We start from the raw sequence: 57,671 nt of genomic DNA, 5'->3' as shown, positions 1-57,671 counted from the left end.
GGCCGTCCGCGACGCCCGTCGGACGCGTGGCCCTGCTCCGGGCGTGAACGTCCGGCGACCACGTGATGGAACCCGGCGGCCATGTCGAGTCATACCGTGACAATGTGATGTTGGACAACGCTTGGGAAACGCGTGTTTTCGCGCGTCTCCCCACGTGCTCAGCACGTCATTGAAGCAGATATAAAGGAAAGGGTGCTCGTGGCAGAAGCGCTATTCGATGCGCAAGCGGTGACCGATGCGGTCGCCGAAGGCATCGCGAAGATCCAGAACGCCTCCACGCTGGAGGAATTGAAAGCCATCAAGACCATGTACGCCGGCGCCGATTCGGCGATGACCCAGGCCAACAAGGCCATCGGATCCCTGCCGAAGGACGAGAAGAAGGAAGCCGGCAAGCTCATGGGCAAGCTGCGTGCGGATTTCGGCCGCGCCTACGGTCCCAAGGAGAAGGAGCTCAAGGAGGCCGCCGAGGCCGCCGCGCTCGCCGCCGAGGCCGTCGACATGACGCTGCCGGTCGAACGCAAGCCGCTCGGTGCGCGTCATCCGCTCGCCAAGCTCATGGAGGACGTCGAGGACTTCTTCATCTCCATGGGATGGCAGATCTCCTCCGGCCCCGAAGTGGAGGCCGAATGGTACAACTTCGACGCCCTCAACTTCGGCCCCGACCACCCTGCCCGCCAGATGCAGGACACCTTCTACGTCAAGGGCAACCAGGCCAAGGACGCCGCCGGCTTCGTGGGCTCCAACATGGTCGTGCGCACGCAGACCTCCTCCGATCAGGTGCGTGCGCTCATCGGCCGCGGCGTGCCGCTGTACATCGCCTCGCCGGGCCGCGTGTTCCGCACCGACGAGCTCGACGCCACGCACACCCCGGTGTTCCACCAGTGCGAGGCGCTCGCCGTCGACAAGCACCTGACCATGGCCGATCTGAAGGGCGTGCTCGACAAGCTCGCCGTGGCCATGTTCGGCCCCGAGGCCAAGACGCGCCTGCGCCCCAGCTACTTCCCGTTCACCGAGCCGAGCGCCGAGCTCGACCTGTGGTTCCCCGACAAGAAGGGCGGTCCGGGCTGGCTCGAATGGGGCGGTTGCGGCATGGTCAACCCGAACGTGCTCAAGTCCGCCGGTCTCGACCCGAACGAATACACCGGCTTCGCGTTCGGCGTGGGCATGGAGCGCACGCTGCTGCTGCGTTCCGACATCAACGACATGCACGACCTCGTCGAGGGCGACGTGCGTTTCGCCGAACAGTTTGTGATGGGGGAGTGATTACGCCATGCCTATGATCGATATCGATTGGCTCAAGGAGCACGTCGAGGTCCCGGAGGGGCTCACCTACGAGCAGCTCGCGAAGGACCTCGTCAAGGTCGGTCTCGAGGAGGAGGAGATCCATTCCTCCCAGGTGACCGGACCGATCGTCGTCGGCTACGTGGTGGACGCCACGTCGGAACCGCAGAAGAACGGCAAGATCATCAACTGGTGCCATGTTGACGTCGGCGACGAATACAACGAGACCGACGAGAACGGCAATAAGGTGCCGCGCGGCATCATCTGCGGCGCGCCGAACATGGCCGCCGGCGAGAAGGTCGTCGTGACGCTGCCGGGCGCCGTGCTGCCGGGCGATTTCAAGATCGAGCCGCGCAAGACCTACGGCCACATCTCCAACGGCATGTGCGCCTCCGAGCGCGAGCTCGGCCTGGGCGACGCCCATGACGGCATCATCCTGCTGCGCCACTACGGCTTCACCGAAGAGGAGTACGAGGCCCTGAAGCCCGGCGACGACGCGATGCACCTGCTGCACCTCGACCAGCCGCTGCTGGAGATCAACATCACGCCGGACCGCGGCTACACGCTGTCCTACCGCGGTGTGGCGCGCGAATACCACCACTCCACCGGCGCCGCGTACACCGATCCGGTCAAGGCGCTCAACGAGCATGTCCCGGTCGCCGCGGGCGAGGCCTCCGGCTCCGCGCCGGACATCCAGGTCGAGATCGACGACGCGAACCCGATCCACGGCGTGCCCGGATGCGACCGCTACTACGCGCGTGCCATCCGCGGCTTCGACCCGTCGTCGCGCACGCCGAACTGGATGCGCCGCCGTCTCATCCGCGCCGGCATGCGCTCCATCTCCCTGGCTGTGGACGTCACCAACTATGTGATGCTCGACCTGGGGCAGCCGATGCACGCCTACGATCTGGACAAGCTCGAAGGCCCGATCGTGGTGCGCCGCGCCGCGGACGGCGAGAAGCTCGTCACCCTTGACGGCAAGGAGCATGAGCTAAGCCATGAGGATCTGCTCATCACCGACTCCCCGAACGGCCAGCGCGCCTCGCGCATCATCGGCCTCGCCGGCGTGATGGGCGGCCTGTACGGCGAAGTGACCGCCGAGACGAAGAACATCCTGCTGGAGGCCGCTCACTTCGATCAGGTGTCGATCGCGCGTTCCGCCCGCCGCCACAAGATCCCCTCCGAGGCGTCGCGCCGCTTCGAGCGTGGCGTCGACTACCAGCTGCAGCCCGCCGCCGCGCAGATGGCCGCCGACCTGCTCGTCAAGTACGGCGACGGCGAGGCCAGCGAACACCCGACCGACGTGAACAACACGCATCGCCGCAAGGCCATCCACTTCAAGGCGTCCGAGGTCAAGCGCGTCGCCGGTCTCAGCACCGAGGTGAACGCCATCAGCGACATCCTCACCGACATCGGCTGCACCGTGGCCGGCGGCGGCAACGGCGAGTTCTCCGTCACCCCGCCGACCTGGCGTCCGGACCTCAACGAGCCGTGCGACCTGGTCGAGGAGGTCGCGCGTCTCGTCGGCTACGACGAGATTCCCGTCACCGTGCCGCCGGCGCCGGTCGAAGGCCATGTCGGTCTGACCGCCGACCAGCTGCGCCGCCGCCGCGTCGCCGACGAGCTCGCCGAATACGGCATGGTCGAGGCGCTCAGCTACCCGTTCGTGGGCGACAACGACTACAAGGCGTTCGGCTACGACGCCGAGGCCACGAAGCGCGTCAGCGTCGAGATCGCCAACCCGCTGTACGGCGACCGCCCGTACCTGCGCCGTCACATCCTGCCCACGCTCGCCGCCACCGTGCAGCGCAACATCCGCCGTGGACTGGAGAACATCTCGCTCTACGAGCTCGGCCACGTGTACCTGTGGAACCCGGATGCGCCCGCCATTCCGGCGCTGCCCGGCGGCGTCAAGCCGAGCCCCGAGCAGCTCGCCGCGCTCGATGCGGGCCTGCCGGACCAGCCCGACCACGTGGCCGGCATCCTGACCGGTCTCGCCGAGAACAGCGGTTGGCTGGGCGGCAAGCGCCCTGTCGACTGGTCCGACGCGGTCGAGGCCGTACACCGCATCGCCGACCGTCTCGGCGCGAAGATCGAACTGGAGCAGCCTGCCGCCGCGGACGTGCCCGCCCAATGGCACCCGGGCCGCTTCGCACGCGTGAACGCTTCCGGCACGTTCGTCGGATTCGTCGGCGAGCTTCACCCGCACGTCAACGAGGCGCTCGGATTCCCCGAGCACTCCGCCGCGTTCGAACTGAACCTCACCGCGCTGTTCGCCACGCTCGACGGCAAGCCGGTGCAGGCGAAGCCGATTTCCACGTTCCCGCCGGTCAAGCAGGACCTCGCATTCACCGTGGACGACACGGTGACCGCCGCCCAGCTCGAAGCCGTGGTGCGTGACGCCGCCGGCGCGAACCTCGAATCCATCGAGCTGTTCGACGTGTTCACGGGCGACCAGGTCGGCGAAGGCAAGAAGTCCCTCGCCTTCGCCGTGGTCTTCCGTTCGCCGGACAAGACCCTCTCCGCCGAGGACAGCGAGACGATCCGCAAGGCGATCGTCGACAAGGCGGGCGAACTGGGAGCGCAGCTGCGCGCCTGACGCGACGCCCCGCGTGGTGTTCACCGCGAGACCGTGAGCCCTCGGCGAAACGACGATACGCTACCATAAGGGGCAATTACGAGGAGGAACCCGATGAGCGCACCCGAACAGCAGCCGACCGATCCCCACATGCAGGGGGGAGGTGCGGCTCCTGTGACGGCAGGCCCATCGGGTTCCCCCGTTTCCGAAGGGGCCGCGGGCGAAGGCGGCGGCAACGTCACGCCGCAGGCCCAGCCGCAGTACGGCCAGTACGCGCAACCCGACTACGGTGCGATGCTCAGCCAGTTCGGTCCGAACTACAATCCCTACCTGTACGGCGCCCCCGACCCCGAACCAAAACAGGACGAAGGGGCCGGGCAGGGAACGCAGGCCCCCGTGACCGGCCCACGCACCATTCCGGGCGCCGCCTACCCGGGCGGGTACCCCGGGCCGCAGGGGCAGCCGTACGGGTACGGCCGGCCGGGCGCTCCCACGAATCCCCAGAACGGGCCTCAGGCCCACATGGGCGCCGCCGGTGGGAACGGTCCCGCTCCGGACGGCCACACGCCCCGGTACTTCTACGGCATCGACGTGAACGACCCCAACCAGAATCCGCTGTATGGGCGGTGGGACTCCTACGCGGTCATCGCGTTCATCTTCGCGCTGGTCTTCACCGTGCCGGTGCTCCCGGCCGTGATGGGAGGCATCTCCGTATGGCGCACTGGCATGTTCCACATGAAGGGCAGGGGTCTCGCCATCGCCGCGATCGTCATCAACGTGCTCACCACCATCGTGCAGATCTGGATGTGGGTCAACGGCATGGACGTCACCGACCTCACCAACCAGATGCTCGGCATGTATGGAGGCGATTCCGGCTCCGGCGACACGATGACCACCTGATCGCCGCTCTTCGTCGCATCGCCGTTCCGACATGCGATTACATAATTATGCAATAGTCTGCATAGGTATGTATGCTCGTGGGTATTGCCCATGAGTGAAGGACGTGATATGGCGAAGTACACGGTGGCCGTGGCGGGTGCCACGGGCTATGCGGGAGGCGAGGCGCTGCGCATTCTCGCCGCCCACCCCGAATTCGAAGTGACCTGCGTGGCGGGCCATTCCTCAGTGGGGGACAGGCTCGGCGCCCACATGCCGCACATTCCGCAATTGGCCGACCTGACCGTGGAGGACACCACCCCCGAGGTGCTCAACGGCCATGACGTGATCATCCTGGCGCTGCCCCACGGCGCCTCCGGCAGACTCGCCGCCGAGCTCGACCCGGACGCGGTCGTCGTCGACCTCGGCGCCGACCACCGTCTCGAGGAGAAGTCCGCATGGGACGAGTTCTACGGCGGTGATTTCTACAAGCATTGGACCTACGGCATGCCCGAGCTCATCACCGGCCATGGCGCGGACGGCGCGTACACGCGCCAGCGCGCCGCGCTGCCCGGAACCAAGCGCATCGCAGGCCCCGGCTGCAACGTGACCGCCACCACGCTGGCATTGCAGCCCGGAGTGGCCGAAGGGCTCGTCGAGCACAAGGACATCATCGCCGACCTCGTCGTCGGCTATTCTGGCGCCGGCAAGAACCTCAAGCGCACCAATCTGCTCGCCGCCGAGGCGTTAGGTTCGGCCGTGCCCTACGGCGTGGGCGGCACGCACCGCCACATTCCCGAGATCCTGCAGAACCTCGCGCACGCGGCGGGGCTCGACGCCGCTGCCGCCGACGGTTTCACGCTCGGTTTCACGCCGGTCCTCGCCCCGATGGCGCGCGGCATCCTCGCCACCGTCAGCGCGCGCATGACCGACAAGGCGCTCGCGATGGGGGACGACGAGATCCGCTCGATCTGGGCCAAGGCGTACGAGGGGCAGGACTTCATCACCGTGCTGCCCGCCGGCACGTTGCCCGCCACCGCCAACGTCATCGGATCGAACGCCGCGCACGTGCAGGTCGTCACCGACCGCAAGGCCGGCCGGCTCATCGCGTTCGCCGCCATCGACAACCTCAACCGCGGCACCGCCGGGCAGGCGGTGCAGTCCCTGAACATCGCCCTCGGTCTTCCCGAAGACCAGGGCCTGACCAAGATCGGAGTCGCCCCGTGAGCGTCACATTCGCACAAGGATTCGCCGCAGCCGGCGTCGAGGCGGGCATCTCCGCCGTGGCCGGCAAGAAGGATCTCGCACTCGTCGTCAACAACGGCCCGCTCGACGCGGCCGCAGGCGTGTTCACATCGAACCGCTTCTGCGCCGCACCCGTGCAGTGGTCCCGCAAGATCGTCGCCGACGGCCATATCAAGGCAGTGATCCTCAACTCCGGCGGCGCCAACGCCTGCACCGGCGAACCCGGGTATGCGCAGACGAAGGCCACCGCCGAAACCGTGGCGGCGCTCGTCGGCGCGGACCCCACGGACATCGCCGTATGCTCCACGGGCCTGATCGGCGAACTGCTGCCGCTCGACCACGTGCTCGCCGGCGCGAAGACCGCCTACGCGGCGCTCGCCGCCACGCCCGAAGCGGGCGCGGACGCCTCGCACGCCATCATGACCACCGACACCAAGCCGAAGACCGTCACGCTTGAAAGCAAGGACGGCTGGCGCATCGGCGGCATGGTCAAGGGCTCCGGCATGATCGCCCCCCAGCTGGCCACCATGCTGTGCGTCATCACCACGGACGCCGTGGTCTCCGCCGGTCAGCTGCAGGCCGCGCTGGCCGTCGCCGCGGAACACTCGTTCAACCGCATCGACGTGGACGGCTGCATGTCCACCAACGACACGGTGCTGCTGCTCGCCTCCGGCGCCAGCGGCATCGAACCCGACAAGGATGAGTTCAACGAGCTCGTCCGCCAGGCCTGCGCCTCGCTCGCCCGCCAGATCATCGGTGACGGCGAAGGCGCCAGCCATGACATCCGCATCACCGTCACCGGCGCCACCAGCGAAGATGCGGCCCTCGCCTGCGGCCGCGCGGTAGCCGCCTCCAACCTGCTCAAATGCGCGATCAGCGGCAACGACCCGAACTGGGGGCGCATCGTCTCCTCGCTCGGCACCGTGCCGCCGGAAGTCGCACCGTACGATTCCGAGAAGGTGACCGTCGACGTCAACGGCGTGCGCATCTGCGAGAACGGCGGTGCCGGACGCGACCGCAGCGAGGTCGACATGACCCCGCGCGAAGTCCACATCGACATCGACCTCAACGTCGGGGACGCGGAGGCGACCGTGTGGACCGACGACCTCACCCACGAATACGTCCACATCAACGCGGACTACGAAAGCTGAAAGAGCTGAAGGAATTATGGCTACAGAACTGAAGGGGCCCGGATTCCATTTCGACGTGCACACCGACCTGCGCGCCGACCAGAAGGCGGAGGTGCTCATCGAGGCATTGCCGTGGCTCGAGGAATTCGCCGGCCAGCGCATCGTCGTCAAATACGGTGGCAACGCGATGATCGACGAACACCTCAAGCAGTGCTTCGCCGAAGACATGGTGTTCCTGCGCCAGGTGGGCCTGCACCCGATCGTCGTGCACGGCGGCGGCCCGCAGATCTCTCAGATGCTCAAGGCGCTCGGCATCAAATCCGAATTCAAGGGCGGACTGAGGGTCACCACGCCCGAGGCGATGGACGTGGTGCGCATGGTGCTCACCGGCAAGGTCTCGCGCGAACTCGTCGGACTCATCAACGCGCACGGACCGCTCGCCGTGGGCCTGTCCGGCGAGGACGGCGGCCTGTTCTCCGCCATGCAGCGCAGGCCCGTAATCGACGGCGAACCCACCGACATCGGCCTGGTCGGCGACGTCGTCTCCGTCGACGCCTCCGCCGTCGAGGATCTCGTGAGCGCCGGGCGCATTCCCGTCGTCTCCTCGGTCGCGCCGAACGAGGACGACGCCACCGAAGTGCTCAACGTGAACGCCGATTCCGCGGCAGCCGCGCTCGCCGCCGCCGTCGGCGCGCGCAAGCTCGTCATCCTCACCGACGTGGACGGCCTGTACGCCGACTGGCCGGACCGCAACTCCCTGATCGGGCGCATCGGCGTGGAGAACCTGCGCGACATGCTGCCCGACCTCGAATCCGGCATGCGCCCGAAGATGGAGGCGTGCGTGCGCGCCATCGACGGAGGCGTGCCCCAGGCGCACATCATCGACGGCCGCAAGCCGCATTCCATCCTGAACGAGATATTCACCTCCGCCGGCATCGGCACCATGGTCGTGCCTGAGGACGGCATCGAAATGAGGAGCTCCTATGTCTTCTGAGACCGCTGCAGCGAACGGCGCCGAAACGCTCGGGCCGAAGGATTCCGCATGGCTGGGGGAGTACTCCCAGGTGCACATGAACGTGTTCGGCACCCCGCTTCGCGTGCTCGACCACGGCCAGGGCACGCACGTGTGGGACGTCGACGGCAACAAATACCTCGACTTCCTCGGCGGCATCGCCGTCAACTCGCTCGGCTACGCGCACCCCAAATGGGTCGCCGCCGTCGCCGAACAGGCCGCAAAGGTCGCGCACACCAGCAACTATTTCGCCACCGAGCCGCAGATTAGGCTCGCGGCCAAACTGGTGGAACTGGCCGGCGCGCCCGAAGGGTCGCACGTGTACTTCGGCAACTCCGGCGCCGAAGGCAACGAAGCGGCCCTGAAGCTCGCGAAACTCTACGGGCGCACGCTGCCCGGCGCCGCGCCCGCGATGGGCGGCAAGCCGGCGCGCATCATCGCGCTGACCAACGGGTTCCACGGCCGCACGCTCGGCGCGCTGTCCGCCACGTGGAAGCCCGGCATCCGCAAGCCGTTCGGACCGCTCGTGCCCAACATCGAATTCGTGCGCGCCGGCGACTCGTTCGCCCTCTACGAGGCGTTCTCGGAGACCGGCGTCGGCCACTACGGCAAGGGGCCCGTCGCCGCCGTGATCATGGAGCTCATCCAGGGCGAGGCCGGCGTCAAGCCGTTGGGCGCCGACTATGTCAGGAAGGTGCGTGAGATGTGCGACATCAACCACGCGCTGCTCATCATCGACGAGGTGCAGACCGGCATCGGCCGCACCGGCGCATGGTTCGCCTTCCAGCGCGAGGACCTCTCCGGCGGCGTCACGCCCGACATCGTCACCTTCGCCAAGGGCGTGGCCGGAGGCTTCCCGATGGGCGGCATGATCGCCTTCGGAGCCAAGCTCTCCGCCCTGTTCACCCCCGGATCGCACGGCTCCACCTTCGCCGGGAACCCTCTGGGTGCGGCGGCGGCGCTCGCCACGCTCGACGTCATCGAGGGCGACGGCCTCCTCGCCAATGCCGAGGAGCGCGGCCGCCAGCTGCGCGACGGCCTCATGTCCTGCGGCAACCCGCTGTACGTCTCCACGCGAGGCCGTGGTCTGCTCGACGCGGCCGAACTCGCCCATCCGTGCGCGCACGCCGTCATGAACTGGTGTCTCGAACGCGGCCTCATCGTCAACGCGGTGCGCGCCGACGCCCTGCGCTTCGCGCCTCCGCTGATCGTCTCCGAACAGGACATCGACGAAGCGCTCGCCATCCTCAAGTCGGTCCCCTCCGACCTGCCCAACGACTGACCGGTCGCCGGCCACCCACACCCGCAACCCGAAAGGACCCCACATGACACCAGAACTGCGCCACATGCTGCGCGATGACGACCTGAACCACGAGGAACAGAAGCAGGTCCTCGAACTCGGCATGAAGTTCCGCCAGGACCGTTTCTACCGTCAGCCGTTCGCCGGCCCGCAGGCCGTCGCCGTGCTGTTCGACAAGCCGTCCACGCGCACCCGCTCCAGCTTCTCCATCGGCGTGGCCGAACTCGGCGGCTACCCGCTGGTGATCGACAAGTCCGGCTCCCAGCTCGGCCGCGGCGAGCCGGTGGGCGACACCACCGAAGTGCTCACGCGCATGGCGTACGGCCTCGTGTGGCGCACCTTCGGCCAGGACCGCGTCGAGGAGATGGCCGCGCACGCCACCTGCCCGGTCGTCAACGCCCTGACCGACGACTTCCACCCGTGCCAGATCCTCGCCGACTTCCTCACCATCGCGCAATTCCGCGGCGGCGTGGACGCGCTCAAGGGCAAGACCATCGCCTACGTGGGCGATGCGGCGAACAACATGTCCAACTCCTACCTGCTCGGCGGCGCCGTCGCCGGCATGCACGTGCGCGTCGCCGGCCCGCAGGGCTACCTGCCCCGCCCGGACATTGTGGCCGACGCCGAGCGCATCGCCAAGGAGAACGGCGGTTCCATCCTCGTGACCACCGATCCGAAGGAGGCCGTCAAGGACGCCGACTGCGTGTTCACCGACACGTGGGTCTCGATGGGCGAGGAGGCAGAATACGCGATTCGTTCCAAGCCGTTCTGGAACTATCAGGTCAACGACGCGCTCATGGCGCTCGCCAAGCCGGATGCGCTGTTCCAGCACTGCCTGCCCGCCTACCGTGGCAAGGAGGTCACCGCCTCGGTGATCGACGGTCCGCAGTCCGTGGTGTGGGACGAGGCGGAGAACCGCCTGCACGCGCAGAAGGCGTTGCTCACGTGGCTGGTCGGCAAGCAGCGCGGCGACGAAAGTCTGCTGGCATGAGCGACGCGCGCACGCGTGCGTCCCTGCAACGTCCGGCCACGAGGGCGGCGCGCCTGAGCGCCATCGAGGAGGTGCTGCTCACGCACGTCATCACCTCCCAATCGCAGCTCTCCGACATTCTCGCCGACGAGGGCATCGCGGTGACGCAGGCCACGCTGAGCCGTGATTTGGACGAGATGAACGCGTTCAAGAAGCGCCTGCCCGACGGCACGATGGCCTACGCGGTGGGGCATGACGCCGGCGACGACGAGCAGAAGGATTCCGCGAAGGTGGAGGCGCAGATGTCGCGCGTGCTCAGTGGCCTCGTCACCTCGGTGGCGTCCGCGAGGAACCTCATCGTCGTGCACACGCCTTCCGGCGCGGCGCAGTATGTCGCATCGGTGATTGACAAGCAGCCGATCGACGGCATGCTCGGCACCATCGCCGGCGACGACACCGTGATGGCGATCTGCCGGGACGACGAGACCGCCGTGGCCCGCGCCGACTGGCTGCTCGCGCTCGCCTCCAAATGACGGCATCCGTTCCCCGATCGTGACGGCATCGACGTGGCCGCCGGCGTCATGCATGCCGGCGGCCACACGCGTATGCGCGCATCATGCGCGCGGGAACGTGTACATATGCTGGACACGCCGTGCATAAATATACGGACTTCTGTATATACTTGCATCAGTTCGTTTTGAAGAAAGGCATTCCATGGCTGATAACAACCGACTCGTACTCGCCTATTCCGGCGGTCTTGACACCTCCGTCGCCATCTCCTACCTGAAGGAACGCACCGGCAAGGACGTCGTCGCCGTGTCCCTCGACGTCGGCCAGGGCGGCGAAAGCCTGGAGACCATCAAGGAACGCGCCCTCGCCTGCGGTGCCGTCGAAGCCTACGTGGTCGACGCCCGCGACGAGTTCGCCAACGAGTACTGCATGAAGGCCCTCAAGGCGAACGCCATGTACGAAGGCGTGTACCCGCTGGTCTCCGCCATCTCCCGTCCGCTCATCTCCAAGCATCTCGTGCGCGCCGCTCACCAGTTCGGCGCCGACACCATCTCCCACGGCTGCACCGGCAAGGGCAACGACCAGGTGCGTTTCGAGGTGTCCATCGCCTCCATCGACCCGACGCTCAAGGCCATCAGCCCGATCCGTGACCTGGCCCTCACCCGCGACGTGGAGATCGCGTTCGCCAAGGAGCACAAGCTGCCGATCACGCAGACCGAGAAGAGCCCGTACTCCATCGACCAGAACGTGTGGGGCCGCGCCATCGAGACCGGCTTCCTCGAGGACCCGTGGAACGGTCCGACCAAGGACTGCTACTCCTACACCGACGATCCGGCGTTCCCGCCGGTCGAGGACGAGGTCGTCATCGAGTTCAAGCAGGGCGTGCCGGTCAAGATCGACGGCCGCGACGTCACCCCGCTGCAGGCCATCGAGGAGATGAACCGTCGCGCCGGCGCCCAGGGCATCGGCCGCATCGACCTCATCGAGGACCGTCTCGTCGGCATCAAGTCCCGTGAGCTGTACGAGGCCCCGGGCGCAGTGGCCCTCATCACCGCGCACCAGGAGCTGGAGAACTGCTGCCTCGAGCGCGAACAGCACCGCATCAAGCGCGACATCGACAAGCGCTGGGGCGAGCTCGTCTACGACGCGCAGTGGTTCAGCCCGGCCACCCAGTCCCTGAACGCGTTCATCGAGGACACCCAGAAGTACGTGTCCGGCGAGATCCGCATGGTGCTGCACGGCGGCCGCGCCGTCGTCACCGGCCGTCGCTCCGACACCTCGCTGTACGACTACAACCTCGCCACCTACGATTCCGGCGACAGCTTCGACTCGAAGTCCTCCAACGGCTTCATCGACATCTACGGCCTGCCGAGCCGCGTCGCCGCCGCCCGCGACGTCAAGTTCGGCAACGGCATCGAAGTGCCGTCCAACACCGTCGAGTGAGCGTCCACTGATCACAGGCCGGCCGTGGCGCCGGCCTGCCGGTCGGTGCTGGCCGACCCCATTCATTAAGGCCTTCCCTGGATTCATCCTGGGAAGGCCTTTTCGCGTGATGGTGATGAATGCGCCCGGTGAGTATTGAGTGCTGTTGGCATATCCGAGCCGGTTTCGTGATGCGATGACGCACGCCTCACGCTGACGGAGTGCTCAAGGCGGGTTGCCGTCTCGCTTGCATCATTGCCCTCACCAACGTAAGCGCCAGTGCTTTATGTGGGTTATATGAGGGTGGAGAGCGCTCGCATCACGATATCGACATCCTTGTTCTCCAATTCGCGGATGACATGCAGATACGTGTCTTGGGTGGTGTTCATGCTCGCGTGTCCAAGTCGTTTGGATACGCTTGCGATGGAGACGCCGGCGAACAGCAACAGCGAGGCGTGAGTGTGCCGCAGACCGTGAATCGAAATCACGGGGACTTCGGCATGCGCGCAATGCCGTGCCAGAACACCGTTCGCCGTTGAGTTGTACACCTTGCCTTTCACAAAGATGGGTTCCGATTCAGGCAGGTTCTTCAGCAACGCTGATAACTGCATGATCAATTGCCAATCAAGCTGCACTTTGCGCACCGACGAGGCGTTCTTGGTCGGCACGAAGCCTCCTCCGTTCTTGTAGTCCCATGTCTTGTTGACCGACAGGGTCTGATGGACGAAGTCGAAGTCACTTGGAGTGAGTCCCAGCGCTTCGGAGAACCGCAGTCCGGTTTTGGCGACGAGCAGTATCAGCCAGTCCCAGCTTGGCTCCGGTCCGAGCTCCAGATCGGCGAGAACCGCATGCAATTCGAACTGATTCAGATACTTCGTTTTCTTGGTCCGCGGCGGCCGCCCTTTGATGATTGCCTTACGCGTGGGGTCCCGTTGTATGAGCCCCTCGTCCACGGCGTCGAGAATCGCCCCTTTCAGTTGATGATGGAAGTCCATCGTCGTTTGACGTTCGTGGTGCTCGGCATATCCATTGATCAGTTTCTGGTAGTTCACACGGTCCATGTCTCCAAGTCTGAGAGCTGGGATGAGCTTGTTAAGCCACATTTGGGTGAGAGCGTATTTCTTCATCGTCACGTCTCGGATCGCGCCTTCCTTGTAGACGCTGACCCATTGCGCGTAATAGTCGCAGAACGTCATTTCCGAATTGTCCTCGCTTACGGCCATGTAAGGTCTCCTTTGCAGATGGACAGGCGCTTACGTTGATGACGGAGCATTACCAGACAATCACATAGGGCAGGTGATCTGGACTGTTGGCGTGGCTGCAAAGGCTTACGCTGATGAAGGGTGATGAGGTCGTCGAGCCGGGAGAAGAACCGGCCGATGGCCTGCTGCTCTAGTGCTGACGGCATCAGCAAATTCATTGATTTTAATTTGCTGAAATCTACACTTTCAACGGTCGTACCAGTCTTTCCGTATTCAAGAAGCAGTCTCTTGTTATGTGACACGAAGTACTGCAACAGCCACAAACCTGAACATGAACCGTTAGGTTGTATGACCTTGATGTCTTGGTTAACAGTCGCCGTTTTTCGCAGCATTGCAACGGGAAGCGTATGCCGTAATATCCCACTTCGTGTAACCATGACAAGTGATCCCACAGGATACCTCGTCAGTTTCACAGCGCCTTTTTCAGAAATCATTGTTGTTGTACTGACAAGATAATGTTGCTTGACATCTTGTGATGTCACCCACAGATTCTTCCCACCCAAATAGTTCGCAGTGTCTGCCATAGAAGGAGTATGTCCTCCACCAAAGGTGGCAATCTCTTCCAACTTACGATGTTCCCAAGCGGATGCATCGTACCAGTTGTTTGGCGTATTATGGCTACACGGCTATGACGGAGATGGAAGTGGACAATGGCAATTCCCCGATACGATGAATTCTTCGGTCCGGTGCTCCGATTCCTTTCCGACGGTAAGGTTCACGAATCCGGTGAGATGCTGTCGGCGCTCGCCGACGAGTTCAATCTGACCGATGAAGAGCGTCGGCAGCTTCTGCCCAGCGGCCGTTCCCGGGTGCTCAACGGACGCATTGGCTGGGCCAGAACGTATCTGAAAAAGGCCGGACTTATGGAGAGTCCCAAACGTGGCGCCTACCGCATCACCGAAGAGGGGGAGAAGGCGCTTGCATCAGGTGACCCCATCGACAGTGGGTATCTGAGCCGATATGAATCGTTTCGTGATTTTACGGGTGGCAGCAATGACGACAGTGCGTCTGAAGCGACTTCCGGAGCAACGCCATCCGATCGGACAGTGAGTACATCACGTCGCGCGGAATCAGTGAAAGGGGCTTCATCGGAGGAGACCCCTGATGAAGCCCTTGATCGCGCGTTCGCTTCGATCTCCATGCGCCTTGCCGACGACCTGCTGGCGGAGGTCCTCAAACTTTCGCCGGTGGCGTTCGAACGCTTCGTGCTCGATCTGATGGCGAAGATGGGATATGGTGCCTTCGACTCGGCGAGTCAGATGACACCGATCACCGGGGACGAGGGCATCGACGGCATCATCATGGAGGACAAGCTCGGCTTCGATCTGATCTACGTGCAGGCCAAGCGCTACGCCGAGGACCAGACCGTGGGAAGGCCGGACATCCAGAAGTTCGTCGGTGCGATTGCGGGCCGCGGCGGCAGGGGATTGTTCGTCACCACCGCGCGGTTCATCAAACAGGCGATCGACTATGCGAAGCTCCAGCACATCATCCTCGTGGACGGGCACAAGCTCGCGCAACTGATGATCGAGCATGATTTCGGCGTCAGCACCCGCAGGATCTACGAGATCAAAACCGTGGACAGCGACATTTTCAACGAGTACACGGACGAAGAATAAGAAGAACAGAAGCAGGAGAACCACAACGACCATGAATAAGCAGCAGCTTGCCTCCAAGATCTGGGAGTCCGCGAACAGGATGCGTTCGAAGATCGAGGCCAACGAGTACAAGGACTACATTCTTGGCTTCATCTTCTACAAGTTCCTTTCCGAAACGCTGGTAGCCCGTCTATATGCGGATGACTGGACCAAGGAAGATCTGCCGGACCTCACGGAAGACGATGCCGAGACCGTGCAGGATGTGCGCAATCTCTGTGGCTATTTCATCGCATACGACAACCTGTTCTCCACGTGGATCGACAAGGGCGCCGACTTCGAGATAGCGGACGTGCGCACGGCGCTTTCGGCGTTCGAGCGCAACATCAACCCGGCGCATAAACGCGTGTTCTCCGGTATCTTCGACACGTTGCAGACGGGACTGTCCAAGCTCGGCACCGATGAGCGGAGCCGTTCCAAGGCAGCTCGCGACCTGATCTACCTGATCAAGGACATTCCGATGGACAGCCGTCAGGGGTATGACACCCTCGGCTACATCTACGAGTACCTGATCGACAAGTTCGCCTCCAACGCCGGCAAGAAAGCCGGCGAGTTCTACACGCCCAGCGAGGTCTCCCAGTTGATGAGTGAGATCGTGGCGTGGCATCTGCGTGGGCGCAAGGAGATCACGATCTACGATCCGACGTCCGGCTCCGGCTCGCTGCTCATCCATATAGGTCAGGCGGTGGCCTGCCGCAACGGCAATCCGAACGACATCAAGTACTATGCGCAGGAACTCAAGGAGAACACCTACAATCTCACGCGCATGAATCTGGTGATGCGCGGCATCCTGCCGGACAACATCGTGGCCCGCAACGGTGATACATTGAAGGACGACTGGCCGTGGTTCGATACGGACGAGACCAAGGATGAGACCTATGAACCGCTGTTCGTGGATTCCGTGGTCTCGAATCCGCCGTATTCGCAGAACTGGGAGCCGCCGGAGGCGGGTGCCGACCTGCGCTTCGAATACGGCATCGCGCCCAAGTCGAAGGCCGATTACGCCTTCATGCTGCATGACCTCTATCATCTGCGTGACGATGGCATCATGTGCATCGTCCTGCCTCATGGCGTGTTGTTCCGTGGCGGTGAGGAAGGCGTGATCCGCAAGAATCTCGTGGAACACCACCATATCCAGGCCATCATCGGTCTGCCGGCGAACATCTTCTTCGGCACGGGCATCCCCACCATCGTGATGGTGCTGTGCAAACATCGCGACGACGACCATGTGCTCATCGTCGATGCGTCCAAGCATTTCATCAAGGACGGCAAGAACAACAAGCTGCGAGCCTGCGACATCCGTCGCATCGTCGACGCGGTGGCCGGCGAGAAAAACGTGGATAAGTTCAGCCGTCTGGTCGGCATCAAGGAGATTCGGGAGAACGACTACAACCTCAACATTCCCCGATACGTGGACTCCTCCGAAGCGGCCGAGAACTGGGATCTGTATGCCACCATGTTCGGCGGCGTACCCTCGCACGAGATCGATGCGCTGCAACGGTTCTGGGACGTGTTTCCGAGTCTCAAGGAGCAGTTGTTCGAAACGCGGGATGGGCATATCGCCAAGGTCCGCGACGGTTCGGTGCGTGAGACGGTGTACGGCAATGCCGAAGTCAAGGCCTATGTCGATCGGTACAAGCGCGTGTTCGCCGATTACCCGATGCTGCTGCGCCGGGAATTGGTTGATGGCTGCGTGTCCGTGAACGTCGCCGCCAAGGAGGGTGAACTGGCGGGTGAGTTGTTCCGTCGGCTGGCCGATACGCTGCTGGTGGACCCGTACACCGCCTATCAGGTGCTTGATGATGGTTGGCAACAGGTGTCGATCGACCTTGAGACCATCCAGAACGACGGGTTTGATGCCGTCCGCGCGGTGGACCCCAACATGGTCGTCAAGAAGAAAGGCGGCAAGGACGTCGAGGTCCAGGAAGGCTGGACTGGACGTATCCTGCCGTTCGACCTCGTGCAGGAGCGGTTGCTGTCTGCCGATTTGGCCGAAATCGAATCGCAGGAGCATCGTCTGACCGAGATCGGGCAGGAGCTGAACGATCTTCTGGAGAATCTGGACGAGGAGGACAAGGACTCCGACGCGATCAACGAGGCGGGTGATGCGTTCGTCGCTGCCGAATTGAAGAAGGCGGTGAAGCGCATCGGCAAGGCTCCCCAGACCGCTCTGGACCGCGTGCTCGTGAGTGCAAGCGAACTGCTCGATGATGAACGCAAGGTCAGGAAATCCGTCAAGGATTTGCGTGCGGCCCTTGAAAACAAGACCGCGACGATCATCAAAGGGCTTGATGATGAGCAAGCCGCCGATCTGCTGGCTGCCAAGTGGATCGATCCGTTGCAGCGCAGGCTGGAGGCGTTGCCGGTCGCCGTACTTGATGAGCTGGTGTCCAAGGTGACGGCGTTGGATGACAAATATACGACCACCTATGCCGACGTATGCGGCCAGATCAGGACCGCGGAGTCCGAATTGGGAGCCATGCTCGACCAACTGACCGGCAACGAGTTCGACATGGCCGGCATCGTCGAGCTCAAGAGCCTGCTGGGAGGTGAATGATGATGGGAAATTCGAACATTCCTTCGATTCGTTTCGCTGGTTTTGCTGACCCTTGGGAACAGCGTAAGTTGGGGGAGCTGGTCCGACGTGTAACACGGAAGAATTCGGATAACGAGTCTGATCTTCCATTGACTATCTCCGCACAGTATGGATTGATTGATCAGAGGCTGTTCTTCAACAGTCAAGTGGCAAGCAAAGATATGAGTGGTTACTATCTGCTCCGGAAAGGCGAGTTTGCATATAACAAAAGCACTTCCGTGGATAGCCCATGGGGTGCGATCAAGCGTCTGACCCAGTATGAAAAGGGCTGTGTTTCAACGTTATACATATGCTTTGAGCTGCTCGGCGCTGATCCAGATTATCTTGTGACATATTACGAGACCAACCGCTGGTACAAGGCTGTCCAGATGATCGCGGCTGAAGGGGCCAGGAATCATGGGTTGCTCAATATTGCGCCTGATGATTTCTTCGAAACGACGTTATCAGTTCCACCGTCGGCTACCGAGCAGCAGGCCATCGGCCGGTTCTTCTCCCAGCTCGACGAACTCATCACCCTTCATCAGCGTAAGTATGACAAGCTTGTTGTCTTTAAGAAGGCGATGCTCGAACAAATGTTCCCTCAGGAGGGTGAATCAGTTCCGAAGATTCGTTTCGCTGGTTTTGCTGACCCTTGGGAACAGCGTAAGTTCTCTGATGAATTGGTTTTCCTAAAGAACAATACGTTGTCGCGTGCTGAGCTCAGTCCTGATAGTGGCTCTTTTTTTGATGTCCATTATGGTGATGTGCTTATCAAGTATGGTTCGGTTCTTAGCCTCGATTCGGTTGATCTTCCTCGCATTGCGAACGATGATGTTGCTACAAAGTTGGCATGTGACCTCCTTCAGGAAGGTGACATTGTCATTGCGGACACCGCGGAGGATTCCACAGCGGGAAGATGCGCTGAACTGAGGAATTTGGGGGATAAACAAGTTTTCTCAGGTCTCCACACGATGCCATGTCGCCCGCTGAGGGAATATGCCCCCGGCTTCTTGGGACATTACTTGAATGCTCCGGCTTTCCATAATCAGCTTGTGCCGCTCATGCAGGGTATAAAAGTCATTGCTGTGTCGAAGGCGGCAATGGCTGACACGATAGTGTGTGTACCCGCTGTCGAAGAACAGGCAAAGATCAGTGGCGTCTTCTCCCGGCTCGACGACCTCATCACCCTTCATCAGCGTAAGTTGGAATTGCTGCGGAACATCAAGAAATCGCTGCTTGACAAGATGTTCGTGTGACGGGAGATGATCATGGACACGTTCGACATCGCCCGGCTTGATTCGTACCGGGAGAACAACCGCATCGAGGCGAAGGCCGCGAAGGGCGGATTGCCGCGCAGCATGTGGGAAACCTACTCCGCGTTCGCCAACACCTACGGTGGAGTCATCCTGCTCGGGGTCAAAGAACGCGGTGACGGCACATTCGAGGCAATCGGACTTACCCGTTCCGAAGCCGAGCATCTGCGTCAGGATTTCTGGAACACGGTGAGCAACCGCTCCAAGGTGAGTGCCGTACTGCCCATCGAGTCCGAAGTCGAATTGCTGGAAACGGATGGCGGTGCAGTCGTCGCCATCCATGTTCCCCGCGCTCCACGCGAGGAGCGTCCCGTCCACATCAACAACGACCTCTACAACGGCACCTATCGCAGAAGAGGCGAAGGCGACTACCGCTGCATCAGAAGCGAAATCGTATCCATGGTGCGTGATCAGTCGTCCGAGACCATGGACGGTAAGGTACTTGACGAGTTCTCCGTCTCGGATCTCAACGCCGAAAGCATCAGGGGCTATCGCATGCGTTTCCAGACGGCGCACGCGCAAAGCTCGTGGAATCCCCTTGGAACCGAGCCGTTCCTGCGGGCCATCGGCGCCGCGGCCGTCAGTCGTGAGGACGGCAGGTTGCATCCCACGCTCGCCGGCATACTCATGTTCGGCAACGACTATGACATCCTCCGGGAATGCCCGAACTATTTCCTCGATTACCGTGAGGCGCTCGATCCGTCGATACGCTGGACCGATCGGGTGCACTCGGGAGATGGCTTATGGTCCGGCAACGTCTTCGACTTCTTCTTCCAGGTGAGCCGCAAGCTCACGTCGGTGCTCAAAGTGCCGTTCAAACTGGACGGTATTTTCCGAGTGGATGATACCCCCATGCACAAGGCGGTACGTGAAGCCTTGGCGAATTGCCTGTTCAACGCCGACTACTACGGCGTGCGCGGTGTGGTGGTGCGTTGCGAACCGTCTCGTCTGGTGTTCGAGAATCCGGGTACTATTCGCACCGGTCTCGAGCAGATGCGCTTGGGCGGCACGTCCGATCCACGTAATGCCGGCATCATGCGTATGTTCGGACTCATTGATGTCGGCGAGCGCGCTGGCACTGGAATCCCTGATGTCTTCGCCACATGGGCCAATGTCGGGCTTCCCGAGCCGCGGATAGAGGAATGTTTTGGCGAAGCGGAGCGGACTACGCTGATGCTTGAGCTTGGTCCGACTGCGGGTGATGAGCAGATAAGCGCATCTGATGATGGTATTGTCAGCAACGCTGACAATAACGCTGACAATACTGACAATATTGCTGACAATACCGAATCGCATGCTCTTAACAGCAGCGCGCGGGCAGTGCTTCGTTACCTTGCGCAGCATCCGAATGCCACGCAAGAAGAAATCGGCTCGGCTGTCGGTATAGGGCGAACCGCCGTTGCCAACCACACGTCGTTATTGCAAAAGCGTGGTCTGCTCAAACGTATCGGTTCACGCAAAACCGGCCACTGGGAAGTTCAAGGAGGAACAGGGCGATGATCTTCGACAAGGAATCGGATTTCGAGGAAAGTGTCATCTCGGTGCTCAAGCAGCACGGCTGGACGGACGGCGTGCTGCGTTACCCGACCGAGAAGGACCTGGTCGAGAACTGGAAGGGCATCCTCTACCGCAACAACTGCGGTGTGGATTGCCTCGGCCAGTATCATCTGACTGACGGCGAGATGGCGCAGATCCTCGAACAGATCGAGACACTGCGCACACCGCTCGCCCTCAACTCGTTCGTCAACGGACGGACCATCTCCATCATCCGCGACAACAAGGAAGACAAGGCGCATTTCGGCAAGGAGGTCAGCCTCTACATCTACGACCGTAAAGAGATCGCCGGAGGCAAAAGCGTCTACCAGATCGCCCAACAGCCGGTCTACCCGGCCAAGAATGCAATACTCAACTCGCGGCGCGGCGATCTTACCCTGCTCATCAACGGCATGCCGCTCATCCACATCGAACTGAAACGAAGCGGCACCCCGGTCAGCCAGGCGACCGGACAGATCGAGAAGTACGCGCACGAAGGCGTGTTCACCGGACTGTTCCGACTCGTGCAGATCTTCGTGGGCATGACCCCGGACGATGCCGTCTACTTCGCCAATCCCGGAGCCGACAGGTTCAACCCGAGCTACTACTTCCACTGGGCCGACTTCAACAACGAGCTCATCTGCGGCAACGACAAGCCCGGCGCCGACGAATGGAAGCGGTTCATCGGCGGCACATCAGGCGCGGCCGGTCTGCTGTCCATTCCCATGGCCCATCAGCTCATCGGCTTCTACACCGTCGCCGACTCCTCGGACGGCTGCCTCAAGGTGCTGCGCAGCTACCAGTACATCGCCGCGAACGCCATATCCGATCGCGTACGCACCTGCGACTGGGAGCATCGTCCCGAAACGCCGGGACGTCGCGGCGGCTACGTATGGCACACCACCGGCTCGGGCAAGACCATGACCAGCTTCAAATCGGCGCAGCTCATCGCCGATTCCAAGGACGCGGACAAGGTGGTGTTCCTCATGGACCGCATCGAACTGGGAACGCAATCGCTCAAGGAATACCGCAGCTTCGCCGATGACGAGGATGACGTGCAGGGCACCGAAAACACTGGTGTATTGCGCGACAAGCTCGACAGCACCGACCCCAGGAATACCCTCATCGTCACCTCCATCCAGAAGATGAGCAACATCAAACCCGGAGAGAGCGGCGTCACCCAAGCCGAGCTCGACCGCATGGCGGCCAAACGCATCGTCTTCATCGTGGACGAATGTCACCGATCCACCTTCGGCGACATGCTGCAGGACATCCGCCGATCCTTCCCCAACGCGCTGTTCTTCGGATTCACCGGCACGCCGATCCTCGATGAGAACCAGAAGAAGGACTCCACCACATCGATGATCTTCGGCAAATGCCTGCACCGGTACGGCATCGCCGACGGCATCCGCGACCACAACGTGCTCGGCTTCGACCCGACCATGGTCGCCACCTACAAGGACATGGACGTGCGCAAAGCCGTGGCTCTGAGCCAGGCGCACACGGCAACGGTCGAAGAGGCGCTCGCCGACCCTGACAAGGCCAAGGTTTACCGGCACTACATGAACAAGAACGAAGTGCCGATGGCATCCACGACAGATGGCAGCGGACGGAACGTCACCGGCATCGAGGATTTCCTTGGGAATGAGCAGTACGGTGTCGGCAGTGAACACGAGGACATGGTGGTCTCGGACATCCTCGAACAGTTCCCCGTGCTGAGTCACGCGAACAAGTTCCACGCGATGCTCGCCACCAGCTCCATCCCCGAGGCGATCAGCTACTACCGTCTGTTCAAGAAACAGGCGCCCGATCTACGGGTCACCGCACTGTTCGACCCGAACATCGACAACAACGCCGGATCCACCGTGAAAGAGGACGCCCTGTGCGAGATCATCGACGACTACAACACGGCATACGGCAAGGAATTCACCATCTCCACATGGGCGGCCATGAAGAAGGACATTTCCTCACGGCTATCCCATAAGTCGCCATACGGCAACATCGATACGAACCGGAGCCAGCGGCTTGATCTACTCATCGTGGTCGACCAGATGCTCACCGGATTTGACTCGAAATGGGTGAACACGCTGTACTTGGACAAGGTCATCGAATACGAGAGCATCATCCAGGCGTTCAGCCGCACCAACCGGTTGTTCGGACCGGACAAGCCGTTCGGCGTCATCCGCTACTACCGCAAGCCGCACACCATGCGCCGCAACATCGAGCGGGCCGTGAAACTCTATTCCGGAGACCGGCCGCTCGACCTGTTCGTACAGAAGTTGCCGCAGAACGTGGCGGCGATGGATGCGCGCTATAAGGAGATCCTCGACATATTCGGTTCCGCCGGTCAGGGCGATTTGCGTCATCTGCCGGAATCAGTGGAGGCCAAGCGCAAGTTCGCCAAGGAATTCGTGGCGTTGAACCGATTCCTGGAAGCCGCGAAAGTACAGGGATTCGAATGGGGGAGGGAATCATACGAGTTCACGGACGAGAACGGTGTGCGGACGGTCGTCAGAGCCGAACTCGATGAACGGACATACCTCATTCTGGCACAGCGGTACAAGGAATTGTTCGAGAACGGTTCCGGAACGGGCGGGTCCAACGGCGGCGGTATGGAGGCGCCGTACGAACTGGACGGCTACCTGACCGCCATCGACACCGGACTGATCGACACGGACTATATGAACGCCAACTTCACCAAATGGCTCAAGGCGCTGCGTGAGGACAGTCCCGAACTGGAGCAGGCATCCGAACTGCTGCATCGGTCGTTCGCGACGCTTTCGACTGACGAACAACGGTTCGCGGAACTGTTCCTGCATGACGTGGAACGCGGCGACGTGACGGTCGAGGACGGCATGACATTGCGCGATTACATCACCCGATACGCGCGGCGTGAAAAGGACGAACAGATAGACAAGCTCGTGGACTATTTCGGGGTTAAGCGCACGTTGGTGGAGGAACTCGTGCTGAAACACATCGATGAAGCCAATATTGGTGAATTCGGTCGGCTCAAAGACTTGTACGATTCCATCGACAAAAAACGGTCGAAAACCACGCTGGAGGCATGGACGGGAATGGTTATTTCGCAGCCCAAAGTGAATAGGGCGGTGCGTACCCTGCTGAGACGTTTCGTGTTGGAAGGCGGATTCGACATTGATGCCGCGCTCGACGATATCCGGATTGCGAAGAGCGGAGGAGCCGGACGATACGCTGCATGATGTAGCCCAACGCTGATAGTCTGGCGGACAGCCGAAACCGTGCAAGCACGCATCCAAGAAGCCTGTAAGGAGTATGTCATGGCCGAAAACACCGAACATCTCGCCCTGTGGGGCGGCCGCTTCACCTCCGGACCGTCCGCCGAACTGGCCCGGCTGTCGAAGTCCACCCAGTTCGACTGGCGGCTCGCCGACGACGACATCGCCGGCTCCCGCGCCCACGCCCGTGCCCTCGGCCGCGCCGGACTCCTCACCGCCGACGAGCTCACGCGCATGGAAGAGGCGCTCGACACGCTCCAGCGCCACGTGGACGACGGCACGTTCGCGCCCATCGAGGACGACGAGGACGAGGCCACCGCATTGGAGCGCGGCCTCATCGACCTCGCCGGCGACGAGCTCGGCGGCAAACTGCGCGCCGGACGCTCCCGCAACGACCAGATCGCCTGCCTGATCCGCATGTGGCTGCGCCGCCACTCCCGCGTCATCGCGAAACTCCTGCTCGAACTCGTCAACGCGCTCATCGCCCAGAGCGAGAAGGCCGGCCGCACCGTCATGCCCGGCCGCACGCACATGCAGCACGCCCAGCCCGTCCTGCTCGCCCACCAGCTCATGGCCCACGCCTGGCCGCTCCTGCGCGACGTCGAACGCCTCGTGGACTGGGACAAGCGCATCAACGCCTCCCCGTACGGTTCCGGCGCGCTCGCCGGCAACACGCTCGGACTCGACCCGGAGGCCGTCGCGCGCGAACTCGGCTTCTCCCGCGTGACCGACAACTCCATCGACGGCACCGCCGCCCGCGACCTCGTCGCCGAATTCGCGTTCATCGCGGCGATGACCGGCGTCGACATCTCCCGCCTGAGCGAGGAGATCATCATCTGGAACACGCAGGAGTTCGCGTTCGTCAAACTCGACGACGCCTACTCCACCGGCTCCTCGATCATGCCGCAGAAGAAGAACCCGGACATCGCCGAACTGGCGCGCGGCAAGTCCGGCCGTCTCATCGGCGACCTGACCGGCCTGCTCGCCACCTTGAAGGGCCTGCCCACCGCCTACGCGCGCGACCTGCAGGAGGACAAGGAGGCCGTGTTCGACCAGGTCGACACGCTCGAAGTGCTGCTGCCCGCGTTCACCGGCATGGTGCGCACGATGCGCTTCGACGCGGATCGCCTCGAGGCCGAGGCACCGACCGGTTTCGCGCTCGCCACCGACATCGCCGAATGGCTCGTCAAGAACGGCGTGCCGTTCCGTCACGCGCACGAGCTGTCCGGCGCGTGCGTCAAGCTCGCCGAAGGCCGCGGCCAGGAGCTGTGGGACCTGACCGACGACGACTTCACGTCCACGTTCGCCGCGTTCCTGCCGGCCGACAAGGCACCGGGCGTGCGCGAGGTGCTCTCCAGCCACGGTTCCGTCGACTCCCGCAACGGCAAGGGCGGCACCGCCTTCGGCCGCGTGCGCGAGCAGATCGTCGACGCTAAGCGCGAACTCGAGGAGCTGCGCGTCTTCGCCGACTCCACCTCCGACGGCTCCGCCTACAAGACGCCCGGCACGTTCTGATTCCGGTCCGTTCCGGTTCCGACGCGCCTCATACACCACAAGCCCCGCACACGTCGTGCGGGGCTTTCCCGTACATGGGCCGCCGTTGTCATCGTCGCCATCTACACTGGGCGTCAGCACGAACGGGAGCCCGCAGGGCTGAGAGGAAGCGCCACGCTTCGACCGGGGAACTTGACGCGGGTCATGCCGCCGTAAGGAATCGTCTTCTTTCGCCAAGGGCTCCGAATCTCGCACAGCCCCGCAGCACAACCCGTTCGCACCGATAATCTAGCCGTGCGGAACCTTCCGCATGGTCGCATGACTGGGTTCATGGATGGGCGCACCACTTAGGGTACGGTTCGTTTCGTGCGCCCTTTTTTAATATCCGACGACATTCGCCAGGGAAAGCGAGGATTCATGCAGGTCAACGGAGAACAGGTGGCGCTCGGCGGTCCCGTCAGCGTCGCCGACTATCTCGAAACCCACGGGTTCAGGGCCGAACGCGTCGCCATCGAACTCAACGGCGAGATCATCCCGCGCGAGCGCCGCGCCGAGACGATGCTCGACGACCAGTGCGTCATGGAGATCGTCCAATTCGTCCAAGGCGGCTGAGCGGCCGGTCATCCGGCTCGCCGCAACGAATCAGAGAGCCGAAGAGCAACATTCAACCCAAGGAAGGGAAACAACCATGAGCAACATCAACCCCGTCACCGAAGCGTCCGTCGAAGCCACGCCGCTGCCGCCGCAGCCGGCGGTCGTCAACCCGGTCGGCACCGCGGCGCCCATCCTGCCCGTCGAAGATAAGCCGCTCAACCTCGGTGGCCATGAATTCCAGTCGCGCTTCATCCTCGGCTCCGGCCGCTACGACCTGAACCTCATCAAGGCCACCGTCGAGCACGCGGGCACCCAGATCGTCACGATGGCGCTGCGCCGAGCCACCACCACCGAGAACAGCGTGCTCGACTACATCCCCGAAGGCATCACGCTGCTGCCGAACACGTCCGGAGCGCGCAACGCCGAGGAAGCCGTGCGCATCGCCCGGCTCGCCCGCGAGGTGTGCCACACCGACTTCGTCAAGGTCGAGATCGAGCACGAGACCAAGTACCTGCTGCCCGACAACGCCGAAACCATCCGCGCCACCGAGATGCTGGCCAAGGAGGGCTTCGTCGTCATGCCGTACATGTTCCCCGACCCGATCGCCGCACGTCAGCTCGAGGAGGCCGGCGCCGCCGCCGTCATGCCGCTCGGCTCGCTCATCGGCTCCAACATGGGCCTGCGCATGCGCGACTTCATCAAGATCATCATCGCGAACGCGAACGTGCCGGTCATCATCGACGCGGGCATCGGCCGTCCCAGCCAGGCCGCCGACGCGATGGAGATGGGCGCGGACGCGGTCATGGCGTACACGGCCGTCGCCTCCGCCGGCAACATCCCGCTCATGGCCGAGGCGTTCAGGCACGCCATCGACGCCGGACGCGCCGCCTACCTCGCCGGTCTCGGCAAGGTGACCGAAGGTCAGGCCGTGCCGTCCAGTCCGACCACCGGCTACCTGCACTGAGCGGGGGGGGGGATTCGCGCATCGCCATGGCATTCACGGACGAACAACTCGAACGGTATTCGCGGCATCTGATCCTCAAAGGATTGGGCGTCACGGGGCAGAAGCGTCTGCTCGGCGCCGGCGTGCTCATCGTCGGCGCGGGAGGGCTCGGCTCGCCGGCAGCGCTCTACCTCGCCGCAGCCGGCGTGGGCCGCATCGGTCTCGTGGACGGCGACGTGGTCGACCTGAGCAACCTGCAACGCCAGATCATCCACACCACCGCGAGCGTCGGCACGCCCAAAGTGGAGTCGGCGGCCGCGGCGATCCGCGCGCTCAACCCGGACGTCACGGTCGAGGCGCACCATACGACGCTCGACGCCGGCAACGTCGCGGACCTCATCGCGCCATACGATCTCGTCATCGACGCGACCGACAACTTCGCCGCGAAGTTCCTCATCAACGACGCGTGCGTGCTCGCCGGCAAGCCGTTCATCCATGCCGGCGTCGTCGGATTCGCCGGGCAGGTCATGGACGTCGTGCCCGGCGCGGGTCCCTGCTACCGGTGCATCTTCCGCGACATGCCGGCCGCCGGCGAGGTGCCGTCCTGCCGCGAGGCGGGCGTGCTCGGCGCTGTCGTCGGCGTGATCGGCAGCCTCGAGGCCACGGAGGCGGTCAAACTCATCGCGGGCGTGGGCGAGCCGCTCGTCGCACGCATGCTCACCGTCGACGCGCTGACGATGAACGTACGCCGCGTGCCGCTGCCGAAGCGTGTGCCAGACTGCCCGGTGTGCGGCGAGGAGCCGACCATCACGTCGCTCGATCCGTCGCGCTACGTGCAGCCCGCCTGCGCGATCTGAGACGGACGGCCGCGATCAGGTCGGGAGCGGAACCGACGAATCGACAAACAGGAACGGAATCGATACGGAGAGAAGGGGAATATGCCCATCGCATGGGGCCATGACCAGAACACGGCGGACGGCGACGACGAAGTCCGCCGCATCACGCCCGCCGAGTTCGCCGCGCTCGACCACAGCCAGGTGACGCTGCTCGACCTGCGCGAACCGGCCGACGTGGCCGCGAATCCGGTCGAAGACGCGGTCAACGCGCCGCTCGACCCGCTCGCCCACGTGCTGAGAACCGTGCCGAAGACGCGCACGGTGGTCGTGTTCTGCACGGAAGGATGGTGGAGCGAGGAGGTCGCGCAGATCCTCACCGACCGCGGCTACGAGGCGGTGAGCCTCGAAGGCGGCTACCGCGCGTATCGCGAATACCTCGACGCGGCGCGGGGATGATACCGCCCCGCACGAATCATCCCCGTGGACGAGCACACGCGGTACACGCGAATCGTACAATCGTGTGGCAGTGGCGTACGGAACCGCACGCCGACTCGACCGAACGCAACGACAGGGGATGATGCTTTTATGGGGCGACCGCTCACCCGCACCCAGATACGTCGACTCGTCGCCGAACACGGCCGCGAGGTGCTCGAACACCCGCACATGCAGGCCGAACACGGCAACTACCAGCACGGCAACGTGTCGACGTTCGCCCACTCCATCCGCGTGGCGTGCCTCGCCGTATGGCTCGCCGACCGGCTGCACCTGTGGCGGCGCGTCGACGTGCGTTCGCTCGTGCGCGCGGCCCTGCTGCACGACTACTTCCTCTACGACTGGCATGACTGGGACGGCGGCGCGCACCGCCTGCACGGGTTCACGCACGGCAACGCCGCACTGCTCAACGCCATGCGCGACTTCCGCCTCAACGCCATCGAACGCGACTCCATCTCCTGCCACATGTTCCCGCTCACGCCCACGGCGCCGAGCTACGTGGAAGGGTGGCTCGTCACCGTCGCGGACAAGCTGTCCGCCGCGCGCGAGACGCTTTCATCCGAGCGGTTCGACAAGGGGAGGAACCCCATTCGATGACCTTGCTCGCCCTGGAATACCTGTTCCTATGGTTCCTGTTCTACAGCCTCGCCGGCTGGGTGTACGAGTCGATTCTCGTCTCCGTGCAGCAGCGCAGGCCCGTCAACCGCGGCTTCCTCAACGGACCGTTGTGCCCGATCTACGGCACGGGCGCGGTGCTCGGCATCGTCGTGCTCGGCGACGTGCGCAATCCCGCGGTCGTGTTCCTGATCTCCTCGGTGGGCGCGTGCATGCTCGAATACCTCACCTCGTGGGCCATGGAGAAGCTGTTCCATGCGCGATGGTGGGATTACTCGCACTTCCGGTTCAACCTGAACGGGCGCATCTGCCTTCTGGGCGCGATGGTGTTCGGCATCGGCGGCGTCGTGATCGTCGACGTCGTCCAGCCGCAGGTGGAGAGGGCCACCATGCTCATCCCGCTGGCGGCGATCCACTGGATGTGCGCGGTGTTCCTCGTGCTCACCGCGGCCGACACGGTGGTCACGGTCGTCGGCATCGTCGACTTCGACAAGAGCCTCGAACGTTTCCGCGAAGCCGTCGCCAAATACGGCGACACGCTCGGTGAGATGCGCGAGAAGGTCGGCGACGTGACCGACCGTGCGGCCGGGGCGGCTGCGGAACTGGCTGCGGGCATGGCGGCCGGGGCGAACGAACGCCTCGGCGGCGTGCCCGGCAAGGTGGGCGAGGTCGGCGGCATGGTCGGCGAACGGCTTGGCGAATCCCTGCAGTCCGGCCGCGAGATGTCCGCCGAACTCATGGCGCGCGTGCGCGAGGCGGCCGCACGCACGTTCAACAGCCAGCAGCGGCGCATGATCGCCTCGTTCCCGCGTCTCAAGGCCACGCGCAACGACGACGCCCTCCGCCAGCTGCGCGAGGCGTTCGAGCGGCTGCGTCGCGACGGCCGATGACGGGGTCGTTCGTACGCACGTCTCGCACGGCCGCCGTTTCGCGGCCACCCTTACCGTCCGTGGCGGGCGCGCTGCGGGCGGGCGACCTGTCGCCGCGGCATGCGAGACTGGTAGGCGCTTGAAATCCGAGTAGGGCATGTCACATCCACAATTCGATAGGGAGAGCGACCACTTATGGCTCACGTCATCGACTTCAAAGAGGCGGGGTTCGACACCCTGCTCGATGAGCTGGAATGGCGCGGGTTGATCTCGCAGTCCACGGACCGCGATCGACTCGCAGCGGCGTTGAACGGGGAGCCGATCACCTATTATTGCGGTTTCGACCCGACGGCCGCCTCCCTGCACATCGGCAACCTCGTCCAGCTTATCAACATGCGTCACCTCCAGGCGGCCGGGCACCACCCGATCGCGCTGGTCGGCGGCGCCACGGGTCTCATCGGCGACCCGCGCCAGTCGGGCGAGCGCACGCTCAACCCGAAGGACGTGGTGGCCGGCTGGGCCGAGCGTCTCAAGCGCCAGATCGGCGGCATTCTCGTCACCGAGGGCGCCAACCCGGTGCGCTTCGTCTCCAACTACGACTGGACCGCGCAGATGAACGTCATCGACTTCCTGCGCGACGTCGGCAAGAACTTCCGTCTCGGCACGATGCTCGCCAAGGACACCGTGGCCCGCCGTCTCAACTCGGAGGAGGGCATCTCCTTCACCGAGTTCAGCTACCAGGTGCTGCAGGGCAACGACTTCCTCCACCTGTACGACGAATACCATTGCACGCTCGAGCTCGGCGGCTCCGATCAGTGGGGCAACCTCACCTCCGGTCTGGACCTCATCCACAAGGTGCGCGGCGTGGACGTCAACGTGTTCACCAGCCCGATCATCACCGACGCGCAGGGCAAGAAGTTCGGCAAGTCCGAGGGCAACGCCGTCTGGATCGACCCGACGATGCTCTCCCCGTACAAGTTCTACCAGTTCTGGATCAACCGCCCGGACGTGGAGATGGAGAGCCTGCTCAAGGCGTTCACCTTCCTGCCGAAGGCGGAGATCGAACGGCTGGTCGAGGAGTCGAAGACCAATCCGGGCAAGCGCGAGGCGCAGAAGGCGCTCGCCTGGGAGGTCACCAGCTTCGTGCACGGCGAGGCCGCGACGCAGGCCGCGATCGACGCCTCCGCCGCGCTGTTCGGCCGAGGCGGCGACCTCGCCGCGATCGACGAGTCCACGCTCGAATCGGTGCTCGAAGGCTTCAAGGTCGTCGACGAGCACGGAGAGCACGTGTTCCCCGCAGTCGAGGCCGGCGTGCGCGTGATCGACGCCGCGCAGGCCGCAGGACTGTTCAAGTCTGCGTCCGAGGCGCGCCGCGCCGTCAAGTCCGGCGGCGTCTACCTCAACAACGCGCGCGTCGAGGACGAGGAGGCCGTGATCGGCGGCGGCGATTTCCTCGCCGGCCGTTTCGCGCTCATCCGACGCGGCAAGAAGGCTCTCGGCGCGGTCGAAAAGCGCTGACCATACATGCGGGGGAGCACGTTCGACCGGTCTTCCCCGCATCCTCCCGCGGCATCACGCCGCGATATGAGACTGTTCATCTAGAAAGGCGATATTCACATGGCAGAAGGCAACGAGCGTTCCGGCAAGTCGTTCGGCGGGCGCAAGGGCGGTTACGGCCACGGGGCGGGGCGCCCCGGCTCCCGCGGCGGCAACGGGTTCAAGCCGCGCGGCAAGGGTGGCAAGTCGTTCGGCGGTTCCCGCGGCGGCTACGGCAATGGACGTTCCGGCGGGTTCCATCGTGACGGCGAGGACCGCGGCGGCGAGCGTCGCGGCGGGTTCCACAAGGATGGGTTCCGTAAGGACTTCCGTCGTGACGGCGACCGTGATTTCCGTCGTGGCGACCGTGATTTCCATCGTGACGGTGAGTCGGGCGGCGAGCGTCGCGACTTCCACAAGGGCCCGCGTCAGGGCGGCTTCCGCAAGGACGGCGATTCCCGCGGCGGGTTCCGTAAGGGCGGGTTCCGTCGTGACGGCGAGCGTCGTGATTTCCATCGTGACGGTGATGATCGTCGTGGCGGCTTCCGTAAGGACTTCCGTCGTGACGGCGACCGTGATTTCCGTCGTGGCGATCGTGATTTCCATCGTGACGGCGAGTCGGGCGGCGAGCGTCGTGATTTCCACAAGGGCCCGCGTCAGGGCGGTGACCGCGACTTCCGCAGTGGCGAGCGCAGGGACTTCCGTCGTGACGGCGATTCCCGCGGCGGGTTCCGTAAGGGCGGTTTCCGTCGTGACGGCGAGCGTCGTGATTTCCATCGTGACGGTGATGATCGTCGTGGCGGCTTCCGCAAGGACTTCCGTCGTGACGGCGACCGTGATTTCCGTCGTGGCGATCGTGATTTCCATCGTGACGGCGAGTCGGGCGGCGAGCGTCGCGACTTCCACAAGGGACCGCGTCAGGGCGGTGACCGTGACTTCCGTGGTGGCGAGCGCAGGGACTTCCATCGCGACGACCGCCGCGGTTCCAACCCGCGCTACCAGCGTGACGATTCCCGTCGTGACGGCGGCGAGCGCCGCGAGTTCACGGCGGAGGAGAGGCGCGACTACCGTGAGGAGAAGCGTTCCGAATACATGAACCGCGGCCCGCGCCGCAATTCCGACGGCACGATGAGCTTCCCTTCGCAGAACCCGTACACCGCGCGTCGCCCCGACGAGCCGAAGATGCCGAAGGGCATGGTGTGGGGCATGCTTTCCAAGGACGAGAAGGAACGTCTGCGTGGTTTGGCCAAGGAGCATGCCGAGAACATCGGCCTGCACATCCTCGCCGCCTATACGCTCATCGAGAGCGATCCGGACGCGGCGCTCGAGCACGCCAAGTGGGTGGCGCGTCAGGCGTCCCGCATCGACTTCGCGCGTGAGACGCTTGCGTTCGTCGCCTACCGCAAGGGCGACTACAAGCTCGCGCTCAAGGAGTTCCGCACCGCGTACCGCATGAACGGCTACCTCGACTACCTGCCGTTCATCGCCGATTGCGAGCGTGGTCTCGGCAGTCCGAAGAAGGCCATCGAGATCGCCGTCTCCGACGATGCCAAATATCTCAGGGGCGAAGCCAAGGCGGAGATGTTCCTCGTCTACGCCGGTGCGCTTTCCGACCTCAAGCTGTGGGACAAGGCCATCGAGATCGTCCACACGCTCGGCCGTTCCAAGGGCCTGGCCGGCAGCTACCGCATGCGCGCGCTGCAGGCCGAGCAGCTGTTCCTCGAGGAGTGCGGCCGCTCCGACGAGGCCATCGCGCTCGACCAGATCATCGAGAAGCTGGAGAACCAGTACGCCGACTTCGATGAGGACGAGGACAGCGACGAGGTGATCATCGACCATGATCTCGAGCACCTCGACGACCCCGACGTGCTCGCCGAGCTCGGCATCTCCGAAGACGACGCGCAGTACGCGCCGGACGACGAATACGGCGAGGACGACGACTACGGCGAGTCCGATGAGTCCGACGATGCCGAGGATGCGGATACGGACGGATCCGCGGACGCCGAATCCGATGCGGACGATGACGATGCCGTGGATGCCGAGGCGGAGACGGTCGAATCCGAGGATGAGGCCCACGCCGAGGAGGAATCCCAGGAGGCCTCCGAAGAGGGTGTCGACGGAGAGACCGCGGACAGCGACGAGACCCAGGCTCCGGCCGAGGAGACCGTCGAAGGCGCGCAGGCCGACGAGGAGCCGGTCGAATCCGAGGAATCGGACGAGGCCGAGACCGAAGCCGAAGAGACGGCTGAGGGCGCACAGGCCGAAGCGGAAGACGCCACCGGTCAGACCCCGGCCGAGGAACCGGCCGCGGACGAGCAGTGAGCGCAATCCCCATGACCCGATTCCTCAAAGGCACCGACAGGCCGCTCGCCGAAGCCTACCGGCTGGCGCTGCTGGATCTCGACGGCGTCGTCTACCGGGGCAAGAACCCGGTGGAGCACGCCGCCGAATCCATCCGCGCCGCCGAACACGCCGGCATGACCATCGAATACACGACGAACAATTCGTCACGCTTCCAGCATGTCGTCGCCGAACAGCTCCGGGGCTTCGGCCTGGACGTCGAACCGTGGCAGGTCATCACCTCCTCGGTGGTGGCGGCCCGCATGGTCGCCAAGGCCGTGCCGGCGGGTTCCACCGTGCTCGTCGTCGGCGCTGAGCATCTGCGTGAGGAGGTCGAGCGCGCCGGACTCGTCGTCACCGACGATCCGCAGAGCGGGCCGGCGGCCGTCATCCAAGGCTGGTTCCCGCAGATGACCTGGCAGATGATGGCCAACGCGGCGTTCGCGGTCGAGGCCGGGGCCACGTACTTCGTGACCAACCGCGACCTGACCATTCCGCGCGAACTCGGCATCGCGCCCGGATGCGGGTCGATGATCCGCGCGGTCATCGCGGCCACCGGCGTCGAACCCGTCGCCTCCGCCGGCAAACCCGAAGCGTACATGTACGACGAGGCGCGCGAACTCAACGCGTCCGCCGGCCAGTCGCTCGTGCCCAAGGACGAGTCCATCGCCATCGGCGACCGACTCGACACGGACATCGAAGCGGGCAACCGCGGCGGCTATGATTCGCTGGCGGTGCTCACCGGCGTCACGAACCCGCACGAGCTCATGCTCGCCCCCGCGCACCTGCGCCCCACCTATGTGGCTCCGGACCTGCGTGCGCTCGGCGAGACCATGCCGCAGCCGGTCGACCATGGCGAGGGCCGTTGGACCTGCGGTACGGAACAGGCCGTGTTCGACGTGCACGCCGGCAGGATCGACGTCTCCGACGCCTCGTCCGTCGACGCGTTGCGCGCCGCGATCTGCGCCGCCTGGCAGGCGGCCGACTCGGGCGTGGACATGGACTCCGTCAGTCTGCCCGCATTCGAGATGACGGGTATCCGCTGATGGGCGTGAACGGCGATACCGTGGCCTCGCATGACGCCTCGGAATCCATCGAACGGCGCTTCCCGGCGATCGACGGATTCGACGGCATGGACGACGGCCAGCGGATAACGGCATTGCAGCAGGTCCTGAGCGACCTGCAGCATGATCTCGACGTCATCGGCAAGTGAGGTCCTGCCATGGATACCCCCATGCCGGACCGGCTTGACCTGTGGCTCGTCGCCGGAGGAGTGGTCGACTCGCGTTCCAAGGCGCAACGGCTCATCAAAGGCGGGCACGTCACCGTCAACGGCAAGGTCGTGACCAAACCCGCGACGGCGATCGGCGACGCCGCCCATACACGCATCGTCGTAGACAAGGGCGACGACTACGTCTCGCGCGGCGCCTACAAGCTCGTCGGCGCGTTCGAGGCGTTCGCCGGGGACGGTCTGCCGGAGCCGGACGGGCTCGACTGTCTCGACATCGGCGCTTCGACCGGCGGGTTCACGCAGGTGCTCCTGCATCGCGGCGCACGTCACGTCGTGGCGCTCGACGTCGGCCACGGCCAGCTCGACGCGCGCGTGGCGGACGACGCGCGCGTCATCGAGATGAGCGGCGTCAACATCCGTGACGTGACGGCCTCGGACCTGCCGTACCCGCCGGCGATGATCGTCTCCGACGTCTCGTTCATCTCCTTGACCTACGTGATTCCCGTGGTCGCGGCCGTCGCCGCGCCCGGCGCGCACATCGTGCTCCTCGTCAAACCCCAGTTCGAGGTTGGGCGCGCCGGTCTCGACCGCCACGGCGTCGTCGTCGACGAGGCGCTGCGTCGGCAGGCGCTCGACGACGTCACCGCATGCGCCGCCGCGCACGGGCTCAAGGTCGTGGCCACCGCGCCGAGCCCGATCGAAGGCACGCACGGCAACGCGGAATGGCTGTTGTACGCTCAGGCGCCGGCGCGGATGAACCGGTCGATCTGATCCTCCTTGCCCATGATGACCAGTTCGTCGTTGCGGTGCATGACGAGCTCCTTCGAACCGTATTGGAACTCCCGTCCGGGCGATTTGATGCCGACCACGGTGATGCCGTAGCGTTCGTGCACGCGCGCGTCCTCGATGCTGTGGCCCACCGCATGCGCCGGCGTGTGGATCTTCACCACGGTGTGCGCGCCCTCGATCTCGATGTAGTCCAGATAGTCGCCGCGTACAAGGTGCCCGACGCGCTTGCCGGCATCGGTCTCCGCGTTGATGATGTGGCGCGCGCCGATGCGCTGCAGGATGCGCGCATGCTGCACGGACACGCTTTTCGCCCACAGATCGGTCACGCCCGCGTCGAGCAGGTTGCCGGTGGTGATGACCGACGCCTCGACGCTGTCGCCGATCGCCACGACGGCCGTGTCGAACTGGGAGGCGTCGATCTGCTCGATGGCGAGCACGTCGGTCATGTCCGCCTGGACGACCGGCAGGGTGGCCGACCAGCGCGCCACCAGATCGGGATCGTTGTCGACGGCGAGCACGTCCTGCCCCATCGCGTCCAATGTGGTGGCCACGGCGCTGCCGAACCTGCCCAGGCCCACGACGAGCACGCTTTTGCCGGATTTCGCCATTCGTGTCTTCCTTTCGATGGATTGAAGGATTGGAATTGAAGGTGGACTGCGGGAGCATCGCGGCGGATCCTCCCCGCGTCAGCCGACGACCACGGGTTCGGTCGGGTACCGCACCGCCTCCAAGGTGCGCGGCCGGCTGATGGAATAGGCGATGGTCATCGGCCCCAAGCGGCCGACGACCATCGTGACGGCGAGAATCGCCAATGCGGCGGGATTGTCCTCGCGGGCCAGTCCCACCGTGTAGCCGCCCAATCCGAACGCCGAACACGAGTCGAACAGCGCGTCCGTCAGCGAGGCGCCGGAGACGAGCATCAGCGACAGCGACGAGACGAGCACGAGCAGCAGGCATGTGCTCGTGATGCTCACCGAGGTCATCGCCACGTTCGTGTGGATGCGGCGACGGAACGCGTTGACGTCCTTGTGCCCCGTGAACGAGGCGCGCGAGACGAGCAGGATCACCGCGAACGTGGTCACGCGGATACCGCCCGCCGTCGACGTGCTGCCGCCGCCGATGAACATGATCACGCTCATGAACACCTTCGTCGGCTCGCTCACCTGCGGCACCCACGTCAGATCGAAGCCGGAGCTGCGCGGCATGACCGCCGCGACCATCGCATAGCGCATGCGCGTGTTGAGGTCCGCGTCCTTGAACAGGAACGGGTTGTCCCATTCGACCAGCAGGAACCAGGCGAGCGACATGGCGACGATGATGCCCGTCGCCATGAGCGTGATCTTCGTGTGCAGGCTCCAGCGCCGGGGCGGCAGACGTCTGCGGGCGCACCGCAGCAGGTTGAGGATCACGGGGAAGCCGAGCGTGCCGCAGAACGCGGACAGCATGATCGGCAGGCCGACGGCCCAGCTGTTGACGTGTAGCCCTGCCGTGTCCGGGGTGAAGCCGGCGTTGTTGTACGACATGACCGCGAAGAACAGCGACTCCCACAGGCTCGTGCGCCAGTCGCCCCGGTTCACGCCGAGCAGACCGGGGAACAGGGCCACGAACGTGACGGATTCGATGAACATCGTCGTGGCGATGACCACGGTGAGCACGCCGCGGATCTCGCTGAGCTTCGACGTGCCGAGCTCGCTGGCCGTCAGCAGACGCTGCGTCGACTTCATGTGATGGTTGATGGCCAGCGCGATCAGGGAGGCGAAGGTCATCACGCCGATGCCGCCGAGCTGCACGGAGACGAGCAGCACGGCCTGCCCGAACAGCGTCCAGTGCGTGGTCGAGTTGACGATGGAGATGCCGCACGTGGACAGTGCGGAGACGGCGGTGAACAGGGCCGTGGAGAACGTGGTGGTCTCGCCCGGCGGCGTGGCCGGGGGAATGAGCAGCATGGTCGTCGAGACGACCACCAGCACCATGAAGTAGATGATGGTGAGGCTGCCTGGATGCGTGGCCAGATGCTGGATCGGCGTGCGTTTGCGCGGCGGCCTGCCGTCGTCCGCCGCGGCGCGGGCGAACGTATTCCCCGAGAACCACCACGCGTAGCCGCGCGAGGCCTCCCGGTTGGAGGAGGCTTGGTCGAATGCTGGATTCGCCATGTCGGTCCTCTCCTTGCTTCCGGTGTGCCTTCCTGCGGCGCGGGCGGCCCGGCGCCGGCGCCTGCGAGGCCATTGTATGCGCTCGCTGCAGTGACGCGCGAACGGACGGCAATACGGGCGGAAGGTATGCAACATTCGTTCGAATCGGTTAGGATGGGTGCTGTTGTACCTTCCCATGTGCCTAGAGGGGGATGTTGCCGATGAGCGGTGTTCGTCATGCGGTGGTGGTGACCCATACGCGGCTGCGGCGCAGCGGCACCGTGGTGACCGATGTGGTCGACCGTCTGCACGCCGCCGGATTCGAAGTCTCCATCATCGACAATCTCGAGCCGCCCGTGTTCGACGTGCAGCCGCCGGTCGTCGGCGAGGACACGGAGATCGTGGTGGTGCTGGGCGGCGACGGCACGATTCTGCGCGCGGCGGAACTCGTGCGGTGCACGAGCACTCCGATCCTCGGCGTGAACATGGGGCATGTCGGCTTCCTCGCCGAATTCGAAAGCTTCCAGATGGACGAGGCGATCCGGCGCATCGCCACCCGCGACTATTCCATCGACGAGCGCATGATCGCCCACGTCGACGTGTGGCTCCCCGGCGTCGAGAGCCCCATCGAGAACTGGGCGCTCAACGACATCACGATCGAACGCGCCGACCGCGGCAAGATGGTCGAACTGTCCATCAGCGTCGACGATGTGGAGATGAGCTCGTTCGGCGCGGACGGGGTCATCGTCTCGACGCCCACCGGTTCCACCGCATACGCGTTCTCCGCCGGCGGGCCGATCATGTGGCCGAACGTGAAGGCGCTGCAGCTGGTACCGCTCGCCGCGCACGCCCTGTTCGCGCGCCCGCTGGTCATCGGCGCCGATTCGATGTTCACGATGACCATCCTCGACGATTCCATGTCCGAAGGGTGGATCTGCTGCGACGGGCGCCGGCAGCGCGCGCTGCCGAAGGGCACGCGCGTCGACGTGCGCGCCTCGCACGGCACGCTGCGTCTGGCCAGGCTCTCCGGCGCGCCGTTCACCGACCGTCTCGTCACCAAATTCGACCTGCCGGTCGTCGGCTGGCGCGAACAGGCCGCGCACGGCGGGAGACGCTGATGCTCGAAGAGCTTTCCATCGCACACCTCGGTCCCATCGCCTCCGCGACCTTCACGCCGGCGGCGGGCATGACGGCCATCACCGGCGAGACCGGCGCCGGCAAGTCCATGCTCCTGAGCGCGTTGAACCTCATCTCCGGAGGTCCGGCGGACGCCAAACGCGTATCGTCCGGAGCCGATGAGGCGTGGGCGCAGGGCATCTTCGCCGTGCCGGACGGTCCAGGCGACGGTTCGGATGCGGCCCGGATCGCCTGCGAGGCCGGCGTCGAAACCGAAGACGGCGAACTGTTCCTCTCGCGCACCGTGCGCGCCACCGGACGTTCACGCGCCGTGCTCGGCGGCAAAACCGTACCCAAATCCGTGCTCGCCGCGCTCGCCGCCGCCCTCGTCACCATCCACGGGCAGGCCGAACAGCTGCGCATCGCTTCGCCCGCACGCCAGCGCGAATTCCTCGACCATGCCGCCGGCGACGAGCCGGAACTCGACGCCTACCGCAAGGCGTGGCAGGCGCTCGCCGACCTCGACGCGCGCCTGGAGCGGCTGCGTTCGCAGGAGTCGGACATGCGCCAGCGGGCCGACTATCTGCGTGAATCGGTGGAACGCATCAACGAGGTCGATCCGCATGACGGCGAGGACGACGATCTCAAGGCGAAGCGCGACCGCATCGAGAACGCGGCGGACATCGCCGAAGGCGTGTCTCGTGCGCTGGCCGCGCTCGACGTCTCGCAGATCGGCTACGCCGGGGATGGCGCGGAGGCGGCGGGTGCCTCCGAACTGCTGCTGCAGGCGGCGCAGGCGTTGCGTGCGATCCGCGCCTCCGGGGATTTCGGCGAACTCGCCGACCGGCTCGAATCGTTGAACGCCGAACTCCAGGACATCGTCTTCACCTTGGCGGGGCACTTGGACGAGGATCTCGGCGAAGCCGACCTCGACGCGCTGAACGCCAGAATCCATGAGCTTGGCGAACTGACGCGCCGGTGGGGGCCGACCCTTGCCGACGTCATCGCATGGCGCGACAAGGCCGCGTTCGAGATCGAGGATCTCGACGCCTCGCCGGAGAAGCTCGCCGAACTCGAACGGGAGCGTGAGGGGCTGTTGGAAGCGGCGTGCGCGGCCGCCGCGGACCTGCATGAGGCGCGCAGTGACGCGGCCGAACGGCTCGCCGGCCGCGTCAGCGAGGAACTCCAATCGTTGGCGATGGACGGCGCCTCGCTGGAAATCCGCGTCACCTCGCGTGTTTCGTCGGCCGCGGCGAAGGGGCTCGACGCCAATGGCGGCGACGACATCGCCTTCCTGTTCACCCCGTACGAGGGGTCGCCGCAGCTGGCGATGGGCAAAAGCGCGTCCGGCGGCGAATTGAGCCGTCTCATGCTCGCTCTCGAACTGTCCAGCGCGGACATGCACGCGGCGCGTGGGGGAGCGGCGGCCGGCGCGGCCAACGGCATGACGTTCATCTTCGACGAGGTCGATGCCGGCGTGGGCGGCAAGACGGCCGTGGAGCTCGGCCGCCGTCTCGCCCGTCTCGCCCGCACCTCGCAGGTCATCGTCGTCACGCATCTGGCGCAGGTAGCCTCGTGGGCGGACCGCCAGTTCGTCGTCGTCAAGGAGCCGCCGGACGTGCCCGACGACGTGCCCGGCGTCGTCACCACGATCACGCAGGTGGAGGGCGAGGCGCGCGTCCGCGAGATCGCGCGCATGCTGTCCGGCTCGGAATCCGAGGCGTCGCTCGACCATGCCCGCGAACTGCTTGAGGAGAGCACGCTATGACCATCACGCAAGCCCATGCCATGCCGGCTTCGTCTTCGGCGCGCAAGGCCGCGATCTTCGATCTGGACGGCACGTTGCTGGATTCGATGGGCGTATGGAGCCAGATCGACGTCGATTTCCTCGCTCGTCGCGGCTTCGCGGTGCCTCAGGACTATACGGCCATCGTCGCGCCGATGGAGTTCCGGCAGATTGCCGACTATACGATCGCCCGGTTCGGGCTTGACGAGACTGCGGAAGCGGTCATGGCGGAATGGGATGCGATGGCCCATGAGGCGTATGCGAACGCGGTGCAGGCGAAACCGGGCGCTGCGGAGTATCTTCGCGATCTCAAGGCGGCGGGGGTGCGGCTCGGCGTGGCGACGACGCTCACGCGTGGGCTTCGCGAGCCGGCATTGCGACACACCGGCCTGTTCGATCTGTTCGACGACATCATCTCGCCCGACGAGGCGGGGTGCCCCGGCAAATCCCGGCCGGACGTCTACCTGTTGGAGGCGGGCCGGCTCGGTGTCGAACCGGCTGACTGCATCGTCTTCGAGGATCTGCTCGTCGCCATCCGCTCCGCGAAATCGGCGGGCATGCGCGCATGGGGCATGTACGACGATTCCTCGGCGGACGACTGGCCCGAGATTCGCGCCGTCGCCGATGGCGTCCTACACGATTTCCGCGATGCCCCGCGCTCGTGGTGAGGGGAGGCTACCGCACCGGCAACAGGTCGGACGGGCGTTCGGCGGCGAACCGCTGGGCTTCCAGCTTCTCGCCTTCCTCACGTTCCACGATTTCGGCGGCGATGCGGCTGGTGAGCCTCTCGATCGGCGCGCGGTAGCAGACGGCCTCGAACGTTCGGCCGTCGCGCTCCACGGCGCCGGCGCGGCGTCCGGTCTCCTTGAATCCTAGGGATTCGCACATGTGTCGTGCGCGCAGGTTGAACGACCATACTTCGACGGTGATGGCCTTCGCCTTGAGTTGGTCGGCGGCGAGCGTGATGCCGAGCTTCATGGCCTGGCTACCGAATCCACGGTCCTGGTAGTACGGGCCGATGAGCACCGACATGGCGGGGGTGCGCTCCGGATCGCTGCCATTCCACGCGGAGATGAAACCGACCGGGTCGCCGGACGGGTCGAGCACGGTGCGTCCGAAGCGCGTGTCGTCGTCGACGTCGCTCCATTCGTGGAACAGGCTTTCCGCTTCGGCGTCCGGGACGGCCTCGAGCGTCTGGCGGCATCCGTCAGCGATGGACGGATTGTTCCACCACCGCGCGAACAGCGGGAAATCGGCGGGTTCGGTCTTGCGCAAGGTAACGGCGTTGTCTGTCATAAGAACTCCCTTCGTGCCGCCATTGTAGGCACGGTGCATGGTGCGGCGCGGCGACGTTAACCGGCAATTCACACACGACGACACACGACGGCGACTGTTATGCTCCAAACCTTGACAGTGGGCCATAACAGTTATACAGTTCTATATAACAGCTGAACAGCTGGGCGATATCGGGACATCGATATCGAATCACCGAAAGGGGCATAGATGAAGCTGATCATCTCATCCGTGTCCGGCGAACCCATCTACGAGCAGATCAAGACCCAGATCCGCACCGCCGTGCTGAACGGCGACCTCAAGGCGGGCGAGGCGCTGCCCTCTCTACGCAAGCTCGCCAAGGAGCTGCGCATCTCCGTGCTCACCGTCACCAGGGCGTACAACGAACTGGCCGACGAGGGTGTGGTGCAGAACGTCCAGGGCAAGGGCACGTTCGTCATGGACAAGGGCAACGAGCTGATGAGGCGTCAGCTCGAAACCCGTGTGAGGGAGAGCCTCGCCGCGGCTGTCTCGGCCGCCAAGGCCGCGGGCCTGCCTCTGGAACGGGTCGGGTCGATGCTCGCGGAGGAGTACCGCAGGGAACGCTGACCATCCCGCGCACGCCGTCCGCGGCGCGCGGGGTGGGCACAGGCATATGAAAGGAGTTCGCGATGAACACCGCGATGGCGCTGTCCGTCACCGGCGTGACGAGACGCTACGATTCCGGCTTCACATTGGACGACGTGACCTTCGACCTGCCGGCCGGGTACATCATGGGCCTCATCGGCCCGAACGGCGCCGGCAAATCGACCCTCATCAGGCTCATCCTCAACATGATCCGCCGCGACGCCGGCGAGATCCACGTGTTCGGACTCGACAACATCGCCGACGAGGAACGCGTCAAGGAAGGGCTCGGCGTCGTGTTCGACTCCAACTACTTCGTCGAGACATGGACCGTGAACAAGGTCGAAAAGACGATGGCGCCCATGTATCCGGCATGGGATCATGCCGTGTTCGACGGCTACCTGAAACGCTTCGGCCTCGAACGGGGCGGGAAGGTCAAGGAACTGTCGCGCGGCATGCAGATGAAGCTCATGCTCGCCGTCGCGCTCAGCCATGACGCGCGCCTGCTCATCCTCGACGAGCCGACCAGCGGCCTCGATGTACTCGCCCGCGACGATCTCATGGACATCCTGCAGGATTACATCGCCGACGGGAACCGCAGTGTGATCTTCTCCACGCACATCACCGCCGACCTCGAACGCGCCGCCGACTTCATCACCTACATCACGGGCGGGCGACTCTACTACACCGGGCCGAAGGACGAATTCACCGAAGCGTTCCGCGTCGTCAAAGGCGGGCCCGACGAACTGACCGCGGACCTCGCGGCCGCGGCGGTCGGTGTCCATCGCTACGAGACCGGATTCGACGTGCTCGTACGGGCCGAAGACCTCAATCGCATCGCCGGCACGACCGGCGTCGACGGCCTCGACGAATTCCGGACGCCCGCCATCGAACCCGCATCCATCGACGACATCATCCGACTCACCAATGCGCGTGTCGGCGTAGACGGAACCAATCGCGGATCGGAGGCGGCATGATGACCGGGGTGTTGCGGGCATTCGGACTGGACCTGCGTCGTCTTGGCTCGCAGGGCTGGGGGAATCTGCTGTTCGCCGTCGTGGCGATACCGGTGGCGCTCGTGCTGATGTCCGTCGGAGGGAGGCTGTCGTCGTCCCTGTCTTCCAGCATGATCGTCGGATGTCTCGTCGGCGCGTTCTCGGTGATGCCGATGACCGTCTTCGGCTATGAGCAGCAAGGCGGGCATGCGCGGATGAACGGCGTCATCCCGGTGCGCCGTCTCGGCCAGGTGACGGGCCGCTATCTCCTGCTGGGGGTGCTGGCCGTGGTGTTGTTCGTCGAATGTCTGGTATGTCAGGCCGCGGTGCCGTTGTCGTCCGGCAGACCGTTGACGCCGGATGTGCCGGTCGTGGCCGTGCTGGCCATGGCGTCCTATGTGATGATCGAGGCTGTCGCGGTTCCGCTGCTCTACCGTTTCCCGATGCAGAAGGTCTGGCTCATCCTGTTCGGCGGCTGCCTCGTCATCGGCGCGGCAGCGGCGGCGCTCGTCAAACTGCTGCCGTTGGTCCTGCCCGCATCCGCGCTCGCCGCGTGCGCCCGCGTCGCCTCCGCCGTCATCGAGACGCTGGCCGCAGCTGGGCCTGCCGCGGCCGCGTTCGCCGGAATCATCGTGATGATCGTCGCCGTGGTCGTCTCGTTCATCGCGTCCTCGCGCATCTACCGTGGAAAAGAGCTCTGAAAGCCATGATCAAGCCGACCATGCCCCGGACGGGATCATGCGTTCCGTCTGCGCCGCGCGGTTCCTCGTCGGTGCATCGGCGAGCCATGGGAACCGCATTGCGCATGGACCTCGCCATGCTCACCGGCAATTCCCCGGTGGCGGCCGCCGTCCAGTTCCTCGCGCCGCTGGTGTTCTCCGGCTTCATGCAGGATTCCGCAGACAGGGGAGGCGCGGCGGTGTCCATCGCGATGGCCGCGTTCTGGACCATGCTGTGGTGGAGTCTGTCGATCGGCGGGTTCTTCGTGGTCAACGGCGCCGATCAGGCTTCGCAGCGGATGAGCGGCGTCATCCCGGTGTCGCGTCGCACGCAGGTGCGGGCGCGCTACCTGTCGGCGCTGTCGCTGTTCCTGATTGGATTGCTGGAATTGGGCGTCGAGATCGCGATCGGCGTGGCCGCCTTCGGCATGGCGTTCGACGGCGTGGTCGTCGTGCCGTATGCCGTTGCGGCCGCCGCGCTGGTCGACGCGGTGCTGATCCCCGTGTTCTACTCCTGCGATTTCGCGGTCGCATACCGACGTCTGATGATGGGCGGTTCCGTGCTGTTCTTCGGCGCGGTCCTGCTGCTCGAGATGCTGCCTGAAAGCGCGAAGGAATGGCTGTTCGGCATCGACCCGACGCTGCAGCCGGCCGCAGGGATCGCGGCCGTCGTCGCCGTTGCCGTGTACGCCTCCTATCGTCTGTCCGTGCGCATCTGGTCGCGCCGCGAACTGTGACGTGCCGGGGCGGGGACGTCGCCCGATACCGTCGAAAGTGCTATAGTTGATATAGAACAGATAGAACGGTGTGGGGGGAGATGTCATCCATGATCATCGACATCGACCGGAGCGGCGACGTGCCGATCTACGAGCAGTTACGACGGCGGATCGTCGCGGGCATCGCGAACGACGAGCTCGCGCCCGGCGACCGCCTGCCGTCCGTGCGCGCGCTCGCCGTCGACCTCGGTGTCAACCTGCACACGGTGAACAAGGCGTACGCGCTGCTGAGGGATGACGGGTATCTCGTCATGCGCCGCGGCTCCGGTGCCGTCGTCGCCGACCGGCGCGACGTGCGACCGGACGCCGTCGCCGGGAACGCCGTCCGCCGCATCGACGCCGAACAGGACTGGCGTATGAACGACGAACTGTACCGTCTCGCGCTCGAACACAAGGCGCGCGGCGGCGGCATGGCGGCGTTCCTCGCCGCCGCCCGCCGCCAATGCGCGCGCGTGTACGGCATGAAGGCGGATGACACGGGAAACGATAGGAGAGCGGCATGAACGCAATCATCACCACAATCGTCGTATGGCTGACGGTCGTCATCCTGCCGGTGTCCGTCACCGTATCCGTCGCGGTCATGCCGTGGATTGCCGACCGTCGTGAGGTCTTCGGCGTGACCGTACCTCCGACGGCGCATCGGGACCCTGGCATCCGTGCGCTTAAAACCACGTTCTCGCGGACCATGGCGTTCCTCGGACTGGCGGCCGTGCTGCTGCCGCTCGCATCGTGGCATTTCCTCGGAGAGACCGGTGCGGTATCGGTCGCGTCCGTCGCCGCGATTGTCGTGGTCGGGCTGGGCTTCCTGATGCAGCAGCGCTGCCGGCGCAAAGCATCGGCCATCAAAACCGAACGCGGATGGTCGGCGGAAGGTGACCATCGCGCCGTGCTCGTAGGCGAGCCCGACAATCCCGAACCGCTGGGACTGGCTTGGGAACTGCTTCACGTCGTGGCGCTCGGAATCACCGTAGCCGTGGGGCTGATCGGCTATGACCGTATGCCGGCGCGTGTGCCGATGCACATGGACCTGTACGGCCGGGTGGATGGTTGGGCGGACAAATCGCCTGCGGTGATCTGGTTCGCGGTCGTCGCGCAGCTTATCCTCGCTCTGGTGATGGCCGGCGGCCATGCCGCGATCGTCCATTCCAAACGTCCGGTCGACCCGGATCATCCCGCGACCACATCCTACGCGTACGGGGCGTTCGCCCGCGCGTGGAGCGTCTACACGCTTGTCATAGGGCTCGTCACCGCGGTAGCCATCGGTCTCGGCGCGCAGCTGCTCGTCATCGGGGTGCTTCAGCCGGTGCTGTTCGGCCCCGTCGCCCTGCTCGTCGCAATGGCGGCGGTCTTGGGAGCGTTGATAATCGGCTTGTACTATGGGCAGAGCGGTTCGCGGGTCTTCGCGCATACGATGGAAGATGGGGAAGCGGGTGACGATGCGGTCGTCGGTTCCGTCACGATGCCATATGACGACGACCGGCATTGGCATGCCGGAGTCTTCTATGTGAACCGCGACGATCCTGCCATCTGGGTGCCCAAACGGTTCGGTGTCGGTTGGACGTGCAACCTTGGTCGACCCATCGTATGGGTGGGACTCGCCCTGTTCATGCTCGTTGCCATCGGAGCGCCTGTCGCGTTCACAATGCTGCTGTAGGGCTTTTCCGATTCCGGCATACGGGGGCCGCGCTTTTCGGGAGTTGTTTGGGCGGTCTCAGTGGAATGGCGGTATTCCAATGATTGTGCGGTGCCGTGCCCCCGGTCGTGTGTGAAACGATTTACGCAGGAACCGGGGTGCATAACGTGCCCTGATATCGAGGAACGGGCCTCTCCCACGAGAGACCCGTTCCTCGATATCAGAGTGATTCGCAGGGGCGGCGCGCCGGATACGGCCGGCTGCTCACCGTTCGGACTACAGGGCCTTGGCGGACTGCTCGACGAAGGACTCCATGCCGTCGATCGGCACGACGGTGTCGAAGCGCACGTCGGCGGTTTCGAGGCCGCGCAGCGCGGCGGGCGGCACGGTGCCGGTCTCGCGGGCGAGCACGTCCATGCAGTCGAAATCGGTGCCGGTCGCGTCGAAGCCGAGCGACTCGTTGACCACGCGCGGGAACTTGTACGGGCTCGCGGTCGCGAGGATCACGCGCGGGGTGAGCGGGTCGTGCGGCATCTGCCGCGCCACGAAGTACGCGCATGCGGTATGCGGGTCGATGACGTAGTGGTTCCTCTTCCAGCAGTCGGCGATCATCTCGCGCACCTGGTCCTCGTTCGCCCAGCCGCAGCCGAACAGCTGGCGGATCTTGGCGAGCAGATCCTCCGGGATCTCATACGTGCCCCAGTTCTTGAGGTCGTTCATCAGCATCGTGATCAGGCGCGTATCGCCTTCGGACAGGTAGTACAGCATGCGTTCGAGGTTCGAGGAGACGAGGATGTCCATCGACGGGCTGATCGTCTGGTAGAACGGGCGCTGGCGGTTGTATGTGCCGGTGGTCAGGAAGTCGAACAGCACGTTGTTCTTGTCGGAGGCGACCACGAGGTGCTTGACCGGCAGGCCGAGGAGCTTCGCGTAGTATCCGGCGAGGATGTCGCCGAAGTTGCCGGTCGGCACGACGAACTCGACCTCGTCGCCCACGTTGATGATCTGGCGTTCGAGCAGCTGCGCGTACGCGGAGAAGTAGTAGACGACCTGCGGCACGAGACGGCCCACGTTGATCGAGTTCGCGGAGGAGAGCACGACGTGCGAGTCGGCGGCGAGACGCGCGGCCAGTTCGTGGTCGCCGAAGATGTTCTTGACGGCCGTCTGCGCGTCGTCGAAGTTGCCCTCGACCGCGGCCACGTTCACGTTGGAGCCGGTCTGCGTGGTCATCTGCAGCTCCTGCACCTGGCTCACCTTGCCTTGCGGGTAGAAGACGGTGATCGCGGTGCCCGGCGCGTCGGCGAAGCCGGCCAGCGCCGCCTTGCCGGTGTCGCCGGAGGTGGCGGTGAGGATCATGATCTTCTCGTCCACGTCGCCGTCGGCCGGCGTGGTGCGCGCCATGAAGCGCGGCAGGATCTGCAGCGCCACGTCCTTGAACGCGGAGGTCGGGCCGTTGAACAGTTCGAGGATGTAGTCCTCGCCCAGTTCCTTCAACGGGGTGATGCGCCCGTCCGCCCACTGGTCGCCGTACGCCTCGGCGATGCACGCGGCGAGCTCCTCGTCGGTGAAGTCCGGCAGCAGCGCACCGAGCACGCGCGCCGCGATCGTCTGGTATGGAAGCCCCGCGAGATCGGCGATCTCGACCTTCGTCTTGCCCAGCTGGTCGGAGACGAACAGGCCGCCGTCGTCGGCGATGCCCTTGCGGATCGCCTGCTTGGCGGTCAGCGAGTCGGTGGTGGAGCGGGTGGAATGGAACGTGGTGGCCACGGCGGATCCTTACCTTGCGAGGGGAACTGTGTGAATCCTCACCAGTTTACCGTGCGGCCGGAGTCCGCCGTGCGGCCCGACCACGATGCGGCGCACCTCCCATGGTGCGGTCACACCAAATCTACATAACGGCGGAATCCCGCCGTTTCATGCGACCGCACCATGGGGGTTTACCGCACCATGGGAATCGAGCGAGGGGAGTGGAAGGGAGTGGAGGGGAGCGCCAACGGGAGGGAGTGGAGGGGAGCGGCAATGGGATGTCCGGTGGGTGAGACGGATGGGATGAGGGAAACAGGCTCGCCACAAACGGCCCGTACACTGGGCCGCCAAACGGCAAACCAGTCGTGACCCACACCGAAAAGGAGCACAGATGACCGCTTCACCACTCGCGCAGAAAGCCACCGACGCCTTCAACGCGCCCATCAGCGCCGCCGACCCCGAGATCGCGGAGCTGCTCGACTCCGAGCTGCACCGCCAGCAGGGCGGCCTCGAGATGATCGCCTCCGAGAACTTCGTGCCGCGCGCGGTCCTCCAGGCGCAGGGCTCCGTGCTCACCAACAAGTACGCCGAAGGCTACCCGGGGCGCCGCTACTACGGCGGATGCGAGTACGTCGACCAGATCGAGACCATCGCCCGCGAACGTGCCAAGAAGCTGTTCGGCGCCGAATACGCCAACGTGCAGCCGCACTCCGGCGCGCAGGCCAACGCCGCCGTCTACCAGGCGCTCGTCAAGCCCGGCGACACCGTCCTCGGTCTCGCCCTCGACCACGGCGGACACCTCACCCACGGCATGAAGATCAACTTCTCCGGCCGCTTCTACCACGCCGAAGCCTACGGCGTGAACCCCGAGACCTTCCGCATCGACCCGGAGATCATCCGCCAGCGCGCCCTCGAGACCCACCCCGCCATGATCATCGGCGGCTGGTCCGCCTACCCGCGCATCGAGGACTTCAAGGCCATGAAGGAGATCGCCGACGAGGTCGGCGCCAAGTTCTGGGTCGACATGGCCCACTTCGCCGGCCTCGTCGCCGCCGGCCTCCACCCGAGCCCCGTCCCGTACGCGGACGTCGTCTCCTCCACCGCGCACAAGACGCTCGGCGGCCCGCGCTCCGGCTTCATCCTCGCCAAGCAGGAATACGCGAAGAAGCTCAACTCCTCGGTCTTCCCCGGACAGCAGGGCGGACCGCTCATGCACGTCATCGCCGGCAAGGCCGTCAGCTTCAAGGTGGCAGGCACCCCGGAGTTCAAGGACCGCATGCAGCGCACCCTCGACGGCGCCAAGATCATCTCCGAACGTCTCCTCGCCGACGACGTCAAGGCCAACGGCATCACCGTGCTCACCGGCGGCACCGACGTGCACCTCGTCATGGTCGACCTGCGCAACAGCGAGATGGACGGTCAGCAGGGCGAGGATTTGCTCGCCGCCTGCGGCATCACTATCAACCGCAACACCGTGCCGTTCGACCCGCGCCCCGCGTCCGTCGCCTCCGGCCTGAGGATCGGCGCCTCGGCGCTCGCCACCCGCGGCTTCGGTCCGAAGGAGTACGAGGAGGTCGCCGACATCATCGGCACCGCGCTCGCCGCCGGCCCGTCCGCCGACGTCGAGGCGCTCAAGGCGCGCGTCGACAAGCTCGTCGAGGACTTCCCGCTCTACCCGGATCTCGACCAGATCCACTGATCGGTCCCGTCCGGCGACGCCTGCGGCCGGCCCCCTCACGTCGGGAGCCGGCCGCAGGCGTCATCCAAGCCGGCAAGGCCGACGATGCTCGTGAAGACATTGCGCTAAGGTGGGTGGTTATGACGAATAGTGAGGAAGCCGTGATTCCGTCGGCCGTGTTCGACGCCGTATGCGCCCGCGCCGACGCCGCCGCGCGCGCCCAACGCACGTTTGCCCGCGCCGACACCGAAACCAAGAACCGTCTGCTCGCCGCCATCGCCGATGCGCTCGACGCCCGGGCCGGCGAGATCGCCGAAGCCAATGCGCTCGACATGGCCGCCTCGCGCGAGGCCGGCATGGACGCCGGCAAGCTCGACCGTCTGCTGTTCGACGAGCCGCGCGTGAAGGCCGCCGCCGACGGCGTGCGCCACGTCGCCACCCTGCCCGATCCGGTCGGCGAGATCGTTCGCGGCTACCGGCTGCCGAACGGCATGCGGCTCACGCAGACGCGCGTGCCCATCGGCGTCATCGGCATGATCTACGAGGCCCGCCCGAACGTCACCGTCGACGTCGCGTCCCTGTGCTTCAAATCCGGCAACGCCGCGATCCTGCGCGGCGGGCATGCGGCCGAACATACGAACGCGGCCACGCTCGCCGTCATCGGCGACGCACTCGCCGACGGCGGATTCGACGCCGCGCTCGTCGCCAGCGTCGACGATTTCGGCCGTGACGGCGCCACCGCGATGATGGAGGCGCGCGGGCACATCGACCTGCTCGTGCCGCGCGGCGGCAAAGGGCTCATCCAAGCGGTCGTCGCCAATTCCAAAGTGCCGGTCATCGAGACCGGCGCCGGCAACGTCCACATCTACATGGACGCCTCCGGCGACCCGGCCAAGGCCATCCCGATCATCATCAACGCGAAGACGCAGCGCGTAGGCGTGTGCAACGCGGCGGAGAAGCTGCTCGTGCACGCGGACGTCGCGGATGGCTTCCTGCCGTCCGCCGCGGCCGCGCTCCTCGAACGCGGCGTCAGGCTCCACGCGGACGAACGCGCGTACGCGATCATCGCGTCCGCGGATCCCACGGCCGCGGCGGACGGGCGTCTCGTCCATGCCACGGACGAGGACTGGGACACCGAATATCTCGCGCTGGAGATGGGCGTCAGGGTCGTCGATTCGCTCGACGAGGCCGTCGACCACATCAACATGCACTCCACCGGCCATACCGAGGCGATCGTCGCCGAGGACTACACCGCCATCGAGGAGTTCACCGCGCGCATCGATTCGGCCGTCGTCATGGTCAATGCGAGCACGCGCTTCACCGACGGCGGCGTGTTCGGCTTCGGCGCCGAACTCGGCATCTCCACGCAGAAGATGCATGCGCGCGGCCCGATGGGGCTGACGGAGATGACCACCACGAAATGGATCGGATACGGCATGGGGCAGGTGCGCGCATGAGCGACGGCAACGCGACGGACAAGACGACCGTGAGGGACGACGGCATGAGCGTCGACATCACCGAACTGCGCGACGACCTCGATCTGGACGATCCGCGCTGCGGACTGAAGATCGCGGCTGAACGTCTCAGCATCGTGCGCTACGTGTTCCTCGTGCAGATCGAGGACGGCATCGCCTCGGCCTCCCAGAGGGCCTCCCTCGAATACGCGGATGCCGTGCTCATCGGCTGGCCCGATGAACACGCGCCCGACGTCGTCGACCTCGACGGCGCGCAGCTCGACGCGGTGCGCGACCACATGAGCCAGATGGAAAGCTACATCGCGCGCTTCTCCACGCTCGAGAGGGAAGGCGACGTGGACGGCATGACCGACACGCTCATCCGGGTCACCGAGCGCGTGGCGGAGGTGCGCCGCCTCTACCAGCCCGATTTCCCGTTGCCCACGTTCGCGGAGATCCGCCGCGTCGTGCAGGAGGAATGGGACGAGGACATGGGCAAGATCGACCCCAAGGACGGCAGCCCCACGGCGATGGAGATCGAGCAGGAGACCGAACAGGCCGAACACACGGAACTGCGTGAAGAAGCGGCCGAACGCGAGGCGGAGGAGCGGTCGTGAGCGCGGCCGGAACCGTCGCCGGGAACATGGAGCCCGGCGAACGGCGCATGTCCGACCTGTCCATCGACTCGGTGGAGGCTGCCGCCAACGTCGCCAACGCGGGCGTGCCCGGCACCGGAGGCTCAGAATCCGGTCCGTCGGGCGCGCGCGTCGGCACGGCGCGGCGCTCCGCGCGCGGCAACTGGCATGCGGTGCCGCGCGTCGGCATCATGGGCGGCACGTTCGACCCCATCCACAACGGCCACCTCGTCGCCGCGTCGGAAGTCGCATGGGTGTACGACCTCGACGAGGTGATCTTCGTGCCCACGGGCCGGCCCGTGTTCAAGCTCGACAAGCATGTGACCAATGCCGAGGACCGCTATCTGATGACGGTGATCGCCACCGCGTCCAACCCGAAGTTCACCGTCTCCCGCGTGGACATCGACCGTCCCGGCGTGACCTACACCATCGACACGCTGCGCGACATCCGCGCGCAGCGGCCCGACGCGGAGCTGTTCTTCATCACCGGCGCGGACGCGGTCGCCGAGATCATGCAGTGGAAGGACGCGGACAGCATGTGGGATCTCGCCCATTTCGTCGCCGTCACGCGCCCGGGCTACTCGTCGCCGGAAGGCGTGCGCCTGCCCGAAGGCAAGGTGGACACGTTGGAGATCCCCGCCCTCGCGATCAGCTCCACCGACGTGCGGCGTCGCGCCGAACACGACGAGCCGGTCTGGTATCTCGTGCCCGACGGCGTCGTCCAGTACATCGGCAAACACGGGCTCTACCGCTCCTGAAGCGTTGCCGAACCTTGCGGCCGGTCCGGCCTCCGGTCTCAGTGCATCAGCCCCATCTCGAGTTTGAGACGCACGACGCGCTTCGCCGAACGCGTGACCTTGTCCGCGAACGCGGGATCCGCCTTCGCCTTCGCCGCCAACCCATCGAGGATCGGAGTGACGTAGGCGCTCTGGCCGATGCACACGAGGTCGCCGCCCGCCGCCACGAACCGCACGCCCAGCTGGTCGGTGGGCGTGCCGCTCACCGCCGCGGCCGACAGCGAATCCGACGTGACCACACCGTCGAACCCCTGACCGCCGCGCAGCACGCCGTTGACCACGACGGGGGAGAACGCCGCGGGGTTGTCCGGGTCGATCCGGCTATAGGTGGCGAGCGACATCATCACCATCGCCGGCTTCGACTGGGCGATCACCGTGTGGAACGCGCCGATCTCGGCGCCGTCGGACGTGGTCGTCGTATCGACGATGCCCTCCGCCGTGAAATCCGTATTGCCGTTCACCGCACCCAACCCTGGGTAGTGCTTGACCGATGCCTGCACCCCCGCGTCGCGCATCCCCTCGACGAACGCGGCGGCGTGGGCGGCGTTGCCGTTCGCATCGAGTCCGAAGTCGCGGTCCAACGCACCGATTGGTGTGTTCGCCGCACGATTACCGGGCACCGTGTCCGTCACCGGCGCCAGATCGACGTTGACGCCCGACTGCGCCAGCTGACCGCCCCACACGGCGGCGGATGAGCGCAGACTGCCCGCATCCATCGCGCCCTGCTCGACGGCGCTCGGCATCGTGTCGAAGCCGGGGCCGGTTAGATGCTGCACCTGGCCGCCCTCCTGGTCGGTGGCGACGATGAGACGGGAATCGGCTCCCGCATACGACTGCAGCTCGTCGACGGCGCCACGCACGCCGGCGACCCCGGACCGCCAGTTGCCGATGAGCAGCACCGAACCGACATGACGGTCGACGATTGCATGCCGTAGCGCGTTCGGCGCGTCTCCGGCGAACAACGGCGCCATCACCAACTGGCCGACACGCTGAGATGCGTCCATGCCGTCGACGATGCGCTCCACGCGGGCCGACATCGGATCGCCGGGTGCGGGCACGGCGGACCTCGCCACGTCGCCGTCTGCCGCCGGGCTCGACTGCTTGGCGGACGTGCGGGCGTCGCCGCCGGGCGTCTGCGGCATCGCGAACACGACGGCCAGCGCGACCGCCACGGCCGCCGCCGCCATCAACGCCGTCGCGAGGACGACGCCCCCACGCCCCATGTGTCTGCGCCGTTCTCCCCTTGCCATCGGCCGCTCCTTCCATACCGTCGTGCACGAGGATACACACCGGTGGCGCTCGGCTCCCGGCGAACGCCGGCGAATTGACATTCCCCACCTATTTGTAGGCTGTAGTCATGTCATTTGCAGATATCTTCGGAATGTTCGACCCCGATGCCGACCCGCGCGGCAACCGCGGAAGGTCCGGTCGCAACGGGTCGGCCGGTGCGTCGCGGTCGGACGACGACCCGATCATCATCGATGTCGAGACCGACGGCGACGACGCGCGCCACGACGGTCCCACCAGGCCGCGCCCCCCGTTCGGTCCCGGCTTCCCGCGCATCACACGCGACGCCGGGCGTCCGCACGGCGCCGGCGCGACGGGACGTGGCACGAAGATCCTCATCGGCGTCGCGTTGGCGCTCGCCGTGATCGTGGGTCTGTTCTTCGGCCTGTCGCGCTTCATCACCGACCTCATGTGGTACGGCCAGCTCGGATTCCAGTCCGTGGTCTGGACCCAATTGGGCGTGAAGGTCGGATTGTGGGCGGCGTACGCGCTGCTCATGGCGCTCGTCGGCTTCGTTTCGGCGTGGCTGGCGATCCGCGCCCGCCCGGACGCCGCCGACGGCTCGCGCGTGCGAGTCGACGGCGACGTGGTCGAGGTCAGCAGGACCGTCAGCTCGAAGACCGCACGGCGCGTGGCCGTGGCCGTCTCCGCGATCGTGGGCGCCGTGTTCGGCGCCCAGTTCAACGCGAACTGGACCGAGATACTGCTTATGTTCCACGCGCAGGACTTCGGCGTGAAGGATCCGCAGTTCGGGCTTGACAACGGTTTCTACGTGTTCATATTGCCGGGTCTGCGCCTCGCCATGTCCGCGGTGTCCATGCTGCTGCTCATCGGCATCGTCTTCGCCGTCGTCACGCACGCGATGATGGGCGGCATCCGCCTGACCATGCCGGTCAAGGGCCGTGGCCTGTTCTCCATCACGAAGCGCGCCCGCCGGCAGATCGCCGTGTGGCTGATGCTCAACATGTTCGCGCTCGCCGCCCAGACCGCCCTCGGCGTCTTCGCCCATCTCACGCAGGAAGGCTCCCGCATCACCGGCGCCACCTACACGACAGTCAATGCGACGATCCCTGTCACGTTCATCATGGCGGCGCTCATCGCCCTGCTCGGCGTCGTGCTAGGCGTGTGGCTCATGCGCTCGCACGCGCTGGAAGGCAGCCAGCCGATTGGCGTGCGCGCCTCAGCCGCTCTGAAGGCGTGGCGCACGCCGGTCGTCGCCGTCGCCGTCGTGGTCGTCGTCTCCATGGTGCTGACCATCGTCTGGCCGGCGGTGCTGCAGCGGTTCCGCGTCAATCCGAACGCGCAGGAGATGGAATCGACGTACATCCAGCGCAACATCGACGCCACGCGCGCCGCCTACGGTCTAGACAGGCTCAAGACCGAGAACTACCAGGCCACCACGAAGGGCGAGTCCGGCGCGCTCAAGTCGGAAGGCGAGACCACCGCGCAGATCCGACTGCTCGACCCGCAGGTCGTCTCCCCGACGTTCAAGCAGCTGCAGCAGTCGAAGCAGTACTATACGTTCTCCGATACGCTCGCCGTCGACAAATACGAGATCGACGGCAAGAGCCAGGACACGGTCATCGCCGCGCGCGAGCTCGACCTCGCCGGCAACGACAACCGCAACTGGGTGAACGACCACACCGTGTACACGCACGGCTACGGCGTCGTCGCCGCCTACGGCAACAAGGTGACCGCCGACGGCCAGCCCGAATTCTTCGAATCCGGCATCCCCACGCAGGGCAAGCTCACCGAATCGCAGAAGTACGAGCCGCGCATCTACTTTTCGCCCAACATGAGCGAATACTCGATCGTCGGCGCGCCCGAAGGCACCGCCGCATGGGAGTTCGACTACCCGACCGGCTCCAAGGGCGCCACCAACACGTTCGCCGGCGACGGCGGCCCGTCCGTCGGCAACCTGTTCTCGCGTCTGCTGTACGCGATTCGGTTCGGCTCCGACCAGATCCTCTTCTCCGACCGTGTGACCTCCGCCTCGCAGATACTCTACGACCGTTCGCCTCGCGAGCGCGTCGCCAAGGTGGCCCCGTACCTGACGCTCGACGGCCGCGTCTACCCGGCGGTGGTCGATGGCCGCGTCAAGTGGATCGTCGACGGCTACACCACGTCCGACGCCTACCCGTATTCGCAGATGACCGAACTCGGCTCCGCGACGAAGGACTCCACCACCGTCAGCTCCTCGACCGTGACCGGTCTCGGCTCTCAGAAGGCCAACTACATCCGCAACTCGGTCAAGGCCACCGTGGACGCGTACGACGGTTCCGTCGACCTGTACGTGTGGGATCAGGACGATCCGGTCATCAAGGCATGGGAGCAGGTCTTCCCCGGCCAATATCACCAGCTGTCGGAGATCTCCGGCGACCTCATGAGCCACATGCGCTACCCGGAGAACCTGTTCAAGGTGCAGCGCGAGCTGCTCGCCCGCTACCATGTGACCTCCGCCAGCCAGTACTACTCCGGCGAGGATTTCTGGCAGACGCCGGTCGACCCCACCGAGCCGCAGTCCCAGCAGGATCAGGACATCCTCCAGCCTCCCTACTATCTGACGCTGCAGACCGGAGGCACCAAGGAGCCGGTGTTCTCGCTGACCTCCTCCTACATCCCCGCCGGCACGTCGACTCGCGAGATCCTCACCGGATTCCTGTCCGTCGACTCCGACGCCGGTTCCGAAAAGGGCGTGATAGGGCCGAACTACGGCACCCTGCGCCTGCAGGAGCTGCCGAAGGATTCCAACGTGCCCGGCCCCGGCCAGGCGCAGAACAACTTCAACGCCGACGCCGACGTGTCCAAGGAGCTCAACCTCCTGCAATCCGGCTCCACGAACGTGGTGCGCGGCAACCTGCTCACCCTGCCGCTCGGCGGCGGCCTCGTCTATGTCCAGCCCGTGTACGTCAAATCCTCGGGCGCCACGTCGTTCCCGCTGCTCAAGAAGGTGCTCGTCGCGTTCGGTGACCAGGTCGGTTTCGCCGACACGCTGGACGAGGCGCTGGACCAGGTGTTCGGCGGCGACTCCGGCGCATCCGCCGGCGACGCAGCGAACGCGGGCGGCGACTCCGGCGACGAGCCTTCGGGCGGTTCCTCCTCGGATTCCGGCGATTCGGCGGCGGGCGAGGGCAAGGACACCGGCAAGACCGGTGATTCGGCCTCCGGCCAGTCCTCCGGCGCCGCGCGCAGCCCCGAGCTCCGGCAGGCGCTTGACGACGCCGCCCAGGCGATGAAGGACAGCCAGACCGCCATGAAGAACGGCGACTGGACCGCCTACGGCGAAGCCCAGAAGGCCCTCGAGGACGCTCTCAACAAGGCCATAGAACTGGACAAGTAGCCACCATGCCGGCGGGAAAGGGGGGG

General features: G+C 65.0%; 47 protein-coding genes, 1 pseudogene and 1 riboswitch. Of the genes and pseudogenes, 41 read left to right on the top strand and 7 right to left on the bottom strand.

Features of this window, described 5'->3' with window-relative positions:
• Nucleotides 1-198 precede the first annotated feature (198 nt).
• The 10 genes from pheS to BFAL_RS03855 all read left to right on the top strand — a co-directional run bounded on the left by pheS (nucleotide 199) and on the right by BFAL_RS03855 (nucleotide 12,345).
• On the top strand, nucleotides 199-1,263 hold the full coding sequence (pheS, locus tag BFAL_RS03900; RefSeq protein ID WP_370696057.1) for a phenylalanine--tRNA ligase subunit alpha: 1,065 nt from the start codon (nucleotides 199-201) through the stop codon (nucleotides 1,261-1,263).
• A 7-nt stretch (nucleotides 1,264-1,270) separates the two neighbouring features.
• Nucleotides 1,271-3,880, top strand: coding sequence for a phenylalanine--tRNA ligase subunit beta (gene pheT / locus BFAL_RS03895; RefSeq protein WP_055427112.1), 2,610 nt, complete (start codon nucleotides 1,271-1,273; stop codon nucleotides 3,878-3,880).
• A gap of 93 nt (nucleotides 3,881-3,973) precedes the next feature.
• Entirely contained in the window at nucleotides 3,974-4,759 is a 786-nt protein-coding gene (locus BFAL_RS03890) for a hypothetical protein (RefSeq protein WP_082440344.1), read from the top strand.
• A gap of 108 nt (nucleotides 4,760-4,867) precedes the next feature.
• Nucleotides 4,868-5,962 carry an N-acetyl-gamma-glutamyl-phosphate reductase gene (gene argC / locus BFAL_RS03885; protein WP_055427111.1) on the top strand — a complete coding sequence of 365 codons (1,095 nt, stop codon included), beginning with the start codon at nucleotides 4,868-4,870 and terminating at the stop codon, nucleotides 5,960-5,962.
• Complete coding sequence (gene argJ / locus BFAL_RS03880; RefSeq protein WP_055427110.1) at nucleotides 5,959-7,131, top strand: bifunctional glutamate N-acetyltransferase/amino-acid acetyltransferase ArgJ; 1,173 nt, start codon at nucleotides 5,959-5,961, stop codon at nucleotides 7,129-7,131. The genes argC and argJ overlap by 4 nt, the downstream gene beginning before the upstream one ends.
• Nucleotides 7,132-7,147: 16 nt before the next feature.
• Nucleotides 7,148-8,104 carry an acetylglutamate kinase gene (gene argB, locus BFAL_RS03875; protein WP_055427109.1) on the top strand — a complete coding sequence of 319 codons (957 nt, stop codon included), beginning with the start codon at nucleotides 7,148-7,150 and terminating at the stop codon, nucleotides 8,102-8,104.
• Nucleotides 8,094-9,404 carry an acetylornithine transaminase gene (locus tag BFAL_RS03870; protein WP_055427108.1) on the top strand — a complete coding sequence of 437 codons (1,311 nt, stop codon included), beginning with the start codon at nucleotides 8,094-8,096 and terminating at the stop codon, nucleotides 9,402-9,404. The genes argB and BFAL_RS03870 overlap by 11 nt, the downstream gene beginning before the upstream one ends.
• A 43-nt stretch (nucleotides 9,405-9,447) precedes the next feature.
• On the top strand, nucleotides 9,448-10,413 hold the full coding sequence (gene argF / locus BFAL_RS03865) for an ornithine carbamoyltransferase (protein WP_055427107.1): 966 nt from the start codon (nucleotides 9,448-9,450) through the stop codon (nucleotides 10,411-10,413).
• Nucleotides 10,410-10,925, top strand: a complete 516-nt coding sequence (argR, locus tag BFAL_RS03860; protein WP_055427106.1) for an arginine repressor — start codon at nucleotides 10,410-10,412, stop codon at nucleotides 10,923-10,925. Before argF ends, argR begins: the two co-directional genes overlap by 4 nt.
• A 181-nt stretch (nucleotides 10,926-11,106) precedes the next feature.
• Complete coding sequence (locus BFAL_RS03855; protein ID WP_055427105.1) at nucleotides 11,107-12,345, top strand: argininosuccinate synthase; 1,239 nt, start codon at nucleotides 11,107-11,109, stop codon at nucleotides 12,343-12,345.
• Nucleotides 12,346-12,617: 272 nt separating this feature from the next.
• Here BFAL_RS03855 and BFAL_RS03850 read toward each other — a convergent pair whose 3' ends face one another.
• Together BFAL_RS03850 and BFAL_RS10600 are read right to left on the bottom strand one after the other, a co-directional pair.
• Nucleotides 12,618-13,547 (bottom strand): site-specific integrase, encoded by a 930-nt coding sequence (locus tag BFAL_RS03850; protein ID WP_055427104.1) that lies wholly within the window; start codon nucleotides 13,545-13,547, stop codon nucleotides 12,618-12,620.
• Nucleotides 13,538-14,158, bottom strand: a pseudogene (locus BFAL_RS10600) (restriction endonuclease subunit S); the annotation flags it as partial. The pseudogene BFAL_RS10600 and the gene BFAL_RS03850, both read right to left, overlap by 10 nt.
• A gap of 78 nt (nucleotides 14,159-14,236) precedes the next feature.
• Here BFAL_RS10600 and BFAL_RS03845 point away from each other — a divergent pair.
• The 17 genes from BFAL_RS03845 (at nucleotide 14,237) to BFAL_RS03770 (ending at nucleotide 35,637) form a co-directional block, all read left to right on the top strand.
• Nucleotides 14,237-15,205 (top strand): restriction endonuclease, encoded by a 969-nt coding sequence (locus BFAL_RS03845; protein WP_055427103.1) that lies wholly within the window; start codon nucleotides 14,237-14,239, stop codon nucleotides 15,203-15,205.
• A gap of 31 nt (nucleotides 15,206-15,236) precedes the next feature.
• Nucleotides 15,237-17,798: a type I restriction-modification system subunit M gene (locus tag BFAL_RS03840; protein WP_055427102.1), complete on the top strand. Its 2,562-nt coding sequence runs from the start codon at nucleotides 15,237-15,239 to the stop codon at nucleotides 17,796-17,798.
• Nucleotides 17,798-19,072 (top strand): restriction endonuclease subunit S, encoded by a 1,275-nt coding sequence (locus BFAL_RS11520; protein WP_055427101.1) that lies wholly within the window; start codon nucleotides 17,798-17,800, stop codon nucleotides 19,070-19,072. The genes BFAL_RS03840 and BFAL_RS11520 overlap by 1 nt, the downstream gene beginning before the upstream one ends.
• A 12-nt stretch (nucleotides 19,073-19,084) precedes the next feature.
• On the top strand, nucleotides 19,085-20,629 hold the full coding sequence (locus BFAL_RS03830) for a DUF8451 domain-containing protein (protein WP_055427162.1): 1,545 nt from the start codon (nucleotides 19,085-19,087) through the stop codon (nucleotides 20,627-20,629).
• Complete coding sequence (locus BFAL_RS03825; protein WP_055427100.1) at nucleotides 20,626-23,880, top strand: type I restriction endonuclease subunit R; 3,255 nt, start codon at nucleotides 20,626-20,628, stop codon at nucleotides 23,878-23,880. The genes BFAL_RS03830 and BFAL_RS03825 overlap by 4 nt, the downstream gene beginning before the upstream one ends.
• A gap of 78 nt (nucleotides 23,881-23,958) precedes the next feature.
• Nucleotides 23,959-25,431 carry an argininosuccinate lyase gene (argH, locus tag BFAL_RS03820; RefSeq protein ID WP_055427099.1) on the top strand — a complete coding sequence of 491 codons (1,473 nt, stop codon included), beginning with the start codon at nucleotides 23,959-23,961 and terminating at the stop codon, nucleotides 25,429-25,431.
• Between the two features lie 112 nt (nucleotides 25,432-25,543).
• Nucleotides 25,544-25,647, top strand: a riboswitch (TPP riboswitch).
• A 180-nt stretch (nucleotides 25,648-25,827) separates the two neighbouring features.
• Nucleotides 25,828-26,022, top strand: a complete 195-nt coding sequence (gene thiS / locus BFAL_RS03815; protein ID WP_055427098.1) for a sulfur carrier protein ThiS — start codon at nucleotides 25,828-25,830, stop codon at nucleotides 26,020-26,022.
• A 76-nt stretch (nucleotides 26,023-26,098) separates the two neighbouring features.
• Nucleotides 26,099-26,968 carry a thiazole synthase gene (locus tag BFAL_RS03810; protein ID WP_082440342.1) on the top strand — a complete coding sequence of 290 codons (870 nt, stop codon included), beginning with the start codon at nucleotides 26,099-26,101 and terminating at the stop codon, nucleotides 26,966-26,968.
• A 26-nt stretch (nucleotides 26,969-26,994) separates the two neighbouring features.
• Nucleotides 26,995-27,804 carry a thiazole biosynthesis adenylyltransferase ThiF gene (gene thiF / locus BFAL_RS03805; protein WP_055427097.1) on the top strand — a complete coding sequence of 270 codons (810 nt, stop codon included), beginning with the start codon at nucleotides 26,995-26,997 and terminating at the stop codon, nucleotides 27,802-27,804.
• Nucleotides 27,805-27,885: 81 nt separating this feature from the next.
• The gene (locus BFAL_RS03800) at nucleotides 27,886-28,239 is read left to right on the top strand and encodes a rhodanese-like domain-containing protein (protein ID WP_055427096.1); all 354 of its coding nucleotides are present in this window, start codon (nucleotides 27,886-27,888) and stop codon (nucleotides 28,237-28,239) included.
• A 129-nt stretch (nucleotides 28,240-28,368) separates the two neighbouring features.
• Nucleotides 28,369-28,872, top strand: a complete 504-nt coding sequence (locus tag BFAL_RS03795; RefSeq protein ID WP_055427095.1) for an HD domain-containing protein — start codon at nucleotides 28,369-28,371, stop codon at nucleotides 28,870-28,872.
• Nucleotides 28,869-29,780 carry a putative ABC transporter permease gene (locus tag BFAL_RS11515; RefSeq protein ID WP_236691655.1) on the top strand — a complete coding sequence of 304 codons (912 nt, stop codon included), beginning with the start codon at nucleotides 28,869-28,871 and terminating at the stop codon, nucleotides 29,778-29,780. The genes BFAL_RS03795 and BFAL_RS11515 overlap by 4 nt, the downstream gene beginning before the upstream one ends.
• Nucleotides 29,781-29,954: 174 nt before the next feature.
• On the top strand, nucleotides 29,955-31,277 hold the full coding sequence (tyrS, locus tag BFAL_RS03785) for a tyrosine--tRNA ligase (protein ID WP_055427094.1): 1,323 nt from the start codon (nucleotides 29,955-29,957) through the stop codon (nucleotides 31,275-31,277).
• Nucleotides 31,278-31,376: 99 nt separating this feature from the next.
• Entirely contained in the window at nucleotides 31,377-33,617 is a 2,241-nt protein-coding gene (locus BFAL_RS03780; RefSeq protein WP_055427093.1) for a tetratricopeptide repeat protein, read from the top strand.
• An 11-nt stretch (nucleotides 33,618-33,628) separates the two neighbouring features.
• Nucleotides 33,629-34,681, top strand: coding sequence for an HAD-IIA family hydrolase (locus BFAL_RS03775; protein WP_055427092.1), 1,053 nt, complete (start codon nucleotides 33,629-33,631; stop codon nucleotides 34,679-34,681).
• Nucleotides 34,681-34,848, top strand: coding sequence for a hypothetical protein (locus BFAL_RS11205; protein ID WP_160319023.1), 168 nt, complete (start codon nucleotides 34,681-34,683; stop codon nucleotides 34,846-34,848). Before BFAL_RS03775 ends, BFAL_RS11205 begins: the two co-directional genes overlap by 1 nt.
• A gap of 9 nt (nucleotides 34,849-34,857) precedes the next feature.
• On the top strand, nucleotides 34,858-35,637 hold the full coding sequence (locus tag BFAL_RS03770; RefSeq protein WP_370696055.1) for a TlyA family RNA methyltransferase: 780 nt from the start codon (nucleotides 34,858-34,860) through the stop codon (nucleotides 35,635-35,637).
• On the opposite strand, the gene BFAL_RS03765 is transcribed toward BFAL_RS03770, so the two are convergent.
• Together BFAL_RS03765 and BFAL_RS03760 are read right to left on the bottom strand one after the other, a co-directional pair.
• Complete coding sequence (locus BFAL_RS03765) at nucleotides 35,604-36,263, bottom strand: potassium channel family protein (protein ID WP_055427090.1); 660 nt, start codon at nucleotides 36,261-36,263, stop codon at nucleotides 35,604-35,606. The genes BFAL_RS03770 and BFAL_RS03765 overlap by 34 nt on opposite strands.
• 78 nt (nucleotides 36,264-36,341) lie before the next feature.
• Entirely contained in the window at nucleotides 36,342-37,808 is a 1,467-nt protein-coding gene (locus BFAL_RS03760) for a potassium transporter TrkG (protein WP_055427089.1), read from the bottom strand.
• Nucleotides 37,809-38,008: 200 nt separating this feature from the next.
• On the opposite strand from BFAL_RS03760, the gene BFAL_RS03755 reads away from it, so the two are divergent.
• The 3 genes from BFAL_RS03755 to BFAL_RS03745 are packed head-to-tail and all read left to right on the top strand — an operon-like array spanning nucleotide 38,009 to nucleotide 41,357.
• Nucleotides 38,009-38,905, top strand: coding sequence for an NAD kinase (locus BFAL_RS03755; protein WP_055427159.1), 897 nt, complete (start codon nucleotides 38,009-38,011; stop codon nucleotides 38,903-38,905).
• On the top strand, nucleotides 38,905-40,671 hold the full coding sequence (recN, locus tag BFAL_RS03750; RefSeq protein ID WP_055427088.1) for a DNA repair protein RecN: 1,767 nt from the start codon (nucleotides 38,905-38,907) through the stop codon (nucleotides 40,669-40,671). Before BFAL_RS03755 ends, recN begins: the two co-directional genes overlap by 1 nt.
• The gene (locus tag BFAL_RS03745; RefSeq protein WP_236691654.1) at nucleotides 40,668-41,357 is read left to right on the top strand and encodes an HAD family hydrolase; all 690 of its coding nucleotides are present in this window, start codon (nucleotides 40,668-40,670) and stop codon (nucleotides 41,355-41,357) included. The genes recN and BFAL_RS03745 overlap by 4 nt, the downstream gene beginning before the upstream one ends.
• A 7-nt stretch (nucleotides 41,358-41,364) precedes the next feature.
• Here BFAL_RS03745 and BFAL_RS03740 read toward each other — a convergent pair whose 3' ends face one another.
• A complete protein-coding gene (locus BFAL_RS03740; protein ID WP_236691653.1) occupies nucleotides 41,365-41,985 on the bottom strand; it encodes a GNAT family N-acetyltransferase in 621 nt (206 codons plus the stop codon).
• Between the two features lie 207 nt (nucleotides 41,986-42,192).
• On the opposite strand from BFAL_RS03740, the gene BFAL_RS03735 reads away from it, so the two are divergent.
• From BFAL_RS03735 to BFAL_RS03710, 6 genes are all read left to right on the top strand, one after another.
• A complete protein-coding gene (locus BFAL_RS03735) occupies nucleotides 42,193-42,570 on the top strand; it encodes a GntR family transcriptional regulator (RefSeq protein WP_055427087.1) in 378 nt (125 codons plus the stop codon).
• Between the two features lie 62 nt (nucleotides 42,571-42,632).
• Nucleotides 42,633-43,562: an ABC transporter ATP-binding protein gene (locus BFAL_RS03730; protein ID WP_055427086.1), complete on the top strand. Its 930-nt coding sequence runs from the start codon at nucleotides 42,633-42,635 to the stop codon at nucleotides 43,560-43,562.
• Complete coding sequence (locus tag BFAL_RS03725; protein WP_082440340.1) at nucleotides 43,559-44,281, top strand: ABC-2 transporter permease; 723 nt, start codon at nucleotides 43,559-43,561, stop codon at nucleotides 44,279-44,281. The genes BFAL_RS03730 and BFAL_RS03725 overlap by 4 nt, the downstream gene beginning before the upstream one ends.
• 86 nt (nucleotides 44,282-44,367) lie before the next feature.
• Nucleotides 44,368-45,036 (top strand): ABC-2 transporter permease, encoded by a 669-nt coding sequence (locus BFAL_RS03720; RefSeq protein WP_160319022.1) that lies wholly within the window; start codon nucleotides 44,368-44,370, stop codon nucleotides 45,034-45,036.
• An 80-nt stretch (nucleotides 45,037-45,116) separates the two neighbouring features.
• Entirely contained in the window at nucleotides 45,117-45,578 is a 462-nt protein-coding gene (locus tag BFAL_RS03715; protein WP_236691652.1) for a GntR family transcriptional regulator, read from the top strand.
• The gene (locus BFAL_RS03710) at nucleotides 45,575-46,729 is read left to right on the top strand and encodes a DUF1648 domain-containing protein (protein ID WP_055427083.1); all 1,155 of its coding nucleotides are present in this window, start codon (nucleotides 45,575-45,577) and stop codon (nucleotides 46,727-46,729) included. Before BFAL_RS03715 ends, BFAL_RS03710 begins: the two co-directional genes overlap by 4 nt.
• 255 nt (nucleotides 46,730-46,984) lie before the next feature.
• Here BFAL_RS03710 and thrC read toward each other — a convergent pair whose 3' ends face one another.
• On the bottom strand, nucleotides 46,985-48,475 hold the full coding sequence (thrC, locus tag BFAL_RS03705; protein WP_055427082.1) for a threonine synthase: 1,491 nt from the start codon (nucleotides 48,473-48,475) through the stop codon (nucleotides 46,985-46,987).
• A gap of 370 nt (nucleotides 48,476-48,845) precedes the next feature.
• Here thrC and glyA point away from each other — a divergent pair, with 370 nt between their 5' ends.
• The 4 genes from glyA to nadD all read left to right on the top strand — a co-directional run bounded on the left by glyA (nucleotide 48,846) and on the right by nadD (nucleotide 52,979).
• A complete protein-coding gene (gene glyA, locus BFAL_RS03700) occupies nucleotides 48,846-50,153 on the top strand; it encodes a serine hydroxymethyltransferase (RefSeq protein ID WP_055427081.1) in 1,308 nt (435 codons plus the stop codon).
• Nucleotides 50,154-50,272: 119 nt separating this feature from the next.
• Nucleotides 50,273-51,589 (top strand): glutamate-5-semialdehyde dehydrogenase, encoded by a 1,317-nt coding sequence (locus BFAL_RS03695; protein WP_055427080.1) that lies wholly within the window; start codon nucleotides 50,273-50,275, stop codon nucleotides 51,587-51,589.
• A 44-nt stretch (nucleotides 51,590-51,633) separates the two neighbouring features.
• Nucleotides 51,634-52,203 (top strand): hypothetical protein, encoded by a 570-nt coding sequence (locus BFAL_RS03690; protein WP_055427155.1) that lies wholly within the window; start codon nucleotides 51,634-51,636, stop codon nucleotides 52,201-52,203.
• Between the two features lie 26 nt (nucleotides 52,204-52,229).
• The gene (gene nadD, locus BFAL_RS03685) at nucleotides 52,230-52,979 is read left to right on the top strand and encodes a nicotinate-nucleotide adenylyltransferase (protein ID WP_152973524.1); all 750 of its coding nucleotides are present in this window, start codon (nucleotides 52,230-52,232) and stop codon (nucleotides 52,977-52,979) included.
• Between the two features lie 38 nt (nucleotides 52,980-53,017).
• Here nadD and BFAL_RS03680 read toward each other — a convergent pair whose 3' ends face one another.
• Nucleotides 53,018-54,268 carry a glycoside hydrolase family 3 N-terminal domain-containing protein gene (locus tag BFAL_RS03680; protein ID WP_055427079.1) on the bottom strand — a complete coding sequence of 417 codons (1,251 nt, stop codon included), beginning with the start codon at nucleotides 54,266-54,268 and terminating at the stop codon, nucleotides 53,018-53,020.
• A gap of 107 nt (nucleotides 54,269-54,375) precedes the next feature.
• Here BFAL_RS03680 and BFAL_RS03675 point away from each other — a divergent pair, with 107 nt between their 5' ends.
• Nucleotides 54,376-57,645 (top strand): UPF0182 family membrane protein, encoded by a 3,270-nt coding sequence (locus BFAL_RS03675; RefSeq protein ID WP_055427078.1) that lies wholly within the window; start codon nucleotides 54,376-54,378, stop codon nucleotides 57,643-57,645.
• Nucleotides 57,646-57,671: the final 26 nt, after the last annotated feature.

It is taken from the genome of Bifidobacterium aesculapii (assembly GCF_001417815.1).
In the GTDB taxonomy this organism is placed as follows: Bacteria; Actinomycetota; Actinomycetes; order Actinomycetales; family Bifidobacteriaceae; genus Bifidobacterium; species Bifidobacterium aesculapii.
Note: the sequence above shows the minus strand (reverse complement) of the source record. Positions and strands in the feature narration are given on the sequence as shown.

Excerpts from the sequence above, each read along its gene's own strand:
- pheT (WP_055427112.1), top strand. The coding sequence starts at position 1,271 with ATGCCTATGATCGATATCGATTGGCTCAAGGAGCACGTCGAGGTCCCG.
- BFAL_RS03890 (WP_082440344.1), top strand. The coding sequence starts at position 3,974 with ATGAGCGCACCCGAACAGCAGCCGACCGATCCCCACATGCAGGGGGGA.
- argC (WP_055427111.1), top strand. The coding sequence starts at position 4,868 with ATGGCGAAGTACACGGTGGCCGTGGCGGGTGCCACGGGCTATGCGGGA.
- argB (WP_055427109.1), top strand. The coding sequence starts at position 7,148 with ATGGCTACAGAACTGAAGGGGCCCGGATTCCATTTCGACGTGCACACC.
- BFAL_RS03870 (WP_055427108.1), top strand. The coding sequence starts at position 8,094 with ATGTCTTCTGAGACCGCTGCAGCGAACGGCGCCGAAACGCTCGGGCCG.
- argF (WP_055427107.1), top strand. The coding sequence starts at position 9,448 with ATGACACCAGAACTGCGCCACATGCTGCGCGATGACGACCTGAACCAC.
- argR (WP_055427106.1), top strand. The coding sequence starts at position 10,410 with ATGAGCGACGCGCGCACGCGTGCGTCCCTGCAACGTCCGGCCACGAGG.
- BFAL_RS03855 (WP_055427105.1), top strand. The coding sequence starts at position 11,107 with ATGGCTGATAACAACCGACTCGTACTCGCCTATTCCGGCGGTCTTGAC.
- BFAL_RS03850 (WP_055427104.1), bottom strand. The coding sequence starts at position 13,547 with ATGGCCGTAAGCGAGGACAATTCGGAAATGACGTTCTGCGACTATTAC.
- BFAL_RS03845 (WP_055427103.1), top strand. The coding sequence starts at position 14,237 with ATGGCAATTCCCCGATACGATGAATTCTTCGGTCCGGTGCTCCGATTC.
- BFAL_RS03840 (WP_055427102.1), top strand. The coding sequence starts at position 15,237 with ATGAATAAGCAGCAGCTTGCCTCCAAGATCTGGGAGTCCGCGAACAGG.
- BFAL_RS11520 (WP_055427101.1), top strand. The coding sequence starts at position 17,798 with ATGATGGGAAATTCGAACATTCCTTCGATTCGTTTCGCTGGTTTTGCT.
- BFAL_RS03830 (WP_055427162.1), top strand. The coding sequence starts at position 19,085 with ATGGACACGTTCGACATCGCCCGGCTTGATTCGTACCGGGAGAACAAC.
- BFAL_RS03825 (WP_055427100.1), top strand. The coding sequence starts at position 20,626 with ATGATCTTCGACAAGGAATCGGATTTCGAGGAAAGTGTCATCTCGGTG.
- argH (WP_055427099.1), top strand. The coding sequence starts at position 23,959 with ATGGCCGAAAACACCGAACATCTCGCCCTGTGGGGCGGCCGCTTCACC.
- thiS (WP_055427098.1), top strand. The coding sequence starts at position 25,828 with ATGCAGGTCAACGGAGAACAGGTGGCGCTCGGCGGTCCCGTCAGCGTC.
- BFAL_RS03810 (WP_082440342.1), top strand. The coding sequence starts at position 26,099 with ATGAGCAACATCAACCCCGTCACCGAAGCGTCCGTCGAAGCCACGCCG.
- thiF (WP_055427097.1), top strand. The coding sequence starts at position 26,995 with ATGGCATTCACGGACGAACAACTCGAACGGTATTCGCGGCATCTGATC.
- BFAL_RS03800 (WP_055427096.1), top strand. The coding sequence starts at position 27,886 with ATGCCCATCGCATGGGGCCATGACCAGAACACGGCGGACGGCGACGAC.
- BFAL_RS03795 (WP_055427095.1), top strand. The coding sequence starts at position 28,369 with ATGGGGCGACCGCTCACCCGCACCCAGATACGTCGACTCGTCGCCGAA.
- BFAL_RS11515 (WP_236691655.1), top strand. The coding sequence starts at position 28,869 with ATGACCTTGCTCGCCCTGGAATACCTGTTCCTATGGTTCCTGTTCTAC.
- tyrS (WP_055427094.1), top strand. The coding sequence starts at position 29,955 with ATGGCTCACGTCATCGACTTCAAAGAGGCGGGGTTCGACACCCTGCTC.
- BFAL_RS03780 (WP_055427093.1), top strand. The coding sequence starts at position 31,377 with ATGGCAGAAGGCAACGAGCGTTCCGGCAAGTCGTTCGGCGGGCGCAAG.
- BFAL_RS03775 (WP_055427092.1), top strand. The coding sequence starts at position 33,629 with ATGACCCGATTCCTCAAAGGCACCGACAGGCCGCTCGCCGAAGCCTAC.
- BFAL_RS11205 (WP_160319023.1), top strand. The coding sequence starts at position 34,681 with ATGGGCGTGAACGGCGATACCGTGGCCTCGCATGACGCCTCGGAATCC.
- BFAL_RS03770 (WP_370696055.1), top strand. The coding sequence starts at position 34,858 with ATGGATACCCCCATGCCGGACCGGCTTGACCTGTGGCTCGTCGCCGGA.
- BFAL_RS03765 (WP_055427090.1), bottom strand. The coding sequence starts at position 36,263 with ATGGCGAAATCCGGCAAAAGCGTGCTCGTCGTGGGCCTGGGCAGGTTC.
- BFAL_RS03760 (WP_055427089.1), bottom strand. The coding sequence starts at position 37,808 with ATGGCGAATCCAGCATTCGACCAAGCCTCCTCCAACCGGGAGGCCTCG.
- BFAL_RS03755 (WP_055427159.1), top strand. The coding sequence starts at position 38,009 with ATGAGCGGTGTTCGTCATGCGGTGGTGGTGACCCATACGCGGCTGCGG.
- recN (WP_055427088.1), top strand. The coding sequence starts at position 38,905 with ATGCTCGAAGAGCTTTCCATCGCACACCTCGGTCCCATCGCCTCCGCG.
- BFAL_RS03745 (WP_236691654.1), top strand. The coding sequence starts at position 40,668 with ATGACCATCACGCAAGCCCATGCCATGCCGGCTTCGTCTTCGGCGCGC.
- BFAL_RS03740 (WP_236691653.1), bottom strand. The coding sequence starts at position 41,985 with ATGACAGACAACGCCGTTACCTTGCGCAAGACCGAACCCGCCGATTTC.
- BFAL_RS03735 (WP_055427087.1), top strand. The coding sequence starts at position 42,193 with ATGAAGCTGATCATCTCATCCGTGTCCGGCGAACCCATCTACGAGCAG.
- BFAL_RS03730 (WP_055427086.1), top strand. The coding sequence starts at position 42,633 with ATGAACACCGCGATGGCGCTGTCCGTCACCGGCGTGACGAGACGCTAC.
- BFAL_RS03725 (WP_082440340.1), top strand. The coding sequence starts at position 43,559 with ATGATGACCGGGGTGTTGCGGGCATTCGGACTGGACCTGCGTCGTCTT.
- BFAL_RS03720 (WP_160319022.1), top strand. The coding sequence starts at position 44,368 with ATGGGAACCGCATTGCGCATGGACCTCGCCATGCTCACCGGCAATTCC.
- BFAL_RS03715 (WP_236691652.1), top strand. The coding sequence starts at position 45,117 with ATGTCATCCATGATCATCGACATCGACCGGAGCGGCGACGTGCCGATC.
- BFAL_RS03710 (WP_055427083.1), top strand. The coding sequence starts at position 45,575 with ATGAACGCAATCATCACCACAATCGTCGTATGGCTGACGGTCGTCATC.
- glyA (WP_055427081.1), top strand. The coding sequence starts at position 48,846 with ATGACCGCTTCACCACTCGCGCAGAAAGCCACCGACGCCTTCAACGCG.
- BFAL_RS03695 (WP_055427080.1), top strand. The coding sequence starts at position 50,273 with ATGACGAATAGTGAGGAAGCCGTGATTCCGTCGGCCGTGTTCGACGCC.
- BFAL_RS03690 (WP_055427155.1), top strand. The coding sequence starts at position 51,634 with ATGAGCGTCGACATCACCGAACTGCGCGACGACCTCGATCTGGACGAT.
- nadD (WP_152973524.1), top strand. The coding sequence starts at position 52,230 with ATGGAGCCCGGCGAACGGCGCATGTCCGACCTGTCCATCGACTCGGTG.
- BFAL_RS03680 (WP_055427079.1), bottom strand. The coding sequence starts at position 54,268 with ATGGCAAGGGGAGAACGGCGCAGACACATGGGGCGTGGGGGCGTCGTC.
- BFAL_RS03675 (WP_055427078.1), top strand. The coding sequence starts at position 54,376 with ATGTCATTTGCAGATATCTTCGGAATGTTCGACCCCGATGCCGACCCG.